The sequence below is a fragment of the Streptomyces sp. NPDC043853 genome (genome assembly GCF_056436025.1).
Genome location: NZ_JBWKDJ010000001.1, coordinates 171343 through 229013 on the forward strand (window position 1 = coordinate 171343; position 57671 = coordinate 229013).

At 73.7% G+C, this 57671-nt stretch carries 40 protein-coding genes and 2 pseudogenes (2 of these 42 only partly in view); 27 read left to right on the plus strand and 15 right to left on the minus strand.

The genetic code is table 11. The annotated features are described in order from the left end of the window. The 12 genes and pseudogenes from AC067U_RS00675 to AC067U_RS00730 all read left to right on the plus strand — a co-directional run. A pseudogene (locus tag AC067U_RS00675) lies at positions 1–2067 on the plus strand (type I polyketide synthase); its annotated part reaches 642 nt to the left of the window's first position; the annotation flags it as partial. A gap of 1341 nt (positions 2068–3408) precedes the next feature. Then, a pseudogene (locus AC067U_RS00680) lies at positions 3409–5331 on the plus strand (SDR family NAD(P)-dependent oxidoreductase); the annotation flags it as partial. 46 nt (positions 5332–5377) lie between these two features. Then, positions 5378–10912, plus strand: a complete 5535-nt coding sequence (locus AC067U_RS00685) for a type I polyketide synthase (RefSeq protein ID WP_478828247.1) — start codon at positions 5378–5380, stop codon at positions 10910–10912. Between the two features lie 48 nt (positions 10913–10960). Continuing rightward, positions 10961–11320 (plus strand): phosphopantetheine-binding protein, encoded by a 360-nt coding sequence (locus AC067U_RS00690; RefSeq protein WP_478827423.1) that lies wholly within the window; start codon positions 10961–10963, stop codon positions 11318–11320. Between the two features lie 7 nt (positions 11321–11327). Then, entirely contained in the window at positions 11328–12143 is an 816-nt protein-coding gene (locus tag AC067U_RS00695) for an alpha/beta fold hydrolase (protein ID WP_478827424.1), read from the plus strand. Beyond that, entirely contained in the window at positions 12140–13393 is a 1254-nt protein-coding gene (locus AC067U_RS00700; protein WP_478827425.1) for a glycosyltransferase, read from the plus strand. Before AC067U_RS00695 ends, AC067U_RS00700 begins: the two co-directional genes overlap by 4 nt. Next, entirely contained in the window at positions 13390–15471 is a 2082-nt protein-coding gene (locus AC067U_RS00705) for a methyltransferase domain-containing protein (protein WP_478827426.1), read from the plus strand. Before AC067U_RS00700 ends, AC067U_RS00705 begins: the two co-directional genes overlap by 4 nt. 5 nt (positions 15472–15476) lie before the next feature. Continuing rightward, positions 15477–16433 (plus strand): galactokinase, encoded by a 957-nt coding sequence (locus AC067U_RS00710; RefSeq protein ID WP_478827427.1) that lies wholly within the window; start codon positions 15477–15479, stop codon positions 16431–16433. A 181-nt stretch (positions 16434–16614) separates the two neighbouring features. Further along, complete coding sequence (locus AC067U_RS00715) at positions 16615–17907, plus strand: alkaline phosphatase family protein (RefSeq protein WP_478827428.1); 1293 nt, start codon at positions 16615–16617, stop codon at positions 17905–17907. A gap of 27 nt (positions 17908–17934) precedes the next feature. Next, positions 17935–19215, plus strand: a complete 1281-nt coding sequence (locus tag AC067U_RS00720; RefSeq protein WP_478827429.1) for an MFS transporter — start codon at positions 17935–17937, stop codon at positions 19213–19215. Between the two features lie 10 nt (positions 19216–19225). Next, positions 19226–19558: a MazG-like family protein gene (locus tag AC067U_RS00725; RefSeq protein ID WP_478827430.1), complete on the plus strand. Its 333-nt coding sequence runs from the start codon at positions 19226–19228 to the stop codon at positions 19556–19558. Positions 19559–19580: 22 nt separating this feature from the next. After that, the gene (locus AC067U_RS00730; protein ID WP_478827431.1) at positions 19581–20504 is read left to right on the plus strand and encodes an SDR family oxidoreductase; all 924 of its coding nucleotides are present in this window, start codon (positions 19581–19583) and stop codon (positions 20502–20504) included. A gap of 55 nt (positions 20505–20559) precedes the next feature. On the opposite strand, the gene AC067U_RS00735 is transcribed toward AC067U_RS00730, so the two are convergent. Both AC067U_RS00735 and AC067U_RS00740 read right to left on the minus strand, forming a co-directional pair. Further along, complete coding sequence (locus AC067U_RS00735) at positions 20560–21417, minus strand: iron-sulfur protein (protein ID WP_478827432.1); 858 nt, start codon at positions 21415–21417, stop codon at positions 20560–20562. Positions 21418–21592: 175 nt separating this feature from the next. Further along, positions 21593–22687 carry an enoyl-CoA hydratase/isomerase family protein gene (locus tag AC067U_RS00740; protein WP_478827433.1) on the minus strand — a complete coding sequence of 365 codons (1095 nt, stop codon included), beginning with the start codon at positions 22685–22687 and terminating at the stop codon, positions 21593–21595. 80 nt (positions 22688–22767) lie between these two features. Between AC067U_RS00740 and AC067U_RS00745 the strand changes: the two genes are divergently transcribed. The 3 genes from AC067U_RS00745 to AC067U_RS00755 all read left to right on the plus strand — a co-directional run bounded on the left by AC067U_RS00745 (position 22768) and on the right by AC067U_RS00755 (position 26884). Next, positions 22768–23355 (plus strand): dihydrofolate reductase family protein, encoded by a 588-nt coding sequence (locus AC067U_RS00745; protein WP_478827434.1) that lies wholly within the window; start codon positions 22768–22770, stop codon positions 23353–23355. A gap of 171 nt (positions 23356–23526) precedes the next feature. Next, the gene (locus AC067U_RS00750; RefSeq protein ID WP_478827435.1) at positions 23527–24921 is read left to right on the plus strand and encodes a cytochrome P450 family protein; all 1395 of its coding nucleotides are present in this window, start codon (positions 23527–23529) and stop codon (positions 24919–24921) included. A 604-nt stretch (positions 24922–25525) separates the two neighbouring features. Continuing rightward, positions 25526–26884 (plus strand): cytochrome P450, encoded by a 1359-nt coding sequence (locus AC067U_RS00755; protein ID WP_478827436.1) that lies wholly within the window; start codon positions 25526–25528, stop codon positions 26882–26884. A 27-nt stretch (positions 26885–26911) separates the two neighbouring features. Here AC067U_RS00755 and AC067U_RS00760 read toward each other — a convergent pair whose 3' ends face one another. The 6 genes from AC067U_RS00760 to AC067U_RS00785 form a co-directional block, all read right to left on the minus strand. After that, positions 26912–28006 carry a selina-4(15),7(11)-diene synthase gene (locus AC067U_RS00760; protein ID WP_478827437.1) on the minus strand — a complete coding sequence of 365 codons (1095 nt, stop codon included), beginning with the start codon at positions 28004–28006 and terminating at the stop codon, positions 26912–26914. A gap of 269 nt (positions 28007–28275) precedes the next feature. Continuing rightward, positions 28276–28896: a GTP-binding protein gene (locus AC067U_RS00765; protein WP_478827438.1), complete on the minus strand. Its 621-nt coding sequence runs from the start codon at positions 28894–28896 to the stop codon at positions 28276–28278. Further along, on the minus strand, positions 28877–29239 hold the full coding sequence (locus AC067U_RS00770; RefSeq protein WP_478827439.1) for a DUF742 domain-containing protein: 363 nt from the start codon (positions 29237–29239) through the stop codon (positions 28877–28879). The genes AC067U_RS00765 and AC067U_RS00770 overlap by 20 nt, the downstream gene beginning before the upstream one ends. Beyond that, positions 29236–29622 (minus strand): roadblock/LC7 domain-containing protein, encoded by a 387-nt coding sequence (locus tag AC067U_RS00775; RefSeq protein ID WP_478828248.1) that lies wholly within the window; start codon positions 29620–29622, stop codon positions 29236–29238. Before AC067U_RS00775 ends, AC067U_RS00770 begins: the two co-directional genes overlap by 4 nt. A 35-nt stretch (positions 29623–29657) precedes the next feature. Continuing rightward, complete coding sequence (locus AC067U_RS00780; RefSeq protein WP_478827440.1) at positions 29658–31217, minus strand: sensor histidine kinase; 1560 nt, start codon at positions 31215–31217, stop codon at positions 29658–29660. 180 nt (positions 31218–31397) lie between these two features. Further along, positions 31398–31880, minus strand: coding sequence for an Lrp/AsnC family transcriptional regulator (locus AC067U_RS00785; protein ID WP_478827441.1), 483 nt, complete (start codon positions 31878–31880; stop codon positions 31398–31400). Positions 31881–32078: 198 nt separating this feature from the next. Between AC067U_RS00785 and AC067U_RS00790 the strand changes: the two genes are divergently transcribed. Together AC067U_RS00790 and AC067U_RS00795 are read left to right on the plus strand one after the other, a co-directional pair. Then, complete coding sequence (locus tag AC067U_RS00790) at positions 32079–33152, plus strand: EamA family transporter (RefSeq protein WP_478827442.1); 1074 nt, start codon at positions 32079–32081, stop codon at positions 33150–33152. Further along, entirely contained in the window at positions 33145–34332 is a 1188-nt protein-coding gene (locus AC067U_RS00795) for an aromatic amino acid transaminase (protein WP_478827443.1), read from the plus strand. Before AC067U_RS00790 ends, AC067U_RS00795 begins: the two co-directional genes overlap by 8 nt. 112 nt (positions 34333–34444) lie before the next feature. Here AC067U_RS00795 and AC067U_RS00800 read toward each other — a convergent pair whose 3' ends face one another. From AC067U_RS00800 to AC067U_RS00810, 3 genes are all read right to left on the minus strand, one after another. Then, entirely contained in the window at positions 34445–36361 is a 1917-nt protein-coding gene (locus AC067U_RS00800; protein ID WP_478827444.1) for a serine/threonine-protein kinase, read from the minus strand. An 88-nt stretch (positions 36362–36449) separates the two neighbouring features. After that, positions 36450–36707, minus strand: a complete 258-nt coding sequence (locus tag AC067U_RS00805; RefSeq protein WP_478827445.1) for an agmatine deiminase family protein — start codon at positions 36705–36707, stop codon at positions 36450–36452. A 95-nt stretch (positions 36708–36802) separates the two neighbouring features. Beyond that, positions 36803–38407, minus strand: coding sequence for an APC family permease (locus AC067U_RS00810; RefSeq protein WP_478827446.1), 1605 nt, complete (start codon positions 38405–38407; stop codon positions 36803–36805). A gap of 186 nt (positions 38408–38593) precedes the next feature. Between AC067U_RS00810 and AC067U_RS00815 the strand changes: the two genes are divergently transcribed. From AC067U_RS00815 to AC067U_RS00830, 4 genes are all read left to right on the plus strand, one after another. Continuing rightward, entirely contained in the window at positions 38594–39217 is a 624-nt protein-coding gene (locus tag AC067U_RS00815; RefSeq protein ID WP_478827447.1) for a TetR/AcrR family transcriptional regulator, read from the plus strand. Positions 39218–39366: 149 nt separating this feature from the next. Beyond that, positions 39367–44175 (plus strand): hypothetical protein, encoded by a 4809-nt coding sequence (locus AC067U_RS00820; RefSeq protein ID WP_478827448.1) that lies wholly within the window; start codon positions 39367–39369, stop codon positions 44173–44175. Positions 44176–44520: 345 nt separating this feature from the next. Next, positions 44521–45888 carry a hemolysin family protein gene (locus AC067U_RS00825; RefSeq protein WP_478827449.1) on the plus strand — a complete coding sequence of 456 codons (1368 nt, stop codon included), beginning with the start codon at positions 44521–44523 and terminating at the stop codon, positions 45886–45888. Beyond that, the gene (locus AC067U_RS00830) at positions 45885–46913 is read left to right on the plus strand and encodes a hemolysin family protein (protein WP_478827450.1); all 1029 of its coding nucleotides are present in this window, start codon (positions 45885–45887) and stop codon (positions 46911–46913) included. The genes AC067U_RS00825 and AC067U_RS00830 overlap by 4 nt, the downstream gene beginning before the upstream one ends. 124 nt (positions 46914–47037) lie before the next feature. Here the strand turns inward: AC067U_RS00830 and AC067U_RS00835 are convergent, their stop codons facing one another. The 4 genes from AC067U_RS00835 to AC067U_RS00850 all read right to left on the minus strand — a co-directional run bounded on the left by AC067U_RS00835 (position 47038) and on the right by AC067U_RS00850 (position 52255). Then, positions 47038–48852, minus strand: coding sequence for an ABC transporter ATP-binding protein (locus AC067U_RS00835; protein ID WP_478827451.1), 1815 nt, complete (start codon positions 48850–48852; stop codon positions 47038–47040). Between the two features lie 121 nt (positions 48853–48973). Then, positions 48974–50332, minus strand: coding sequence for a cytochrome P450 (locus AC067U_RS00840; RefSeq protein WP_478827452.1), 1359 nt, complete (start codon positions 50330–50332; stop codon positions 48974–48976). A gap of 80 nt (positions 50333–50412) precedes the next feature. Further along, positions 50413–51006 (minus strand): pyridoxamine 5'-phosphate oxidase family protein, encoded by a 594-nt coding sequence (locus AC067U_RS00845; protein ID WP_478827453.1) that lies wholly within the window; start codon positions 51004–51006, stop codon positions 50413–50415. Positions 51007–51088: 82 nt separating this feature from the next. Next, positions 51089–52255: a globin domain-containing protein gene (locus tag AC067U_RS00850; protein WP_478827454.1), complete on the minus strand. Its 1167-nt coding sequence runs from the start codon at positions 52253–52255 to the stop codon at positions 51089–51091. A 558-nt stretch (positions 52256–52813) separates the two neighbouring features. Here AC067U_RS00850 and AC067U_RS00855 point away from each other — a divergent pair. The 6 genes from AC067U_RS00855 to AC067U_RS00880 form a co-directional block, all read left to right on the plus strand. Next, positions 52814–53677 carry a CAP domain-containing protein gene (locus tag AC067U_RS00855; RefSeq protein WP_478827455.1) on the plus strand — a complete coding sequence of 288 codons (864 nt, stop codon included), beginning with the start codon at positions 52814–52816 and terminating at the stop codon, positions 53675–53677. 325 nt (positions 53678–54002) lie between these two features. After that, positions 54003–54569, plus strand: a complete 567-nt coding sequence (locus tag AC067U_RS00860) for a hypothetical protein (RefSeq protein WP_478827456.1) — start codon at positions 54003–54005, stop codon at positions 54567–54569. Positions 54570–54889: 320 nt separating this feature from the next. Next, positions 54890–55696, plus strand: coding sequence for a thioredoxin family protein (locus AC067U_RS00865; protein WP_478827457.1), 807 nt, complete (start codon positions 54890–54892; stop codon positions 55694–55696). Beyond that, on the plus strand, positions 55693–56328 hold the full coding sequence (locus AC067U_RS00870) for a TlpA family protein disulfide reductase (protein WP_478827458.1): 636 nt from the start codon (positions 55693–55695) through the stop codon (positions 56326–56328). Before AC067U_RS00865 ends, AC067U_RS00870 begins: the two co-directional genes overlap by 4 nt. Then, on the plus strand, positions 56325–57119 hold the full coding sequence (locus AC067U_RS00875) for a cytochrome c biogenesis CcdA family protein (protein WP_478827459.1): 795 nt from the start codon (positions 56325–56327) through the stop codon (positions 57117–57119). The genes AC067U_RS00870 and AC067U_RS00875 overlap by 4 nt, the downstream gene beginning before the upstream one ends. Before the next feature lie 135 nt (positions 57120–57254). Next, a protein-coding gene (locus AC067U_RS00880) for a hypothetical protein (RefSeq protein WP_478827460.1) crosses the window boundary here: on the plus strand, positions 57255–57671 show its 5' portion. 213 nt of this gene lie beyond the right edge of the window; the window shows 417 of its 630 coding nt (coding positions 1–417); the start codon lies at positions 57255–57257; its stop codon lies off the right edge, out of view.

A 57671-nucleotide genomic window follows, 5' to 3' on the forward strand; every position in this document is an offset into this window, starting at 1 on the left:
CGGGTCGCCAACCGGCTGGACCTGGGCGGCGCGAACTGCACCGTGGACGCCGCCTGCGCCTCCTCGCTGGCCGCCCTCGACCTGGCGTGCCGCCAGCTGCGCGACGGGGACAGCGACATGGTGCTGTGCGGCGGCGCGGACGTGCACAACGGGATCAACGACTATCTGATGTTCGCCTCGGTGCGGGCCCTGTCGCCGACGGGCCGGTGCCGTCCCTTCGATGCGGACGCGGACGGGATCGCGCTCGGCGAGGGCGTCGGCGTACTGGTCCTGAAGCGGCTGGCGGACGCGGAGCGGGACGGCGACCGGGTGTACGCGGTGATCAAGTCGGTGGGCGCGTCCAGCGACGGGCGGTCGCTCGGCCTGACCGCGCCCCGCCCGGAGGGACAGCGCCGGGCACTGGAGCGGGCGTACCGGCGGGCCGGGGTCGCACCCCGCGAGGTGGGTCTGGTCGAGGCGCACGGCACCGGAACGGTGGTCGGGGACAGCACCGAACTGAGCGTGCTGACCGAGCTGTTCGAGGAGTCCGGCGCAGCGGCGGCGGCCTGCACGCTGGGTTCAATGAAGTCCCAGTTCGGGCACACCAAGTGCGCGGCGGGGCTGGCCGGGCTGATCAAGGCGGCGCGGGCGCTGCACGCCGGGGTGCGGCCGCCGACGCTCCACCTGGACCGCCCGAACAGGGCCTGGGACCGGGCGACGAGCCCGTTCTGCTTCGACACGGCGGCCCGGCCGTGGGCGGCGCCGGCGGGGCGGCGCTACGCCGGGGTCAGCGCCTTCGGCTTCGGCGGCACCAACTACCACGCCGTGCTGGCCGGGTACGAGGGCAGCGGGCCGCTCCGGCACGGGCTGGAGGCATGGCCGGCGGAGGTGTTCTGCTTCCGTGGCGGGGACCGGCGCGCGGCCGGGCGGGCGATGGCCCGGCTGGCGGCCCGGCTGGAGGAGAACGACGCGGCGGGCCGGCCGTGGGCGCTGCGCGACCTGGCGGCCGAAGCCGTGGCCGCGGGGGGCGGGGTGGCACCGGTCCGGGTCGCGGTGGTGGCGGGCGGCCTGGACGAGCTGGCCGCCCGGCTGGAACGGGCCCGCGCCTTCGCGTCCGGCGACGGGGTGTACGTGGCCCCGGAGGGGGCCACGGCGGAAGGCTCGGCGGAGGGCTCGGCGCCGGAGCCCGGCCGGGTGGCGTTCCTCTTCCCCGGGCAGGGCAGCCAACGCCCGGGAATGCTCCGCGAACTGTTGGTGGCCTTCCCCTGGCTGCGGGAGGAGCTGCTGGACCCGGCGCCGGAGGCGGTGGCCGCGGTGGCGGCGGCGATGTACCCGCCGACCGCGTTCGAGCCGCAGGAGCGGGCGGCGCAGCGGGCGGCCGTGACCGATACCCGGGTGGCACAGCCCGCCCTGGGGCTGGCCGGCGCGGCCGCGCACCTGCTGCTGGGCGCACTGGGCGTACGGCCGGACTGCCTGGCCGGGCATTCGTACGGCGAGCTGACCGCGCTGTGGGCCGCCGGGGCGTACGACACGGACAGCCTGCTGCGGCTGAGCGCGCGGCGGGCGGAGGCGATCCTCGCGGCCGCCGGGGCCGACCCGGGGGCGATGGCGGCGGTGGCGGGGACCCCGGAGGAGGCGGGGCCGGTCGCCGAGCGGCACGGGTGTGTGGTGGCGAACCACAACGCGCCGCGGCAGTCCGTGATCTCGGGCCCGACGGAGGCGGTCGCGGCGGCGGTGTCCGAGCTGCGGGCGGCGGGCCTGTCCGCGGAGCCCCTGCCCGTCGCCTGCGCCTTCCACAGCGACGTGGTGGCGGATGCGAGCGCGGCGCTCGCGAAGGAGCTGGCCGGGACGGCTGTTGCGGACCCCGACGTCCCGGTCTGGTCGAACAGCACGGCCCGTCCGTACCCCGAAGGAGCGGGATCGGTACGGGATCTGCTGGCCCGTCAGGTGGCCGATCCGGTGCGCTTCGTGGCGCAGATCGAGGGGATGTACGCGGCCGGGGTGCGGACCTTCGTGGAGGCGGGCCCGGGTCGGGTGCTGAGCGGGCTGGTCCGGAAGATCCTCGGTGACCGGCCGCACACGGTGGTCCCGCTGGACGTGCCGGGCGAGCACGGTCTGGTCAGGCTGGTGACGGCCGTCGCGGAGCTCGTGGCCGCGGGCGTCCCGGTGGACCCGGAGCCGCTGTTCCGGGGGCGGGCCGTCCCCCTGCCGGAGCGCGCGCCGCGCCGTCCGGGCTGGCTGGTCGACGGCCACCTGGTCCGCACCGCCGACGGTGTCCCCGTCGCGGGCGGCCTCCGCCCGGCCCTGCGGGTGGCGCCGGTACCGGCGGCGGGGTCGGTGCCGGTTCCGGTGGCGGAAGTGACACCGGTGCCGACGCCGGCCGCGGAACTCACCTTCCTGGAGTCTCCGGCGGCTCGGGCGGCCTCACCGGTGGAACGGATGCCCGCCGCGCCGGCGGCAGCCCGTGCTGCCGCCGGCACCCGGCCGGGCCGGGCCTTCGCGCGGGTCGCACCGGACGCCGTACGAACGCTGCCCGAGGCCCCGACAGGCACCGGGCCGAACCCGGCTGCGGGCCTGGGGAGCGGCGGGGCACCGCCGGACCCGGACCGCTCCCCCGTCGGAAACGGCAGGGCCGGGGGACGCGGGGCCGTGCGGCCGGTCGTGCCGCGGGCGGCCCCCGGCACGAGGACATGGCACGGGACGAACGCTGACGGACACGGACTGGCAGGAGGACCGGTGTATCCAGACCCGCGGGACGAGGTCGTGCAGGAGTACCTGCTCGGCATGAGGGAACTGGTGGCCGCACAGCGGGACGTGCTGCTGGGCTATCTGGGCGCCGCCCCCGGACCGGCGGGCCCCGACGGAACACCGGGGGCCGCAGCGGTCAACGGGTACGCCGCCCTGGCCGGCGATGAGCCGCGGCCCGCCCTGAACGGGCACGTCCCGCAAGGGCCCGCCCCGCAAGGGCCCGCCCCGCAAGGGCCCGCCCCGCAAGGGCCCGCCCCGCAAGGGCCCGCCCCGCAAGGGCCCGCACTGAACGGCCGGGCGCTCATGGGCCCCGGCACCGCCGAGGATCCGGCCGCGGCTCCGACGGCCGTCGCGGGCGAGCACGGACCGCAGGCTCCGTACGCCCTGGCGGACGGTACGGCCAGGGTGCCGGCAGGGTGGTCCGGAGTCGACCTCGCGTCGGTCAACGGATCGGTCGCGCCCGGAGACCCGGGCCGGGCCGGGGTGGCGGGCCCGCCCCTTCCCGAGCCGGAGCCGTGGCCCGGCGAGCCGTGGCCCGCCGGGGCCGCCGGCGACGGCGGGGCGGCAGGGGCGCGGGCGCAGACCGGGGCGGACGTCGGGGCCGGGGCCGACTTCGGTGCGATGGCAGCGAGCTCGGGCGTGCGCATGGGCCCCGATGAGGTCATGGACGTCGTCCTGGACATCGTCCACACCCGCACCGGCTACCCGGTCGACATGCTGGAGCCCGAACTCGACCTGGAGGCCGACCTCTCCATCGACTCCATCAAGCGCGTCGAGATCATCGGCGCCCTCGCCGACCGGATCGGGCTGCCCCGGGGCGAGGACTCCTCCGGCGAGACCGCCGTCGAGGAACTGGCCCGGATCAAGACCCTGCGCGGCATCGTGGACTGGATCACCAGCCGCGCTCCCGGAGCCGGTGGCGGTACGGCTCAGGAGCTGACCCGGCTGCGCGTCGAGCCGGTGGAACTCGCCGGACCCGGCGGCGGGACGGACGGGGGCCGGGCAGACGGGGCCGGAGCCGAGCTCCGGGGAAAAGTGATCGCCGTCCGTGGTGACGGCCATGGCGTGGCCGCCGCGCTCACCGCCTCACTGCGGGCGCACGGCGCCGACGTACGGGCCCTGCCGGAGGAGGCCGAGCACCCCGAGGAGCCCGGGCAGCCGGCGGACGGTGAGCGCCCGGGGCCGTACGCGTCCACCGGCGTCGCCGGAACCACCGGCGTCGGCGGATCCGAGGGGGCCGACGTGCTGATCGAGCTGTCCGGTCTGCGGGCGGGCTCCGAGCCCGTGCTGCCCGGCCTGTTCCCCCTCCTCAAGCGGGCCCTCACCGCGGGCGTCGGCCGGCTGCTGCTCGTCACCGGGTCCGGGGGCGGCTTCGGGCATGGCACGGGCGCCGACCCGCTGCCCGGAGCCGGGCTCCACGGGTTCGCCCGCAGCGCCGCCCTCGAATGCCCCGGGACGGTCGTCCGGGCGGTCGACGTCGACCCCAAGGACCAGCCCGAGCGGATCGCCGCGCACCTGATCGCCGAACTCCGCTCGCACGGGGGCGAGGACGGGGCGGACGGACCGGTGTCCGTCGGGTACCCGGCCGACGGGCGCCGGCTGGCACTGCGCGCGATGGCGGCGCCGGCGACCCGCCCGGACCTCGCCGGGCTGCCGCTGGACGCCGGCTCCGTGGTCCTGCTGACCGGTGGCGCCCGCGGCATCACCGCCCGGACCGCCCTCGCCCTCGCCCGGGCCACCGGCTGCCACATCGAGCTGGTCGGCCGTACGCCACTGGCCGGCGCAGGGCCGGACGCAGGGCCGGACGCGGGACCGGACGCGGCCGCCGGCACGGATCCGTACCCGCACGCCACCGACCGCGTCGCGCTGCGCGCCGCGCTCATCGCCGACGGGCTGCGCGCGCCCGCCGAGATCGAGGCGGCCGCCTCACGGATCCTGGCCGAACGGGAGGTACGGGCCACCCTGGCCGCGCTCGCCGGCACCGCCGCGTCCGTGGCCTACCACTGCGCGGACGTCACCGACGGGGCGGCCGTACGGGCCGTGGTGGCCGACGTACGCGCACGGCACGGGCGGCTCGACGGCATCGTGCACGGGGCCGGGGTGCTGCGCGACGGGCTGCTCCGCGACAAGGAACCGGCCGCGTTCGCCGAGGTGTTCACCACCAAGGTGGCGGGCGCCCGCCACCTCGCGGCCGCGGCCGCCGAGCACGGTGCCGGCCCGGCCCCCGCCTTCCTGGCCCTGTTCGGCAGTGTCGCCGGGGTGTACGGCAACCGCGGCCAGACCGACTACGCCGCCGCCAACGACGCGCTCGACACCCTGGCCCGCTCCTGGGCCGGGTCCTTCCCGGGCCGCGTGCTGGCCGTCGACTGGGGGCCGTGGTCGGCCGAGGCGGGCGGCATGGTCACGCCCGAGCTGGAACGGGCGTACGCCCGCCGCGGGATACCGCTGATCGACCCGGAGGAGGGCGTGGCCGCCTTCCTCGGCGAACTCGCCCGGCCGGCCGGGGAAGCGGAGGTCCAGGTGGTGCTGATGGCCCCGGCCGAGGGCGGGGCCGCCGAGCACGGGGCTGCCGCGCACGGGGGCGGGGGCGACGGCCGTGGCTGAGCCCTCGCGGCGCGGTCCGCGACCCACGGACGCCGCCATCGTCGGCATGGGCGCGGTCTTCCCTGGCGCCGCCGACCTGGCCGCGTACCGCCGGAACCTGTTCGCGGGGACGGACGTGATCGGCGAGGTGCCGCCGGAGCGCTGGGATCCCGCCGTGTACTACCGCCCCGAGGGGGCGGGCCCCGGCCCGGACCCGGCCGGCCCGGGGAACGGGGAGGCGCGCAGCGACCGCTTCTACTGCCGGCGCGGCGGCTTCGTGGACGGGCTGGCCGTGTTCGAGCCGACCCGGTTCGGGATCATGCCGGCCGCCGTCGACGGCGCCGAACCCGACCAGCTGCTCGCGCTGCACGCGACCGCCGAGGCCGTGGCCGACGCGGGCGGTGAGGACCGGCTGCCGGCCGACCGCTCCCGGATCGGAGTGGTTCTCGGACGCGGTGGGTTCATGGGGACGGCCACCGCCCGGCTGGACCAACGGGTGCGTACGGCACACCAGTTGGCGCAGACACTGCGGGAGGTCGTGCCGGAGCTGGGCGAGCGGCGGATCACGGAGGTGCGGGCGGCCTTCCAGCGGGCGCTGGGCCCGGAGCGGCCGGACGCCTCGATCGGCCTGGTGCCGAGCTTCACGGCCGCGCGGACGGCCAACCGGCTGGACTTCCGGGGCCCCGCCTACACCCTGGACGCGGCGTGCGCGTCCTCGCTGCTCGCCGTGGACCAGGCGGTGGGGCTGCTGGCCGCCGGCCGGTGCGACGCGGTGGTGGCGGGCGCGGTGCACCACTGCCACATCGCCACGCTGTGGAGCGTGTTCACCCAGCTGCGGGCGCTGAGCCCGAGCGAGCGGATCCGCCCGTTCGACCGGCGGGCGGACGGCACGCTGCTGTCCGAGGGCACCGGGGTGGTGCTGCTGAAGCGGCTGGCGGACGCGGAACGGGACGGCGACCGGATCTACGCCGTGATCCGCGGCACCGGGGTGTCCGGTGACGGGCGGGCCGCGAGTCTGATGAGCCCGCTCGTGGAGGGCCAGGTGCGGGCGCTGGAGCGGGCCTGGCGGGAGGCCGGACTGGACCCGAGGGCCGCGGACGCGCTGGGTCTGCTGGAGGCGCACGGGACCGGGACACCGGTCGGAGACGCGGCCGAACTGGAAACCCTGGCAAGGGTGTTCGGCGGACCGTCGACCCCGGCACCGGCGCCGGCGCACGGGTCGGACGGCGGGGCCGGCATCGGACTGGGCTCGGTGAAGTCCATGCTGGGGCACGCCATGCAGGCGTCCGGAATGGCCGGGCTGATCAAGGCGGCACTGGCGGTGCACGAGCGGGTGCTGCCGCCCACCCTGCACGTGGACGAGCCGCACGAGGACCTGGCCCGGACCCGGATGCGGCTGCTGCGGGAGTCCGAACCGTGGGAGCGGGGCCGGGCGCCCAGACGGGCCGGGGTGAACGCGTTCGGGTTCGGCGGGATCAACGCCCACGCCGTGCTGGAGGAGGCACCGGGGGCGGGGGCGGTCGCCGCTCCCCCGCCGGTACGGCGGTTCCTGCCGCCGGTCGGCGCGGCGGGCACGGGCACAGGTACGGGCACGGGCACGGGCACGGGCGGGATGGGGGCGGGAAAGGAGCCGGAGGCGGCGCCGGTGCTGGGACCGGGCGCACAGGACGACGTACTGCTGCTGGCGGCGGACACGGTGGAGGAACTGGCGGCCGTGCTCGCGGCGGCCGGATCCGCACGTCGGCCGCCGGGACGGGGTGACCGGCGGGGTGCCGGGCGGGGGGCTGGTCCGGGGGATGGCCCGGGGAACGTTCCGGTGGACGCTCCGGGGGACGGGCCGTGCCGGCTGGCGATCGTCGGGCCGACCCCGCAGCGGCTGGAACTGGCCGCGAAGGTGGTCGCGCGGGGCCGTCCGTGGCGCGGTCGAGGCGACGTCTGGTTCACGGCGGACCCGCTGCTGGGGCCGGGGCGGGGTGGGGGTCCCGCCGGCGGAGCGAGGGGGAGGGTCGCACTCCTCTTCCCCGGCCTGGAACCGGAGTTCGCTCCGGTGGTCGAGGACGTGGCCGAACGGTTCGGGCTGCCCCGGCCGCCGCTCACGGGCGGCGGCGCACTGATGGAACGGGCGCTGGACGCGATCGCGGTGGGCCGCTTCTCGGCCGCCGCCCTCGACGGGCTCGGCGTGCGTCCGGACGTCCTGGCGGGACACAGCCTGGGCGAGTGGGCGGCGATGGTGGTCGCCGGCATGTACCCGCGGGAGGCCGTCGACACCTTCCTCGGCTCGCTGCGGCCGGACTCGCTGGAGGTCCCCGACCTGGTGTACGCGGCCCTGGGGTGCGGGGCGAAACAGGCGGAGGCGGCGATGCACGGGCTGGGCGACGGGGTGGTGCTCAGCCATGACAACTGCCCGCACCAGTCGGTGGTGTGCGGTGAGCCGGAGCCGGTGGCGGAAGTGCTGCGGCGGCTCCGGGCGGAGGGGGTGCTGGGGCAGGAACTGCCCTTCCGGTCGGGCTTCCACACGCCCATGTGGGAGCCGTACCTGGGACAGGTCCGGCGGGCCTTCGAACGGTTGCCGCTGCGGCTGCCGCCGTCGGTGCCGGTGTGGTCGGCGACCACGTGCGCGCCGTACCCGTCCTCGGCGGCCGGCGTACGGGAGCTGGTGATCCGTCACCTGCTGGAACCGGTGGACTTCCGGGGGCTGACACTACGGCTGTACGAGGAGGCGGGCGTGCGGGGCTTCGTGGTGGCGGGGCCGGGGGGACTGCCGGGCTTCGTGGAGGACACCTTGCGCGGTCGCGGGCACGTGACGGTGGGGATGGGGGCCGGCCTCCCCGGCCTCCGCCGGGCCGCGGCGGCGCTCTGGACCGAGGGCCTGGCCCCGTCGTGGGACCGGCTGGGCCCCGCGGAGCGGCCCGCTGCCGCGGGCCCGGTCCGTTCCGGCCGCCCGGGCACCCCCACCGGCCCCCGCCGCGCCGCAACCGTCACAGTCGACCCGGCACCGGCCGACCCGCCCGGAGCGACACCCACCGGCCCATCCGGGCCGACACCCGCCGGCTCCGCCCCGGCGGTCTCGGCCACCCGGGCCGGCAGGGCGGGCCCACCACCCCTCCGGGTCGTGCTGGACCTGGGGTCGCCGCTGGTCCGGCTGGGTGCGGCCCCGGACGTCCCCGGTCCCGCCCTCCCCCCGGCTTCGCCGGAGGGACCCGCACCCCGAAACCCGGCGGGCTCCGCCCCCGGGACCCCCGCCGCCCGGCGGGCGGAACGCGATTCCCGGGGCGCTGCCCCACCACACCCCGCACCCCCGGTTGCCGTGGCGGGCACCGCCGCCCGCAACCCGGTCCCCCGGCCGTCCGCCGGGACCGGCGGGCAGGACGGCGGACGGCCGGGCCGAGCAGGGCCGGCGGGCTCCGGCCCGGGGACCCCGGGCGCCGCGCACGCGGCACGGCACGCTCCGCGTGGCGCAGCACCTCGACACCCCGTTGCCGGGCCTCCGGCGGAAGGTGGCGGGCCGGCTGCCGCGCAGGCGGGACCGCACGGCCCGAGGGCCGCTGCTCCGCGACGCCTGGACCCCGGACTGCCCGCCGGGGCCGGCGGGCAGGCCGGGCCGCGGCCCGGGGCCGGGCAGGCCGTTCCGGCACCCGCCATGCTGTCCGGCCTGGACCTCGTACCCGGCCGGGGCGGCCCGGTGGGGCCGGGCGACGCGCCGCACCCGGCAACCCACGGGGCGGCGGAACGGCTCGGGGCGCCAGGCCTTGCCCCACAGCACCCCGCGACCCGGCTGCCGACCGGCCCCGCAGGGGCCGGGGCGACGGCCGGGGTCGAAGCGGGGGCTGGGGCCGGGGTCGAAGCCGGGGCCGGGGTCGAAGCCGGGGTCGGCCCGGGGGGTGCCGCACCGCAGCAGCACCCCCTGCCCCCGTCCGGCGGGATCGGGGCGCGGGTGCACGGCGGCGTCGCACGGCACCCGGTGGATCCGCGCCCGGCCGGCCCGGGCGCGGAACGCGGGGTCCGGTCGCGGCTGCGGTTGTCCCTGCGGGAGTTGCCCTATGTGCGCGACCACTGCGTGTACGCGCAGCCGGACGGGTGGGCGGAGGACTCGGACCGGTTTCCGGTGGTGCCCATGACCACCATGCTGGAGCTGGCCGCCGACGCGGCCCGGCGGGCCTGCCCGGGCGGCACGGTCGTCGGGTACGAGGACGTACGGGCGCTGCGCTGGCTGGCCGTGGAGCCTGCCGCCGAGGTCGACGTGCTGGTGCGGCACGAGCAGCCCGTCGGCGGGAACCGGCGCGTGCGCGTGGAGTTCGGCGGGTTCGCGCAGGTGGTCGTGGTGCTGACCGGTGACGGTGGCGCCGCCCGGCCGCCCGTCGCTCCGGACCGGACTCCGCTGCGGGAGGAGCGGCCCGCGCCCGTCAGTGCGCAGGCGCTGTACCGGGACCGGTGGATGTTCCACGGTCCGGGCTTCGCCGGTGTGCACCGAGTGGACGCGGTCGCCGCCGACGGTATCCGCGGAGTGCTCCGGGCCCTCCCCGCACCCGGCGCACTGCTCGATGCCGCAGGGCAGTTGTTCGGCCACTGGATGCAGCTGCGGCTGCCCGTGGACCGGCTGGTGTTCCCGGCCACCGTGGCAGGGATCCGGCTGTACGGTCCGCCGCCGGCCCCCGGCCGGCTGGTCCGGGCCGTCGCCCGGGTCCGCGAGGTCCGCGATCTCACCGTGCGCGGCGACGTGGAGTTGACCGGGATCGGCGAGGGCGGCGGGCCCGGTCCGGTGCTCGCGCGGATCGAGGGGTGGACGTACCGCCGGTTCGCCGCCGACGAGCGGGTCTGGCCGATGAAGTTCACCCCGGAGATCTGCGGGATCGGCGAGCTCCGGCCCGGCGGCTGGTGTGCGGCCCGCCGCCGGTGGACCGACCCCGCCTCGCAGGAGCTGGTGATGCGCCGCTACCTGGGCGCCGCCGAACGCGCCGCCTACGAGCGGCTGTCGCCGAGGGGCAGGCCCGCCTGGCTGCTGGGCCGGATCGCGGCGAAGGACGCGCTGCGGCACCTGCTGTGGGACGGGGGCGCCGGGCCGGTGTTCCCGGCCGAGGTGCCCGTCGGGAACGCTCCGGACGGCCGGCCCGTCCCGCAGGGGCCCCTGGCCGACGGGATCCGGCTGTCCCTCGCGCACAAGGACCGGGTGGCCGTGGCCCTCGCGCACCGCGACCGTCCCGTCGGGATCGACGTCGAGACCCCCGCCGCGGATCCGGCCGCCCTGGTGCGGGTCGCTCTCGGCCCGGGCGAAGAACGGCTGGCCGAGGAACTCGCCGCCCGGGCCGGTCTCGGTCCGGCAGCCGCGCTGACGGCGCTGTGGTGCGCCAAGGAGGCCGCGGCGAAGGCGGAGGGGACGGGGATCGGCGGCCGGCCGCGGGAGTGGGCCGTCGTCGCCGGCCCGGACCCGGACACGCTGCTGGTGCGCTCCCCCGACGGCGTCCGGCACCTCGTACGGACGGCGGTCCTGCACGCGCTCCACGGGTCCCCCGCCGAGCACGTGGTCGCCTGGACGGCGGTCCCGGCACCCGCGTCGGCCCCCGTACCACCCTCCACCGACTTCTTCCCCATGACAGCGCACTGATCGTGACCGAGACCGAGACCGTGATCGTGACCGTGACGGAGACCAGCCATGGCAACTGACCCGCACACCACCACCCCCGACGCCGACACCGACACCGACACCGACACCGACACCGACACCCGCATCCTCGCCGAGATCACCGGCATGCTCGTGGAGATCGTCGGCGACGAGTTCCTTCTGGCCGAGGAGATCGGCATGGACACCACCTTCAACGACGATCTGGCACTGGAGAGCATCGAGTTCGTCGCCCTGGCGGAGCAGCTGCACCGCCGCTACGGCTCGGACGTCGACCTGATGGGCTTCCTCGCCGAGAAGGACATGGAGGCCATCCTGGCCATGTCGGTCGGCGAACTCGTCGCCCACATCGGCCGGGTGACGCGTGCGGCCCTGACCCGCACGGCCGGCTGAGCCCGCCATGGCCGAGACCGCCGCCAACTCCCTCCGCTTCCACGTCCAGCGGCTGCCCGCACCGCCCGATGCCGACCCCACCCGGCCCCTCGTGGTGTTCCTGCACGGGCTGGTCGTGGACAACCTGTCCTCCTTCTACTGCCCGCTCGCCGTGCCGGTGGCCCGCTCCGGGCACGAGGTGCTCCTCTACGACCTCCGCGGCCACGGCCGCACCGAGCGCCCGGCCACCGGCTACGACGCCGACACCGCCGTACGGGACCTGCTGGCCCTCCTGCGCACCCTGCCCCGGCCCCGGCCGGTACACCTGGTCGGCAACAGCTACGGCAGCACCCTCGCCGTGCACACCGCCCTGGCCCGGCCCGACCTGGTCGCCGGGCTGACCCTGCTGGAACCGCCGCTGAGCGGGCCCTGGGTGGAGAACATGGTCGACACCCTGTCGGCCGCCGCGCTCGGCCTGGAGGACAGCACCGTCCCGGCGGAGCTCCGCTCGCTGCGGCTGCGCAAGGCCGCCAACCTGACCGCCATCGCCGACGAACTGCTCAACCGGACCACGCTCATCGACGACATCGCCGCCGGCCGCACCTTCACCCCGGCCGACTACGCCCGGCTGCGCTGCCCGGTGCTCATCGTGTGCGGCGAGTACTCCGAACTCGTCCCGGGAGCCGAGGAGATGGCCCGGTGCGCGCCCCGGTGCACGGTCGAGATCCTGCCCGGCCTGGGGCACGACGTCCTGAAGGAGACCAGCGGCGCGCTGCGCAAGGCCGTCCTCGCCCACCTCGATGCCGTGGCCGAGCCGCGTCGGATGGAGGTGACGGTGCCGTGAAGGTGCTCTTCGTCGTCCCGCCGCTGGCCGGACACGTGAATCCGACGGTCGCCGTGGGCTGCGAACTCGCCTCCCGCGGGCACGAGGTGGCCTGGGCCGGCCCGTACGGGGTGCTGGCCGGACTGCTGCCGGGCCACGCCCGGGTGCTGCCCGCCGGCGACCCGACCGGCGGCGGCTACGCGGCCCTGCACGAGCGGTGGCGCGACCTGCGCGGGGTGGCGGCGCTGCGGTTCCTGTGGGAGGAGGCGCTCGTGCCGTTGGCCCGGGCCATGGTTCCGGGAGTGACGACGGCGGTCCGGACGTTCCGCCCGGACGTGGTGGTCGCCGACCAGCAGGCGCTCGCCGGACCGGTGGTGGCGCGCCGGCTGGGCGTGCCCTGGGCGACCTCGGCGAGCACCTCGGCCGAGCTGACCGGTCCGTTCGAGGGCTTTCCCAAGGTCGGCGAGTGGGTGTCGGAGCAGATCGCCTCCCTGCTGGCCGAGTTCGGCGCCGACGACGGCCGTACCCGCCGCCTCGCGGACAGCGGTACGGGCAGCCGTACGGACAGCCCTGCCGACAGCGGCGGGGCGGGCCGGCCGGGTCCCGGCTGGGACCCGCGGTTCTCCGACCGGCTGGTCCTCGTGTTCTCCACTCCCGAACTGGTCGAACCGGCAAGGGAGTTCCCCGGCCATTACGCCTTCGTCGGCCCGGCCTTCGGCTCCCGCCCGCCCGCTCCCGGTTTCCCGTGGCAGCTCCTGGACCCCGCCCGCCGCCGGGTGCTGGTGTCGCTGGGCACCCTCAACCGCGAGGCGGGCGGCCGGTTCTACGCAGCGGTGGCCGGCGCCGCCGGGCGGCTGGCGGCGGACGGGGTACAGCTGGTCCTGGCCGCGCCGGCCGGGCTGGTGCCCGGACCGCTGCCGGAGGGCACGCTGCTCCAGGACACCGTGCCGCAGCTCGACCTGCTGCCGCACCTCGACGCGGTCGTCACCCACGGCGGCCACAACACGGTCTGCGAAGCGCTCGCGCACGGGCTGCCGCTGGTGGTCGCGCCGATCCGGGACGACCAGCCGATCGTGGCCCAGCAGGTCGTCGCCGCCGGTGCGGGACTGCGGATCCGGTTCGGCCGGACCAGGGCCGAGGAACTCCGCGACGCGATCACGGCCGTCCTGGACGACCCCGCCCATCGGCGGGGCGCCCGGCGCATCCAGGCGTCCTTCGCCGCCGCGGGCGGTGCCGCCGCCGCGGCCGACCGGTTGGAGAAGCTGGCATGACCCCGTCGTTCCCCTCCCACTCCCCCGCGCGCTCCCACGGCCGCTCCCCCGGCAGGGCCGGCCGGGGCCGCCTCCTGCTCCGCCCGCCCGGCCCGGCCCGCCTTCCGTTCCCGCGGGTCCCCTGGCTGCCACTCGCGGTGATCGCCGCCCTCGCCGCAGGTACCGTGCGGTCCCGGCGGCGGCTCCGCGCCCTCCCGGTGCTGACCGGCAGCGGACCGGCGGGCCCTGCCGCGGCTCCCGCAGGGGCCGCGCAGGCGGCCCCCCGGCCCGCCGGCTGGCGGCTGATCACCGCGGCCGGGGTGGAGCCCGACGCGGAGACCTTCCTGGCCGCCTGCGCCCACGCCGAACGCGAAGGGCTGCGGGTCCTGGACCTCCTCCCGGGGGATCTGGACGCCGAAGGCGCGCTGGGCCTGCTCCGGCTGGTGGATCCGGTGGCCTACCGCCGGGACCGGCTGGCGGAGGGGCGCAGTGCGGGGTACGCCGTCCTGGTCGACGAGGACCTGTTGCTGCGCGCCCGGTCCGGGAGCGCGGCACCCTCCGACGGCGGGCCCTCCGACGGCGGGCCCTCAGACGCCGGACCGGCCGGCGGCGGACCGTCCGATGGCGGGCCGTCCGGCCGCCCGGACCGCGCCGGACTGCACGCGCTGGTCCGCCGTCTGAAGGAGTTCGCGCCGGACGCGACCGGCCTGGCCGTCGCCCCCGGACTCGGCCGGGGCGCGCCACAACCCGCCGACCAGGCGGACGTGCTGCGCGCCCAACGGCTCCCCGCCGGGCAGCTCGCCACCGCCCGGCTGGCCGGCCTGGCGCTGCTCGCCGTGCTCTGCGTACGGCGGCGGCACCGCCGCTGGGGTGCGGCCGCGGCCGCGCTGTACTGGCTCCAGCCGTACGCCGTACTGGGCGGGCCCGGCGCGCCCCTGCGGCCCGCCGACCTGCTCGGCGCCACCGCCGCCCGGCCGCTGCTGTCCCTGCGCGGGGCGCTCCGTACGGCGTACGGAGCGGCCGGCACCGCCGACCCCCACCGGCCCGTCGCGAGTCCGGCCGAGGAGGCCGCCTACCGGGCCGGGATCGCGGCCGGCACCGACCGGTTCCTCGAATCCCGCCGTTGTGACTGCCCCTGGTGCGGCTCCGGTCAGCTCACCGTCCGCGTCCGCGAGGTTCCCGACCAACTCCAGGGGAAGCCGGGCCGGTTCACCCTGGACCGGTGCGCGGACTGCGGCCACGTGTTCCAGAACCCCCGGCTGACCCCGGAGGGGCTGGAGTTCTACTACCGGGACTTCTACGCGGGTCAGGGCGGGGCGAGCGCCGACTCGGTGTTCGGCGGGATGGGCGAGACCTACCGCGGGCGCGCCGAGATGATCCGCCCGTACCTGCCGGCCGGGGGGCCCGCGAGCTGGCTGGACGTCGGCACCGGTCACGGGCACTTCTGCAACGCCGCGCGCGCGGTGTGGCCGGACACCCGGTTCGACGGGCTGGACATGGGCGACGGAGTGCGCGGGGCGGAGCTGCGCGGCTGGGCCGGGACCGGATTCCAGGGCCAGTTCCCGGAGTTCGCGGTGAAGCTGGCCGGCCAGTACGAGGTCGTGAGCATGTACCACTACCTGGAGCACACCCGCGATCCGCTGACCGAGCTGGACACGGCGGCGGCCGTGCTCGTGCCCGGCGGCCATCTGATGATCGAGGTACCCGATCCCGAGTCCCGGATGGCGGACCTGCTGCGGCAGGTGTGGCTGCCCTGGTTCCAGCCGCAGCACCAGCACCTCGTGCCGGCCGCCAACCTGCGCGAGGCACTCGCCGACCGCGGGTTCACGGTGCTCGCGGAGGAGCACGGCCCGGCCCACCAGGCCAACGAGTTCGTCGGCGCGGTGGCGCTGACCGTGACCCGGCTGGCACCCGACCCCGGCACCCCCTGGGCGGGCCCGGTGACCCTGCGCCGACGCGCCCTCGGCCGTCTGGTGCGGGTGGCCGCCGCTCCCTGCTTCGTCGTCGCCGCCGTCCTCGACCGGCTGCGCGGGGCGGCCGCGAGACGGGCCGACGGCGGGAACGCGTACCGGGTGCTGGCCCGCAAGGACGAGGAGTGACGCCCGTGTTCACCGCAGCCGCGCACACCACGGGAAACGCAGGGCCCGCGGCCGGCCCCGGCCTCGCCCGCCGGGCGGGCGCCGACCCGCTGTTCCGGCTGGCCGCGTATGCGCTGGAGGCCGTGCACGACCGCCGGCCCACCGCCGTGTGGAGCGCCCCGCACGCCTTCCGGCTCGGTCCTGCCCCGGGGCCGGCACGGGTGGCGGCGGCCGGGTGGCCGGTGGCCGCGGCGGCCGCCCCGCGCGAGGACGGCCTGGTCCGGCTGAGCTCGCTCAGCCATCCCGCGCACAGCTGCGACCTGCCGCTGGCCCTGGACGGCCCGCCGCCCGACGGGGTGCCGGACTGGGCGGCCCGGACGTACGGCCTGCTGCGGGCGCTGGCCCGGGCCGGACACGGGCGCGGCGGTACGGACCTGCACGTGCAGAGCGCGCTCACCCCCGCCGCCGGCCTGGCCACGGCCGAGCCGGCCGACTGCGCGGTGGCGCTCGCGGTGGCCGACGTACACGGGCCGCCCGGTGGCGAACCGGACCGGGCGGAGCTGGCCGGGCTGCTCGCGGAGGCGCTGCCCGCGGGCCCATCCGGGGGCGATGACGGGCTGCGCCGCGCGGTGCTGTTCGCCCGGCCCGGTCAGGCCCTGCTGGCGGCGCCCGGCGGGCCCCCGCGGTACGTGCCCTTCGACCCGCCGGGGTCCGGGGCCCGGCTGGTGCTGATGGCCGTACGCGGTGCTCCGGCGGACCGGGCGGCGGACCTCGGGCGGGCGGTGGAACACCTCCTGCGGGCCGGGGCGTCGGCGGTGTGGGCTCCCGGGAGGCGGCCGGGCCGGAGCGTCCTGGTGCTGCTGCCGGAGGAACGGGTGACGGCGGTACGGGCCGGTGTCGCGGCGGAGTTCCGCGGCCGGGGCCGGCCGGTGCCGCGATTCCTGAACGTGCCCGTGGCCGGAGCGGCCCGACGGGAGGAGTGAGCCACGGGAAGCGCACCGGGAGACCGGCCGGGAACGGCCGTCACGAAGCCGCGCGAAAGCCGGACACAAGCCGCACGAAAGCTGCTCGACAGCTGCTCGACAGCCGCACGAAGGCCGCACGAAGGCCGCACCGAATCCGAAGGAAACGGAAGCGAACCGAAGGAACCAGGAGGAATCCCTCATGCCTGACGTACCTGCACATCCCGCACCGCACGAGCCGCCACCGGCGAGACGGCGCGGCCGCGCGCGCTGGCGGACGGCGGCCGTCGCCGCGCTCGGCGCCTTCGGCCTGCTCGGCGCCTTCACCGTCGCCAACTCCCAGGCGGCCGACACCGGTTCGGGCGCACGTACGACCGCGGGGGCCTCGACTGCCGCCGCACTGCCCTCGTACGACCACGTGGTGGTCGTCGTCTACGAGAACAAGCAGTACGGCGAGATCATCGGCAGCGGCAACGCGCCCTACATCAACCAGCTCGCGGGCGGCGGCGCCAGCCTGACCAACATGAAGGCGCTCACCCACCCCAGCCAGCCGAACTACTTCAACCTGTTCTCGGGGTCCACCCAGGGCATCACGGGCGACGGCTGCTACACCCCGCAGTCGATGACCGCGGCCAACCTCGGCCAGGAACTGATCGCGGCGGGCAAGACCTTCGCCACATACAACGAGGACCTGCCGAGCGAGGGTTCGACGGCGTGCACCAACGGCCAGTACGCGCAGAAGCACAACCCGTGGTTCGCGTTCAAGAACGTGCCGCTGAACACCGGCAAGACCTGGACCCAGTTCCCCCAGGGGAACTTCGCGGCGCTGCCGCACCTGTCGTTCATCGTGCCCAACCAGTGCAACGACATGCACTCGTGCTCGGTGTCGACCGGTGATACCTGGACGAAGAACAACATCGACGCGTACGCGCAGTGGGCGAAGAACAACAACAGCCTGCTGGTGCTGACCTGGGACGAGGACAACTTCCTCGGCTCCAACCAGATCGCCACCGTGTTCTACGGCGCGCACGTCAAGACCGGCACGTACGGCACCGCGTTCAACCACCACAACCTGCTGCGCACCTTCGAGGACCTGTTCGGCACGACGCACGCGGGCAACGCGGCGAACGTCCAGCCGATCTCCGAGGTGTTCACCGCGGGCACCGAACCCACCCCCACTCCCACGCCGACACCCACCCCCACTCCGACTCCGACTCCGACGCCCACTCCCGGTGACCTGAAGCTCGCCAACCCCGGCCCGCAGACCTGCAAGTTCAACCAGTCCTGCACCGTCCAGATCACCGCCACCGGCGGCAAGGCACCCCTGAAGTACGGCGCCACCGGCCTCCCCTGGGGCCTGTCCATCGACACCGGCACCGGCCGCATCAGCGGCAAGCCCTGGGCGAGCGGCACGATCCAGATCACCGCCACCGCCACCGACAGCACCGGCACCACCGCCTCCACCACCTTCCCGCTCACCGTCAACTGGTTCTAGCCGTACATTCGTTCGAGGGAGATCTCCGTGTACCTGTCCGCAGGCCGGGCGGCGGATTCCGCCCGGGGCATCCCCGTACGGACCGCCCGCCGCGGGACGGTGCCCGGCACCGTGCTCGCGCTCGGCCTGGTCAGCCTGGTCACGGACATCTCCGCGGAGATGGTCACCGCCGTCCTGCCGCTGTACCTGATGGCCGGACTCGGCATGTCTCCGCTCGCGTTCGGCGCCCTGGACGGACTGCACCAGGGCGCCACCGCGCTGTTCCGGCTGGCCGGCGGGCGGATCGCGGACCGTACCCGGCGGCGCAAGCTGGTCGCCGGGACCGGATACGCCCTGTCGGCCGTCTGCAAGGCGGGCCTGCTCGCCGTCACCACCCCCTGGGCGGTGGCGGCGGTGCTGGGCGCCGACCGCACCGGCAAGGGCCTGCGCACCGCTCCGCGCGACGCGCTGATCTCGCTGTCCGCGCCGCCCGGGGAACAGGGCCGGGCCTTCGGCGTGCACCGGGCGATGGACACGGCGGGCGCCCTGCTGGGCCCGCTGGCCGCGTTCGGCGTGCTGTGGGTGGCGGTGGACGGCTACGACGCGGTGTTCACGCTCAGCTTCTGCTTCGCGGTGCTCGGTGTGGTGGTGCTGGCCCTGTTCGTACGGGAGGCGCCGGCGCCGGCCGCCGGCCGCGCCCCGCTCCCCGCCCTGCGGACCCTGGCCGGGATCCCGGGCCTGTGGCGGCTCTGCCTGACGGCCGTGCTGCTCGGGCTGGTCACGGTCAGCGACTCCTTCCTCTACCTGCTGCTGCAGCGCCGGCTGGACCTGCCGGCCGCCTGGTTCCCGCTGCTCCCCGTGGGCACGGCGGCCGGGTTCCTGCTGTGCGCGCTGCCCGCCGGGCGGCTCGCGGACCGGATCGGGCGGCACCGGGTGTTCCTCGGCGGCCACGCGCTGCTGCTCGGCGCCTGCCTGCTGGTCCTGGCACCCCTGCCTGCCGGACCGGCGCCGGCGATCGGCGTGCCGCTGCTGCTCGGCATGTTCTACGCCGCCACCGACGGCGTGCTGATGGCCGCGGCCGGGCCGCTGCTGCCCGAGGAACTGCGGAGCACCGGCCTCGCCGTGCTGCAGACCGGCCAGGCGCTGGCCCGGTTCGGCGGTTCCCTGCTGTTCGGGGCCGCGTGGACGCTGTGGGGGCCGTACGCGGCCCTGTCCGCGGCCGCCGCGGGACTGGCGGCCATCCTGCTGGGGCTCTGTGTCCTGGCGCCCGTACGGGAGTTCACTCGGGGAGCCGTACGGGGGACCCCACGGGGGGCCGGCCGGGAGTAGGCTCGCCGCCATGCACGAAGTCTGGAAGACGATCTCCGCCATGGCAGACGCCTTCGAGGCGCGGGACACCGGCCGCGGGGTGTCCCCCGAGGAGCGGTGGACGCTCCAGGTCCTGAAGATCGGCGAGGAGTTCGGCGAGGCGGCCCAGGCCGTCCTCGGCGCGCGCGGCATCAACCCGCGCAAGGGCGTCTCGCACAGCTGGGAGGACGTCCACGCCGAGGTCGCGGACACGGTGATCACCGCCATGGTGGCGCTGACCCGGATGCGGCCGGACGACGCCCCGGCCTACCTCGCCCGCCAACTCGCGCTCAAGTCGGAGTGGTTCCTTCCGCCCGACCGCTGACGCCCGGTCGTAGGCTCGTGACATGTCGACTGGAAGTCTGAAGGGCAGGGTCGCGCTCGTCGCGGGCGGGACCCGGGGCGCGGGCCGGGGCATCGCCGTACAGCTGGGCGCCGCCGGGGCGACGGTGTACGTGACGGGGCGCAGTACCCGCGGCCACCGGTCGGAGTACGACCGCCCGGAGACGGTGGAGGAGACTGCCGAGCTGGTCACGGCAGCGGGCGGGACGGGCGTCCCGGTGGTGTGCGACCACCTGGAGGCCGGTCAGGTCGAGGCGCTGGTGGCGCGGATCGACGCCGAGCAGGGCCGGCTGGACGTGCTGGTGAACGACATCTGGGGCGGCGAGCGGATGTTCGAGTGGGACAGCCCGGTCTGGGAGCACGATCTGGCGAACGGGCTGCGACTGCTCCGGCTCGCGGTGGAGACGCACGCCGTCACGAGCCATTTCGCGCTGCCCCTGCTGCTGCGCACACCGGGCGGCGGCGGTCTGGTGGTGGAGGTGACGGACGGGACGGCGGAGTACAACCGGTCCAACTACCGGGTGTCGTTCTTCTACGACCTCGCCAAGTCCTCGGTGCTGCGGATGGGCTTCTCCCTCGGGCACGAGCTGGGACCGCGCGGTGCGACGGCGGTGGCGCTCACCCCGGGCTGGCTGCGCTCGGAAATGATGCTGGAGGCCTACGGGGTGACGGAGGAGAACTGGCGGGACGCCTGTGAGCGGTCCCCGCACTTCGCGATCTCGGAGACCCCGGCGTACGTCGGCCGGGCGGTGGCGGCGCTGGCCGCGGACCCCGGGGTCGCCCGCTGGAACGGCCGGTCGCTGTCGAGCGGCCAACTGGCCCGGGAGTACGGTTTCACCGACCTCGACGGCAGCCGCCCGGACGCCTGGCGGTACCTGGTGGAGGTCCAGGACCGGGGCCTTCCGGCCGACACCACCGGCTACCGCTAGGGCCCGCCCGGCGGATCGGTCCGGATCGGTCCGGAACGGTCCGGACCAGTCCGGCTCAGCCTTCCTCCTCCAGCCGGCGCAGCCGCTCCGTGTCGCAGGTGCGGGGGCAGGCCTGGCAGGCGCGGGCTTCGGGCAGCGTGTAGTACATGCAGCAGCCGAGCCGGGTGCGGGTCCGGTACTGCTTGCCCTCACGGCCCGTCAGGAGGCGGAAGCCGGCGCCGCCGGGGAACGGCGGGATCGCCTCCGGGAGGAGTTCGGTGGCCGCCCGTACGGCCCGTTCCTCCTGGCCCAGGGTCCGGCCCAGGTACCAGATGCCGGAGATCAGGCAGTCGGCCGCCATCCCCCACGAGGCCCGCGGGCCGCGCCGGGTGCGGGGGCCGAGGGCCGTCAGCAGGGGGCGCACGTGGTCGGCGACGGCGGCCCGGAGCTCGGCGCGCAGGGCCTCCTCGTCGGCGACCACCCGGGCACCGCGCAGGCCGGCTGCGGGGTCGTCCGGCAGGCAGGCGAAGACCTGTCCGGGCAGCACCTGGAGGCTGTTCGTCGCCTCGTCGCAGCGGATCTCGCGGGGTTTGACGCGCGGGACGCGCCGCTCCAGGTACCAGGTGCCGCTCATCAGCAGGCTGACGGCCCAGAGGTGCCGGTTCAGCGCCCGCGAGGCTGCGGCGTCGCCGCGCGGCTCGTGGCCGGTGGTCTCGCGGATGCGGGCCGCCTCGGCCTCGACGAACGCGTCCAGCGCCGCGTCGCCGCCGCCCGCGAGGTCCACTCCGGCCGCCCATGCGGGCGAATCCGGGTGCGCGATCCGCGCGTTGAGGTCCTCACAGACGGCGATGAGCCGCAGGTATCCGCGGGCGAGGAGGTCCGACGCGGCCGGTTCGGCGACTGCCGCCACGGCCCCGGTGGTGGCCGTGGTCATCGGCTCTCCTCGTGCTGCGCCACAACGACTCCCGTCCCGCGCCCGGTTCCGGACACGTCAACCCGTTAAAGGTAAGCCTTACCTTACTGGTTGTGGATCGAGGAGTCGATACGAGATCACCCGGACGGGTCAACGGGCGCCCCGGGCGTTCCCGAGACCCGGGCGCGGCACGGCCTCACGGCCGCGGGAACACGCCCTCCCGGCCGGGTCCGGCGTCCTCGGGGCGGGGGCCGAAGAACGCCGCGACCGCGGCCTCGTCGACCTCCTGGAGGGTGGCCGGGGACCAGTGCGGGTCGCGGTCCTTGTCGACCACCTGGGCGCGGATGCCCTCGACCATGTCGGGCAGGCCCCGCAGGGCCGTACAGGACACCGTGAACTCCTGCTCCAGGGCCTCCTCCAGGGTGCCGAGCGTCCGGGCGCGGCGCAGTGCCGCAAGCGTGATCTTCAGGGCGGTGGGCGACTTCGCCAGGATCGCCTCGGCCGCCTCCTTCGCGGCGGGGTCACCGTGCGCGAGCAGCCGCTCCACGATCTCCTCGACGGTGTCGGCGGCGTAGCAGGGGTCGATCCAGGCGCGGGCGGCGGCGAGCTCCCCGGCCGGGGCGGGCTCGGCGTACCCGGGCAGCACGTCGGCGGCCGCCCCACGGCTCAGCGCGGAGACCAGCTCCGGCAGCCGCGCCGCCGGTACGAAGTGGTCGGCGAGCCCGCACAGCTGCGCGTCGGCGGCACCCACCGCGGTCCCGGTGAGGGCCAGGTGGGTGCCGAGCCCGCCCGGGGCCCGGCCGAGCAGCCAGGTGCCGCCGACGTCCGGGACGAAGCCGATGCCGGTCTCGGGCATGGCCACGCGGGAGCGCTCGGTGACGATCCGGACGTCCCCGTGGGCGGACACCCCCACGCCACCGCCCATCACGATGCCGTCCATCAGGACGACGTACGGCTTCGGGTAGTGCGCGATCCGGGCGTTGAGCCGGTATTCGTCCCGCCAGAAGTCCACCGACCCGGTACCGCCGGTGAGGGCGTCCCGGTGGAACAGCCGGACGTCGCCGCCCGCGCACAGCCCCCGCTCGCCCGCCCCGGTGACGAGCACCTGGGTGACGTCCGGGTCGTGCTCCCAGGCGTCCAGCGCCTCCGTCATCCGGAGCACCATGGCGTGGGTGAGGGCGTTGAGCGCGGCGGGCCGGTCGAGGACGATCCGCCCGGTCCGGCCCTCCCGCCCGACCCGCACTCCGCCGTCCCCGGCCGGTGCTCTTCCGCCGTTCCCGGTCACGGTCATCTCGCGCGCTCCTGTCGTTTCCCGTCGTTCACCGCCCGCCTCCCGCACGGAGGCACGGCCCGGTCCTATCCTCATCCTCCATGGGACGGATCATCCTGCCGGTGTCGGTCTCCCTCGACGGGTACTTCGAAGGGCCCGCACGCGAGCTCGACTGGCACCTGGTCGACGAAGAGCTGCACACCCACTTCAACGAGCTGTGCTCCCGGATGGCCGCCTTCCTCCACGGCCGGGTCACCCACGAGCTGATGGAGGCGTACTGGCCGACGGCGGACCGGGATCCGGACGTGAGCGCGCCGGAGGCGGAGTTCGCGGAGATCTGGCGGTCCATGCCGAAGTACGTGTTCTCCCGGACCTGGGACCCGGGAGAGCACCGGGAGTGGAACACCACGGTGGTCCGGCACGTGGACCCGGCGGAGATCGAGGCCCTCAAGGCGGCACCCGGCGGGGACCTCGCCCTGGGCGGCGCGGACCTGGCGGCCACCTTCATGCGGTACGGGCTGATCGACGAGTACCGGCTGTACGTCCACCCGGTGGTGCTGGGCGACGGCCGGCCGTTCTTCCCGCGGACGGGCACCAGCACCGTCCTCAGCCTGGCTGACACCCACGCCTTCGGCAACGGCGTGGTCCTGCTCCGCTATCTCACCCGGCGGGACGAGGCAGTTTCCTGAGGGGGCCACCGGTACCACGGTGCATGGGAGTTGACCGGGCGCCAGTTCGCGAGACACCGCTCTACGGGTCTCGGGGCCACGGATATGCTGCGTCAGCTGTTACCCGTATGCGTCGGCCTGATCACTCGTTGGTACCTCACCCGGTCAGCCGACACCGCCCCGGAGGCCTTGTTGAGCACCTCACCGTATGACATAGCCCGCACTGCTGCCGTGCCGCCGCCGGCGTGTCCCGCTCACGCCGCCGGCGCCGGACGCACTCGGCTGCTGGAGTCCGACGTCCCGCCGCAGGACCTGTACGAGCAACTGCGGGGGCAGCACGGTTCCGTCGTCCCGGTGCTGCTGCCCGGGGACCTGGAGGCATGGCTGGTCGTCGGTTACCAGGAGATCCTGCACGTACTGCGCAACCCGTCGCAGTTCTCGTGCGACTCCCGCAACTGGAGCGCGGTCAGGGAGGGGCGGATCGCTGCGGACAATCCGCTGCGCCCGGTCACCGAGTACCAGCCGCTGATCGCCTTCACCGACGGCGTGGAACACTCCCGGCTCCGCAGTGCGGTCACCGACAGCCTGGAGCAGTTCAACCGGCAGGGCATCCGCCGGTACGTGACCCGGTACACCACGCAGCTGGTCGAGGGGTTCGCCGCGAGGGGGCGGGCCGACCTCGTGGCCGACTTCGCGGAGCCCCTTCCGGCGCTGGTCCAGGCCAAGCAGTTCGGCATCCCCGCCGAGCAGGCCATCCCCCTCGGGCGGGCCGTACGGGACATGGTGCGGGGCACCGAAACGGCCCTGGAGAGCAACGCGTTCGTCGTCAAGGTCATGCGCGACCTCGTGAGCGAGAAGCGGTCGAACCCGGGCCACGACTTCGCCAGCTGGCTCCTGGCCCACGAATCCGCGTTGAGCGACGTGGAGGCCGAGGAACACCTGCGCCACGCCATGGTGGCCGCCGTGGAGAAGACGGTGAACCTGACGGCCAACGCCCTGCAGGTCGTGCTCACCGACCGGCGCTTCCGCGGCAGCCTCGCAGGCGGGAGCATGACGCTGACCGACGCTCTCGACCACGTCATGTGGGAAACGCCCCCGCTGACGCTGCTCCCGAACCGCTGGGCCACCGGTCATGTGCTCCTGGGCGACCAGGACATCCGGCCGGGCGACATGGTCCTGCTCTCCCTGTCCGCGGGCAACCGGGACCCGAAGGTCCGGCCCGACCTGTCCGTCCCGATGCACGGGAACCGTGCGCACCTCGCCTTCGGCGGCGGTCCGCACCAGTGTCCCGGCCAGGACATCGGGCGCACCGTCGCCGACACCGGGATCGAGACCCTGCTGGGCGCTCTGCCCGACATCGAACTCGCCGTACCGGCGAAGGACCTGCCCATCGAGACGTCCTTCATCTCCAGCCCCCTCGGGTCGCTCCCCGTGCTGTTCAGGCCCCGTCACGGGACACAACCCGGGATGCCCCACCCGGGTGCGTCCGCGGCTCCCGGGATGCCGGCCGCGCCGGCCGCCCCGCCCGTGGCGCCCCCCGCTCCGGCGCAGCAGCGCCGCTCCTGGTGGGCCAGGCTCTGGGGCTGACCCGATGGGGCCCTGCCGCAGGCGGTGGGGCCCTGCCGGTCCGGGCCCGGACCACTGCCGGTCCGGGCCCGGTTGCGGCACCGGGCCGGGACAGCGGGCACCGGATGCGCGCGTACGGCGACGAGCGCAGGGACACCGCATGCGCCGTCGCGTGGTCGACCGCGGCCCAGGCAGCCACCGCGGGCTCGCCGGGAAGCCGCGCCGGCACCATCGGGCAGCCGTGGGAACGCATTTCCCGCGCCTCTTCGACGGGATCCGCGTGCGGGTCCAGACGCAGAACGGGATGAGACAGGTCCAAGGGGAACGCTGCAACTCGTAGGCATGCTCGCACGCGCAGACCGCTCCCTATCGAGCGGCGGCAACAGTGAGCCACCGGTTGTTGACTGACTGCCCGTCATTTCATCGCCGGAGAGCAGGTCGTCACCTGCGGGAAGACGCGCGCGGGGCCAGGGGAGGCGCGTCCGGGCCGCGCCCGCCGACGGCACTTGGCCGGGAACGATCTTGACGTTCGCCCGGCGGTCACTTTCTCTGGGGGCGACGGTTCCGGTTGCCGCCGAACAGGAGATCCTTTCTCGTACACTCCCCCCAGAGAGGACCCTCGACCATGTCGACAGTCACCGAGCCGCGCCCCCTCACCTCCGTTCCGCCGGCCCCCGGAGCCGTCCCGCTCCTCGGACACACCCTCGCCCTCTGGCGCAACCCCTTTGCGTTCATGACCTCGTTGCGGCAGCACGGCGACCTGGTGCGCGTGAACCTCGGCACGATGCCGATGTACGTGGTGACCACGCCGGAACTCGTCCACGAAGTGACCGTCCGCCAGGCGGGCTCCTTCGTGAAGGGCCGGTACTTCGAACGGCTGAAGCCGCTCGCCGGCAATGGACTGGCCAACTCGGACGGCGAGTTGCACCGGCGGCACCGCAGACTGATCCAGCCGATGTTCTCCCGTGAACGGATCGCGGGCTACTCCGAGATCATGAGCAGCAACGCCCGGGCCCTGGCGGACTCCTGGTCACCCGGCGACGTCATCGACCTGGAACCGGTGATGGCGGGGTACGCCGTGGAGACCCTGGCCCGCACCCTGTTCTCCACCGACATCGGCCGGCCCGCCGTCGACGCCGTACGGCAGCACCTGCCGGTCCTGCTCGCGAACCTGCTGGTGCGCGCGGCTTCACCCAAGTTCCTGGACCGGCTGCCGATCCGGGCCAACCGTGATTTCGACCGCGCGGCGGCCAGCCTTCGCGCGGTCATCGAAGAGGTGATCGCCACGTCCCGCTCGGCGGGCACCGGGGACCACGACGACCTGTTGTCCCTGCTGCTGGCCGCGCAGGACCCGGAGAGCGGCGCCGGGCTGTCGGACGAGTCGCTGCGCGACGAGCTGTCCACGCTGCTCTTCGCCGGGGCCGAGACCACTGCCGCCACCCTCGCCTGGACGTTCCACGAGCTGGCGGGCCGTCCCGAGGTGGAGGCGGCACTCCTCGCGGAGATCGCCGAGGTCGTGGGCGAAGACCCGGTGGCCGCCCACCACGTGCCGCGGCTGCAGGGCGTACGGCGGGTGATCGACGAGGTGATGCGGCTGCACGGCGTCACCCTGCTGATGCGCCGGACCACCGGGACCGTCGAGCTGGGCGGGGTGACCATGCCCCCCGGCACGGAGGTCGCGTTCAGCCTGTACGCGATCCACCGCGACCCCGGCCTCTACGAGGACGCCGACCGGTTCGACCCCGACCGGTGGCTGCCCGAGCGGCAGGCATCCGGGCCGGGACGCCTCGCCTACATCCCCTTCGGGGCCGGCAACCGGAAGTGCATCGGTGACCAGTTCGTGTGGATGGAGGCCACCATCGCCATCGCCACGATCCTCAGGAAGTGGCAGCTGGTCCCGGTCGCCGGACACACCCCCCGGGAGGTCGCGTCGGCCGTCGCGCACGCCGACTCCATACCGATGACGGTGACCGCCCGGCAGTGACCCGCCGGGCGGGTGCCGCTCCGTGGCTCAGCGGGCGCCGATCAGCCCGCCGAGCCGCCGGCCGGCGCCCGCCGGGGACGGCCCGTCCGGCACCAGGTCCCACCACCAGGCGACCGCGTCGATGTCCAGGACCTCCAGGCGGTCGCCGGTGGCGGTCTCCGAGAAGGAGGTCGGCAGTCCCGCCGGGTCGTCGGGGGTGGTGTACCGGACGGAGCTGATGCCCCAGTCCTGATAGCCGCGGATGAAGCTGCGCAGGCCGGCCACGTACTGCCGGATCCTCGAGCTGCCCTCCTCGGCGAGCCGGTCGGTCAGGCGGACGAAGGCGTCCAGCACCAGGTCTCGCTGGGCGACGGCCCGGACCATCGCCTCCTCGGGGGTGAACCCCTCGGTCTCCAGCACGCGCAGCACGTTGAGGTAATAGCCCCCCGCCGAACGCTCCTTGTGGTCGGAGAGGATGTCGTTGTCCCAGGTGATCACGAACGACGCCATCTCCTCAGCCGCCCGTACGGCGGGGTGGTCCCGTTCGTGGGGTTCGAGCTCGTAGCCGTGGGCCATCTCCAGCATCGGGAAGACGACCGTGGTCGCCCCGTCGTACAGCCGCATGAGCGTGTAGTCGGTCAGGCCGGGCACGGTGCCGGCCCGCCGGTGGGATGCCTCCCAGACCACGGAGAAGGCGTACTCGCGCAGGCAGGCGACCCAGCGGACGGCCTGGCTGTCCGTCCCGTACGCGTCGACGCGGAACCGGAGGTCGCGCAGACCGCTCGCCAGCGGATCCCCGTCCAGCATGGGCAGTTCGGGGTTCTGGGCGACGCGCAGCAGCCGGTGCAACGTTCCCGCAAGATCGCCCGGGCGCTGCCCGAGGTTCCCCTCCTCGCAGTACCCGTCATCGACCCCGAACAGCCACAGCACGAAGTCCGCGAGCATCCGCACGACTTCCTCACGGCCGTCGGGCAGGATCCGTGCCGCGAAGACCCCGATCTCGTGCCGGACGAGCCGACGGCGCAGCTCGGCGGATCCGATCTCGTGCGTCTCGGCCCAGGCCGCGGTCTGGACGTCGATGTCGGCGTGGCTCGGATGGATCGCTGCCGGTATGGGGGTAAACAGTGGGGGGATGACTGTCACGAGCCGGGTCTCCTCTGTCGTGGGCGGCCAGATCCGCGCTCCGTCGCGCGACCGTGCGCGCCCGTACGTACACTTCGAGTCGTGATCATGCGGTATCGAAGTGCCTCCGGCCAGTGGGGCAATCTGACCAGATCCGCACAGCCACCTCATACGTACTGACAACTTCCTCTGAATTTAAGGGAGTTGATACGCAGACGCCTGCCCGTCCACCCCGTCCCGCCGTGCGCCGCACCAAGGCGCGGGGCAGGGCGGGACGGGCGGTCCGGAGCTCAGGAGACCTGCGGGGTGACCGCGAGGGAGTGCAGATAGCGCATCAGCGTCAGCAGGACGTCGCGGCTGGAATCCCGGTGCCGGGCGTCGCAGAGCACCAGCGGCACCGACGCGGGCAGGTCGAGGGCGCTGCGCAGCTCCTCCACCGGGTACTGCGGCGCGTCCGGGAAGGAGTTGACCGCGACGACGAAGGGCACGCCGCGTTCCTCCAGGCGGCCGATCACGTCGAAACTGACCTCCAGCCGTCGGGTGTCCACGAGCACCACGGCCCCCAGGGCGCCCTCGAACAGGCCGCGCCAGAGGAACCAGAAGCGCTGCTGGCCGGGGGTGCCGAAGAGGTAGAGCACCAGCTCTTCGTTGATGCTGATGCGGCCGAAGTCCATGGCCACGGTGGTGGAGGTCTTGCGCTCCACCCCGGCGGTGTCGTCGACGCCGACCCCCGCCTGGGTCATCGTCTCCTCGGTGGTGAGCGGACGGATCTCGCTCACCGAACCGACCAGGGTGGTCTTGCCGACCCCGAAACCACCGACGATGACCACCTTGACCGCGGCGGCGGCGGTGGCCGGCAGTTCGTCCTCGCGGCGCGGTCCCGCGGGCAGCTCAGAGTTTACGAAGTCCATCGATCACTGCCTCAATCAGTGCCAGGTCGGGAAGTTGTGCCCGGGTCACGGGCGCGCGGGAGATCACGTGCTGCGCGGTGAGCAGGTCATCGAGCAGCACGGTGGTCGCGCTCACGGGCAGGCCGAGGTAGGCGGACACCTCGGCCACCGAGAGCGGCGACTGGCACAGCCGCATGATCGCCGCGTGTTCCGGCTGCATGCCCGGCTTGGGCCCCGTCCTGGCCACGATCAGGGTGACCAGGTCGAGGGTGGTGGTGGGTTCTAAGGGCTCACTGCGGCCGCCGGTGATGACGTAGAGCCGCTCGGGGCCGCTCTCGTCCCAGGTCCGGCCCGCGTCGCTCACGCGGGCTGCCTGTCGTCGCGCGGCGGGCTGCTCAGGTGTGATCCGATGCGGGCCACCAGGTCGCGCATCCGCTGGCCCATCAGCCCGGCGTCGACGCCCTCGTCGGCGAGGACGGCGAGGTAGGCCCCGGCGCCGGCCGCCATCAGGTAGAAGAAGCCGCCGTCCATCTCGATCACCACCAGCCGCATCCGTCCGCTGCTGTGCGGGAGTTCGGAGGCCACCGCACCGGCCAGGCTCTGCAATCCGGCGCAAGCGGCGGCGAGCCGGTCGGCGGTGTCGGTCTCGGCTCCGTACTGGGCCATGCGCAGGCCGTCGGCGGAGAGCACGATCACGTGGCGGGTCTGCGGAACGCTTTCGGCCAGGTCCTTGAGCATCCAGTCCATGTTGGTCGGGCTGGTCTGGTGCTTCTGCTGCTGACTCACGGCTGTTCTCCCTTGCTCGCCGAGGCCGGCGAGGTTTCGGTGTGGTGGCTTGCACCCGCCTGGCTGTCCCCTGACAGGCCGCTCTGGAAGGCGGCCAGCCACATGCCTGGCTGGACCTGGGGTGCGGGTTCGGCTGCTGCCTGGCCCGGCAGGGCGGCAGCGGCCTGGTCCGGGAGGGCTACGGCCTGGTCGGGCTCGGCCGGCAGGGCCACACGGTTCTTGCGGCGGCGCTGCGGAAGCCCGTTGGGGGTCCGTTCGGTCACGATCGGGGCCTCGTCGTCCTGCTCCGCCGGGGCGGCGCTCCGGGTGGGTCCGGTGACGGCCCGGGGAGCCTCGCCGGCCGCGGCCGGCGGCGCGATGGCCGCGCGGGGGCCGGAGGCGGTGCCGATGCCGTGGGCGACACCGGTGGCGGATTCGGCGGTGGTGATGAGCCCCTGCGGGATGACGAGGACGGCGCGGACACCGCCGTAGGCCGAGGAGCGCAGGGACACCTTGAAGTCGTACGCCTGGGCGAGCCGGCCGACGACCGCGAGGCCGAGGCGCGGGGTCTCGCCGAGGTCGTTGAGGTCGATGCCCTGCTGCGCCTCGCGGAGCATGCGCTCGGCGCGGGCCCGGGCCTCCTCGCTCATGCTCAGGCCGCCGTCCTCGATCTCGACGGCGATGCCCGAGTTCACCTCCACCGCGGTCACGTGGACCTTGGTCTGCGGCGGGGAGTAGCGGGTGGCATTGTCGAGCAGCTCGGCGAGCGCGTGGATGAGCGGCTCGACGGCGGGTCCGACCACGGCGACCTGGGAGACCGAGTGGAGCTCGACGCGCTGGTAGTCGATGATCCGCGACATGGCACCGCGCAGCACGCTGTACAGCGGGACGGCGCGGTTCCACTGGCGGCCGGGGCGGGCGCCGCCGAGCACGGCGATGGAGTCGGCGAGCCGGCCGATCAGCGCGGTCCCGTGGTCGAGCCGCAGCAGGTCACCGAAGACGCTCGGGGACCGGCCGTGCCGGTCCTCCATCTCCCGGAGTTCCTGTGCCTGTTGGTGAACAATGGCCTGAACACGTCGGGCGATGTTGACGAAGGCGCGCTGCGCCGAGTCGCGCAGGTCCTCCTCGGCGACGACGGCGTCGAGAACGGAGCGCAGCACCGCGAGGTGCGCCGCCCTGAACTCCGGGGTCAGGCCCGGCCCGTAAGCGTCCGGAGCCACCAGGGAGGCCAGCACGTCCTCGGGGAACTCTCCCTTGCGCAGACGTGCCACGACGTCGGGCAGCAGCACCTGGGCGAGCCGTGCGGTCTCCGCCTCCTGCCGGGCGAGCGCCTCGGCCTGGCCGGCCGCCCTGGCCCGCAACTCCGCGATGAGCCGGTCACCCCGTGCCGCGGCGGCACAGATCAGCGCCACGGAGACGCAGGCCGCGGCGCCGACCCAGGCGACCGGGGTACGGGCGGGGGCGGACACCGACATCGCGGTGACCGCGGCCGCCACGGCGGTCACCACGGCGGGCAGCGCCCACAGGGCGGTCGACGCGGACCCAGGGCTTCCGGGCGACGATCCCACTCGAACCATCAGAACCCTCAAACGATCGAAAGCGAATGATCATTGGACAACGGCCCGGAAGCTTAGCGGCTCTGTGCACGGCACTTGACAACCGGTCATGAATTCGAGACGGCTACGGGCGTCCCGCTCCCGCCAGTTGGCTGGATCTGATCGGTCGACCGATCGGCGGACACCGGGACGGACCGGACCTCAGCGGGCGCGGGAGCGGGCCGGGGAGGCCGGGGCGGGATAGGTGCGGGACTGCTTCACACTGCCGAAGGCGAAGCTGGACTCGATCGACGAGATGCCCGGAATGGCATGGATACGGGTCCGCACCAGGGCCTCGTAGGCCTCCAGGCTCTCGATCACCACGCGCAGCAGGTAGTCACTGCTCCCCGCCATCAGGTAGCAGTCCTGGATGTGCTCGATCAGGGCCACGTGCCCCTCGAAGGCGGCGACGGCCTCGGCCGTGTGCCGCTCCAGCCGGATCCGTACGAACACGGTGATCGGCAGCCCGTAGGCGACCTGGTCGATCATCGCGGTGTAGCCGCGGATCAGACCGGACTCCTCCAGCCGGCGGACCCGGCGCAGGCAGGGCGACGGGGAGAGGCGGACGCGGTCGGCGAGGTCCTGGTTGGAGAGCCGGCCGTCGGTCTGCAGCTCGCGGATGATCTGGAGGTCTACGGCGTCCATGGGGCACTCCCGGTCCGGCCGGGCCGTTTCCCGGCCACTCTTTGGCAGATCCTGCCCCAAACGTATGTTCCAGCGACAGAACTGGCAATCGGCTGCCCCGGCCGAAGCCCTAGCGTTGCGGCCGGGCGCGAAACCCGCGCCCGTACGGCTTCCGGCGGTGTCCGGAAACGGTGTCCGGAGAGAGCGGGGAGGGGCGCGGTGCCCGCGACCACGAGCAGGCGGAGCAGTGCCGCCGAGGCAGCGGCCACGGCCGCAGAGGCCGCAGCGGCCGGGGCGGCGGCGACGCCCGGGGCGGACGAAGGCGCTCCTGCGGCCGCGGCCGCAGGACGGCCGGCGGCCCGCCGCGGGCCGTCCCCGCAGACGGCCGGCCTGGTGGCCCTGTTCCTCACCGTGACGATCTGGGCCGCGTTCGCGCTCAGCGCCCGGGCGCTGTCCTCGTCCACCCTCCAGCCCGCCGACGCCGCCCTGATCCGTTTCGGCCTGCCCCCGCTGCTGCTCGCGCCGGCCCTCTGGCGGCGGCGCCGGCAGATCGCCGCGGTCCGGCCCGGCCCGGCACTGAAGATCGCCTGCGGCGCCGGCGTGCCCTTCTTCCTGGCGGCCATGTACGGCGGGTCCCTGACCTCCGCGGCCTTCGTCGGCTCGATCGTGCCCGGTGTGGTCCCGCTGTTCGTCTCCGCCCTGATGGCCGCCCGCGGGCACGGACTGCCCCGCGGCACCCGGGCCGCCGGCCTGGCGCTGATCGCCGCCGGCGTGCTCGCCCTGGTCTGGCGCTACGTCGTCCCCGTCGACAGCGACGTCCTGGCCGGCTCCGGGATGCTGCTGCTGGCCGGCGGCCTGTGGGCGCTGTACACGGTCGGCCTCCAGGAGGTGGACCTCGACCCGGTCGGGTCGATCGGGCTGCTGTGCGTCCCCTCCTTCCTGCTGATCGCGCTGCTGGTGGCCACCGGGGCGCTCCCCACCTCGCTCGGCCACGCGACGGCCTCCGACATCCTCCTCTTCACCGTGGTCCAGGGCCTGGGCGTGGGCCTGTGCGCCGGACTGCTGTACGCCTACGCCATCCGCCGGCTCGGGGCCCAGCGCAGCGCCGTGATCGGCACCCTCAGCCCGGTGCTCGTCGTCCTGCTGGCCGTTCCGCTGCTGGACGAGTCCCCCACCCTCGCCGTGGCCCTCGGCGTCCCCGTCATCACCGCGGGCGTCCTGCTCGCCAACCGTCCCGCCTCCCGTCCCGCCGACCGCCCCTCCACCCGATCCGAGGTCACCACCGATGCTTGAGCTGCTGCCCGCCCCGCCCGTGGACCCGCTGTGGGAGCTGACCGCGGCCTACGGCGCCGACGACCGCCCCGAGCGGCTGAACCTGGTCCTCGGGGTCTACCGCGACGAGGCGGGCACCACGCCCGTGATGCGCGCGGTCCGCGAGGCCGAGATCGTGCTGGCCGACCGGTCCGCCTCCAAGGAGTACCGGGGCCTGTCCGGCAACACCGCCTTCAACCGCGCCATGCTGCGGACCGTGCTCGGCGCCGGCGGCGGCCCGGCCGACCGGGCGACGGCGATCCAGACGGTGGCCGGCACCGGAGCCCTGCGACTGCTCGCCGACCTGGTGCGGCACACCCGTCCCGGCACCACCGTGTGGATCAGCGACCCCGCCTACGTCAACCACCGTCCGATCATGGAGGCGGCCGGCCTGCGGGTGCGCACGTACCGCTGGGTGGGTGCCGACGGGCACCACGACGCGGCGGGCATGCTGGAGGACCTCCGGCGGGCGGGCCGCGACGAGGTCGTACTGCTCCAGGGCTGCTGCCACAACCCGACCGGCGTGGACCCGTCGGCGCGGACCTGGACGGAGATCGCGGACCTGGCCGCCCGGAACGGCTGGGTCCCCCTGGTCGACCTGGCGTACCACGGGCTGGGCGACGGCCTGGAGGCCGACCTCGCGCCCACCCGGATGCTGGCCGAGCGGCTCCCCGAGCTCCTGATCGCCGTCAGCTGCTCCAAGAACTTCGGCCTCTACGCCGACCGCACCGGCTGCGCCATCGTGCTCAGCCCGTCCGCGCGGGCGCTCCGCCACGTGGACACGGCCCTGCAGAACGCCGCCCGCACCCTGTACTCGATGCCGCCGGAGCACGGCGCGGCCATCGTCGCGACCGTCCTGGGGGACGCGGCCCTGCGCGCCTCCTGGCAGGCGGAGCTGGACACCATGCGGGACCGGATCCGCGCCAACCGGGCGGATCTGACCACCCGGCTGACCGACCTGGGCAGGCCGGCCCTGGCGGCGGTCCTCGCGGGCCAGAAGGGCATGTTCTCCACCCTGCCGCTGGGCGAGGAGCAGATGCTGCGGCTGCGCGGGGAGTTCGCCATCTACGGCACCACCACCGGCCGCATCAACATCGCCGGGATCCAGGCGGAGCGGATCCCCTGCCTGGCCCGGGGCATCGCGGCGGTCACCGCTTCCTGAGCCTGCCGCGTGGGTCCCGGGGAGGGACCCACGCGGCCGCACCGGCCGTCCGGCCCGCCCGCACCCCGGGGCGGGCCGGACGGCCGGACTGCTCGTTACCCGGTCGGCCGGGCTACTTGTTGCGCTTCCAGAGGGTGACCTCGGTCCGGTAGGTCGGGATGTTGTAGAGCTGGTTGGTCGACTCCTCGATGGCGACGATCTTCACCAAGGCCAGGTTGCCCGCCGAGGTCACCGTGCACAGCAGATCGCCCTTGACGATCTGGGCGGTCGCCCCGTTGACGTCGGACCTGCCGAGCTTGCTCGGGATCGGGTTGGTGGCCGCGCCCGTCTCGCACTCCTCGGGGGTCTCGGCCTTGCTCTTGCCGAAGGAGGAGCTGGTCTCGATGTCCTCGAAGCCCATCTGCATGTCCCGGTCGCCGCTGCTGATGCCGTCCATGAAGGGCGCCACCTTCGGGAAATCGAGGTCGACGTCGTAGGTCTCGCCGAACTTGCGGCCGGCGAGCAGCTTCAGCGGCTTGTCCTTGAAGACCACCGTGTAGGGGGGAGCGGCCGGGGAGGCGGGCGGCGACGAGGCGGGCGGAGTCGCACCGCCCTTCGCCGCCGCGGCCCCGGACGGAGAGCTCTTGGCCCCGTCCGCGACCTTGCCGTCGTTGCCGGTGGCCTGGGTGCCCTTGCCGCCCTCGTCCTCGCCGCGGGTGACGAACCAGATCCCGCCCGCGGCCAGGGCGAGCACCAGGACGCCCGCCCCCGCGATCAGCGGCACCCGGCTGCGGCCGCCGCCGGGGGACGCGGGAGCCGGGGCGGCGTACGCGGCCCCGGACGCCGTGGGCGCCCCGTAGGGAGCGGCACCGGGGTACGGGCCGCTGCCCGGCCCCTGCATGGGCGCGTACGCCGGGTGCACCGTACCGGACGGGGCCTGGGTGGGGGCGTACGCCTGCGGGGCCGCGGGAGCGGCGGCCGCCTGGGTGGGCGCGTACCCGGGCGCGGGCTGCGCCTGCGGGGCCTGGGTGGGCACGTAAGCGGGCGGGGCCGGGGCCGCGGGCGCCTGCGTGGGCGCGTACGCCGGCGGTGCCGGGGCGGCGGGGGCCGGGGGTTGTGCGGGCGCGGGCGGGTTCTGGGCGAGGTGCTCGCGCCGGGCGATGGCTTCGGCGACCGGCGCGGGCAACCAATGGCTGAAGTCGCGCAGTTGGCGGCCGGCGGCCCGCTCGCACCACTCGGCCAGCTCGGCCGGTCCGGGGCGCGCGGCGGGATCGGCCGCCAGGCAGCGCTCCAGCAGCGGCCGGATCTCGTCCGGGTAGCCGCTCAGGTCCGGGGCCCGCTGCGGGGTGTTGGCTATGGAGGCGGCGATCGAGATACCGGCGCCGTCGCCGTACGGGTGGCGGCCGGTGGCCGTGACGGCGGCGATCAGGCCGAGGGCGAAGATGTCCGTGGCCGGGGTGACCTGCCGGCCGAGGGCGTGCTCGGGCGACATGTACTGCGGGGTGCCGATGAACCCGCCGCTGCGCGTCAGTTGGGTGGTGTCAGTGGCCCGCGCGATACCGAAGTCGATCACCCACGGGCCCTGCCCGCCGAGCAGGATGTTGCTGGGTTTGAGATCCCGGTGGATCACCCCGGCCGCGTGCACGGACTGCAGCGCCTGCGCCGTGCAGCCGATCAGCTGGAACACGGCGGGCAGCGGCAGCGGCCCGTGCTGGGCGAGGGCGTCGTCGAGCGCCAGGCTCGGCACGAACGCGGTGGCGAGCCAGGGCTGTTCGCCGCTGGTGTCGTGGTCGAGGACCGGCACGATGTGGTAGCCCTGGACCTGGCGGGCCGCCTGCACCTCGTGCTCGAAGCGGGTGCGGAAGTCCGCTTCCTGCGCGAACTCCCGCCGGATGACCTTCAGCGCGACCGGCTGGTTGCCCCGGGTCCGGGAGAGGTAGACGGACCCCATGCCGCCCTCGCCGATCCGGGCGAGCAGCCGGTACCCGGCTATCTCCTGCGGATCGTTCGGCCCGAGTGGGCTCAGTACGGCGTCTTCGACGTTGGGCATCCGTTCCCCCTTGGTGATCTCGGAGTTGAGATCGTATAGGCCGTTCCGGACTGCCCCGGAACGGCCCCGTCACCCCCTCGGGCCGAGTTCAGGAGGCGTCGGGCACGTGCTGCGTGACGCAGTGGATGCCGCCTCCGCCCCAGGGCAGGACCCTGGTCGGGATGCCGACGACCTCACGCCCCGGAAACCGCCCGGCGAAGCGGGACAGCACCGCGGCTTCCGTCGGCTCCCCCGCGGTCGGGACGACCACGCTGCCGCTCGTCAGGTAGTGGTCGGCGTGGCTGAAGGTCTCCACCAGGGCGCCGTTCACCCGGAACCGGGGCTGCTCGTGCAGCCTCCGGGTCACGTAACGCTTCTTCTGCGGGGGCCGTCCGACGGTGACGGGCTCGGGGCGGGGCGGGGCGGGGCCGGCACCGCGGGCCGTGCGGTGCCGGCGCCGCCTCAGGAGTGCTCGGGTGCCGGAACCGCGGCGGCCTCCGGAGTCCCGGGGGCTCCGGTGCCGGCGCCCGTGGCGGCAGGGGTGCCGACGGCGGCGGGCCGGTCGGCCTCGCGGAGCTTCTCGTGGGGGCGCTTGGCGGCCAGGTGGAGCAGGCCGGTGCCCAGCACCACGGCGGTGCCCAGCAGGGCGGCCCACACCTGGTACCAGGGGGCGTCCGGCGGCGCGAGGATCGCGCGCGGCCAGCAGACGTTGACCACCTCGAAGGCCGTCCAGGCCACGGCGAGGGCGTTGAGGACGGTGCCCTTGCGGCCCTGCCGGATGTGCCCGGAGGGCACCCAGGTCCCGCGCAGCCGGGCGACGAGCGCGGCGAGGGAGACGAGGAAGAAGGGGAGGTAGGTGGCCGCGGTGCCGAAGGCGATCAGGCTGCCGATGGCGGTGGCGTTGAGCCCGAGGGCGAACGCGCTGCCGCTGATGAGGGTGGAGGCGACCAGCCCGCCGATGGGGGCCTGACGCCGGTTGACCTTGCGGACCTGCCCGGAGAAGGGGAAGACCCCGTCGCGGGCCAGTGAGAACAGGCCGCGGGCGGCGCCGCCCTGGGAGGCCATCGCACAGGCCAGGAAGCCGACGAGCACGACGACCACGAACGGCTTGTCCGACCAGCCTCCGAAGGCGTGGACGACCGCGGTGGTCACCGGGTCGAGGTCCTGGCCGGCCACCACGTCCGCGGGCTTCGGGTGGGCTAGGGCGACCGCCATCGCGTTGAGGATGACGACCAGTCCGACGCTGAGCAGCGCCCACCACATGGCGCGGGGCACCTGGCGGCCGGCGTCCTTGGTCTCCTCGGCGGTGGAGACGCAGGCGTCGAAGCCGATGAAGGCCCAGCCGGCGACGGCGACCGCGGCGAGGAAGCCGAGAACGGTGGAACCGCCGGACAGGGCCTCGGCGCCGAGCGTCTCGGTGAACAGCGGGAAGCCGTGCTCACGGAAGAACAGCAGCAGGACCAGGCCCACCAGCACGGACGCGACGGCCTCCGCCGCGATCCCGAGGGAGACGAACCACCGCAGGATGGTGATCCCGTACGCGTTCACCAGCATGCAGGCGAGCAGGATGCCGACGGCCACCGCGACCAGTCCGCCGGGCGTGGGGGTGGCGCCCACCAGGGCGTACACCCACGGTGCGGCGAGGTAGGCGACCGTGGTGTTGCCGAACATGACCGCGAACTGCCACACCCAGCCGCTCAGCCAGCCGAACGCCGGGCCCAGCAGCCGCCTGCCCCACTGGTACGGCCCGCCGGCCAGCGGCCACTGCGAGGTCAGCTCGGCGTAGACGTTGACCACCAGGCACTGTCCGGCGAGCACCAGGGGCAGGGCCCACACCCAGAGCGGGCCCGCGACCGTGGTTCCCACCATGGACACGGCGTAGAGGGCGACGACCGGTGAGACCACCGCGAAGCCCATCGAGATGTTGCCGAGGATGCCCAGGCTGCGGCGCAGCTCCTGGCGGTAGCCGAGGTCGCGGAGCCGGGCGGCGTCCGTGTTGGCCGGGGCCTGCGGCGCCGCCGGATCGGGCGGAGTGGCCGGGATCCGGCCGTTCGGCGTGTTGTTCATGATCACCTCACCGGGCGCCCCGGGCCGTCACCGGTCCCGCGAGCGCTAAATCTAACCGCGTTAGGTAAACGAGGTGGCTGGAATGTAGCGGTGGACCCACGGGCTTGTGAAGCGTTTCCGGCAGGTAACCTGCAGCTCCGGCGCACACGGCGGCGCGGACCACGGGGAGTCACGGAGGAGTCACGGATGGCACGGCCGAGCCAGACCCTGCTCAGCCGCGCGATCATCGCCCGCGCGGCCCTGGAACTGCTGGGCGAGCAGGGCCTCGAAGCCCTGAAGATGCGGACGATCGCCGACCGGCTCGGCGTGCGCGGAGCCTCCCTGTACCACCACGTCGCATCCAAGGAGGACCTGCTCGACGCGGTCGCGGAGCTGATCAACGACGAGATCGACCTGGGTCCGCTGGCGGACCCGGGCGGTCCGGAGGGCATCGCCGCGTACGCCCACGGCTACCGCCGCGTCTACCTCCGGTACCCGCACATGATCCCGCTGGTCGCCCGCCACCGGGTCTCCTCCGACAAGGCGCTCCGCGGCTACGACGCCCTGCTCGGAGCACTGGTCCGGGCCGGGTGCACCCCGGCGGGCGCCGCCGAGGCCGCCGCCGCCCTGGACAACCTCGTCCTGGGCTCGGCCCTGGAGACCTTCACCGCGGGCTTCACCCGCACCCCCGCCGACTACCTCCCCCGCTACCCGGACCTGGCCGCGTCATTGGACGCGGCGGGCGCCCGGCCCGGCGGCCTAGCGGAGTTGGACGCGAGGGGCTTCGACCTCGGCCTCCGCCTCCTGCTGCGCGGCCTGCCGGCCACCTGACTGGCCGACCGGGCAGCACCCGGCCCGAGGCCCGGCGAGCAGCAGTCGGCTTCCCTGCCTGGCGAATCCGACGAGGTTGATCCGCCGGTCAGGTCCACTGCTGTCATTCGGGCCCACGGCCCCGCTCTCCAGACCTACGATCAGTGGGCATGAGCAACGCCTCCGATCACGACGATGCCGCTTCTCAGGAGCTGCAGTCGTCCCTGCGCACGAGCGCGGACGGCATCATTCAGAACGAACTGGGCACGGGCGTGTCCATCAGGTACCTGCAGGAGCTCAACGACGGCTACACCGACGCCTTGGTCGCCCGGTGTGACTTCATGGGTGAGAACCGGGCCGGGCTCGACGGACAGTTCATCGTCAAGGTGTCCGCATGCGTCAGGAACCGCCAGCACGAAGCTCACGACAACTTCACCACGGCACTGGGTGGGTTCGCAGAGGCGCACGTACCGAAGCTGCGATTCTCCGCCCACGGTGATGGCCTCCGTGTCGACGTGTACGAGATCGCCGGCGGGAGCCTGCGCAGCGTGAAGGCCGCAGAGGTGGCCCACAGTCATAGGCTCCTCGCGGCGTGCCGAACGGTGAGCGCGGAGCTGCTGGAGGCCCAGCTGACGGGCTACACAGGCGAATCGATGTCCGCGGGACAGACCCTGGCCGCATGGCTCGGTGAGAACTTCCTGCGATCCCGGCGCGGAGATGCCCTCCGCGAGGCTCGGGATCTAGCGGAGATCACCGGCAGCACGTTCGTCTTCCAGGGCGAGGTGTTACCCGACCCCGTCTCCCTGCTCGAGCTGGACTCTGAACTCACCCGGCGGGCCGACGTGGTCCTGCTGGGGCCCAGCCACGGCGATCTCCATCTGCGCAACATCCTTTTGGACGCCACCCGGGGCTTCCACGACGCCTACTGGCTGATCGACGTCAATTGGGAAAGCAAGACACCCCTGCTCTACGACCAGGCGTACCTCGAAACGGCTGCACTGATCAGCATGCAGTCCCGGCTCCGCCGTGAAATGCCCCTGGTGGTGCTGCAGGAGTGCGACGGCAGCAATGGTGCGGCCAGTCTGGAGTGGCAAGGGCTCGTGAGCGCGGTCCGCGCCGTGCGCGACGGTACGCACGCGACGATCAGCCGGCTTCAGTCCGGACGCGTGGACTCATTGGCCCACCAGTACATGCTGGCCCGTCTCGCTGCGGCCTTGAACTACTCCGCCAAGAGCATGCCGGATCGGGATCGGGTGACCGCGTACAAGCTCGCCGCCTGGGTCACCCACAATCTACTCAAGGACTACCACCCGGAGCTGCGGCATCAGGTGCTGGAGCAGGCCCAGTCCCCACGCGCTGTGTCGGAGGTGATCGCACCCCGGGTCTCGCCCGAGGACGTCGCGGATCTGGAGGAGCGGCTCGCCCCGTTCCTGGCCGAGGCGCACAGCGGATTCGACCGCATCCTCATCGTCGAGGCGGCCGTGGGCCATCCGGGACTCGCTCATGTGCTCGCCTCGCGGTGGACCATGATCGTCGATTTCGACCCGGACAGCGAACAGGGCGGCCTCGCGAGCCACTTCAACCCCCACGCAGCCGAACGACAAACGGTGGTGTTCGGCCTGCACGAACCCCCCTCCTCAGGGCGCAACACCACTTCGTGGATCATGGCGGGCGGCTGGGAGAGCCGTGGCGAGACCGCCCCCACCACGTTCGTGGACTGGCGCCGGTCCCATCTGCCCATCGTGCGGCGCGTCCTCGAACGGTACAGCGGGTCCAGTGTGAACCGGGCGGCGGCTGTGCTCTGCATCTCCGCCGGAAGCAAGGAGGACGAGCACTCCAAGCGGATCGTGGAGGAGGTGGAGGTCTCCTACGACGAGACGCAGGTGGTTCGCGTCCCGTACACCAGCGGCCAGTTCAAGGCTCTTGTCGACGCCTTCGGGGCATCACGGGCAATGCCGCGGACCGGCCTGGCCGCCACCCTCCCCGGCAAGGACGGTCCCGTGTCGTTCGAGCAGGACCAGCTCGTCCGCCTCTCGGCGGATCTGGTCGTGCTGCATTCCCAGGTCCTGATCGACCAGCTTCGCGAGGAGCCGGTCGACGAGTTCTGGCGCGGCCGCCCCGCGAGCTGGGTAGACCTCGACGCCGGTCTGGACGTGGGCCGGGACACGCAACCGATGGTCCAGGGAGCGGTCGACCGCGTGCTGAAGAAGCACAGCTCGGCCACGTTCGAGATCTTCCACAGCCCGGGCGCCGGCGGCACGACACTGGCTCGGCGCATCGCCTGGGACCTACACCGCGATCACCCCGTGGTACTCGTCGACCACTACGGCCAGCAGACCGTCGAACGCATCGACGACATCTACCGGGCCACCAAGAAGTCGGTCCTCGTGGTGGTGGAGAGCGCCGACCTCGGGCAGAGCGAGCGTGAGGACCTCTACTACAAGCTGAACGACCGCAACACCCCCGCCGTCCTCATGTGGGTGACACGGGGCGGCGGCCCGACGACAAGCCCCGATGAAGCGGCCGACAGTGACGCCCGTAACGAGAGGAAGTTCTACCTCAAGGAGCCCCTGTCGGCCGGGGAGGCACGGGAGTTCCGTGCCACCTTCGGTGCCCGGGCCCGGTCCCCGCAGGCCCGGGCGGCCGTGGACCGGCTCGTCCCCGGTGCCGTTCCGGCGCAGCACTTGTCGCCGTTCTACTTCGGACTGTCGGCGTTCGAGGAGGACTTCGAGGGGACCCGTCGCTACGTGGACAGCCATGTCGTCCACTTCGACGACCTGCAGCGCCGGGTCGCCGGATACCTGTCGCTGGTGACGTGCTTCGCCCAGAACGGGCTCCCGTACTTCCTCATCCGACGGTGGCTGACGGGAGGGTGGGGGGGCCAGGCATCCTCTGCGGCGGCATACCAGAGGGACATGCAGTCGACGCTCGGAGCAGATCTCCGGCGCCTCGTCGTCGAGAACGACGAAGAGCTGCGGATCCTTCATCCCTCGGTGGCGCAGAAGGTGCTCGAAGCCGTCCTCGAATCGGCACAGGGCGATAAGGCATGGGAGTTCCTGCTCGCCAACACGGCCATGGAGTTCATCGCGCAGGTGTCGACCCACCTCGGTTCCGAGAACACCTGGACCAAGGAGATCCTGCAGGACCTCTTCATCCGCCGCGAGAAATGGACCGGCTCCACCCGGCAGACACAGCGGTTCGCCGACTTCATCCACGAGTTCAAGAACCAGGACCAGGCGTACCGGGTGCTCGAGGAACTCACCCGCCGCTGCCCCAGCGAACCCCACTTCTGGCTTCATCTCGGCCGCTTCCACGCCTACTCCAAGGGCGTTTCGGACGGAAAGGCGCAGCAGCTCATCACGAGGGCGATCGAACTGTCCGGCGAGGCCGACGCGGTTCCCATCCACTCTCTGGCCATGGTGCACCGGGAATGGGTTCACGAGGAACTGAGCCAGTTCGCCACCAATTCCAGCCGGGAGGAGGAGGCCATCGACCGGATCCGGGACCGGTTCGATGTGGCACTGCTGCTCTTCGGCCGGGCGCGTCAGATCAATGGGATCGACGAGCACAACTACGTCACCCCCGTTCAGATGATCGCTGGTGTCCTGACCCATCTCCGCCGCATCTCCCGCCATCGGAACCTGCTGGACCTCGTCCAGGCGGGAGGGCCCGCGGCCGACTGGGCGAGCGAGCAGCTCAGCATCGCCGAACTGCTCCTGGACGAATGCGAGCTGGCACGTCCCGACCACCAGGACAGCGAGTACCTGAGCTCATGTCGTACGCGCCTCGACTCCCTGCACGGAGGCGTGAAGAGCCTGGTCAAGGCATGGCGGGAACTGATCCTCCAGTCCCGGAGCCACTCACGTGTGGCTCTCGTCCTGGCCCGGGCCATGCTCCACGAGGAGGGCGACGACTGGGGAGACACGTCCGCGGAGGTGTTCCAGACTGCCGTCGACTTCTACGACGCCGCCTTCGCCGAGACGGCGGACCTCTCCGACCACGACGTGCAACTGTGGTTCCGCTGCTATCGAAAGCTCCCGCAGTACGACGAGCTCACAGCGCTCGAGCGGTTCTCCCACATCGCATCCTCTCGCCCCAGTCCGATCTGCCGCTACTACCTCTACGTGCTGCGCTTCATGCGCTGGCTGAATGGAGACGAGCTGAAGCAGGATGAGGTGGAGCGCCATCTGGCGGAGGCGAAACAGCTGATGCAGGGCCGCCGCAAGGGCTTCAGCTACGAGTGGGTCGCGAAGGACGAGTGCGAGGAAGAGGGCACGGATTCAGGGCCCGGACTCGCATACTTCCCCCACCTCGGAGAACGTCGGCCGGAGACCTACGACTGGGAGAACTCCGAAACCGTGTGCCGCCGGGTCCGTGGTGTGATCCGGAAGATCGAGGGTCCACAGGCGGGGTGGCTGGCCGTGGAGGACGGGGACATCGAGGCGTTCTTCGTGCCCCGGGAAGAGTTCTTCGGGTACCGGGACATCAACAAGGTGGTGGAGTTCGACCTCGGGTTCGCCCAGGACGGTCTCAGGGCCTGGCGGGTAGAGGTTGCCAAGGAGGCCCGACTGCTACGACGCCCGGATGCGGAAATTCGTGAGGTCGAGGTCGCCGCTGTTCCCTTGCCCTCCCAGGCTGTCTTCCGCAAGGCTGGTGGCGCCGCTCGGCCGATGGCTCACATCACCGTACCGCCCGAGATCCGCGATCGAGCCCTCGCAGTGGCGGTCACAGATGAGCGCGAGGCATATCGGCAGGTGATCGAGCATCTTGTCTCGTCCGCAGCCGGGATGCATGACATCACCTCCCTCAAGCTGGGTGATCTCCTCAAGAAAACTTTTGGGGAGGTGAGTTACAGCCGTGTGCTGTCGAGGACGAAGTTGCGCGCCTTCATCGAGGGCCTGGGCTTCACCGCGGTCCCGACGACGCACGGGCAGTTCGCAGTAACCCTCGGTGAGGTGGCAGCACCCCGAACACCGTAGGCCGCCACGAACCCAAGGGCCGGGGGCCCGTTCCGGATCCGCCCGGAAGCGGTCCCGTCGGCCCGCTACGAGCCCAACCGGGCAGCCGGCGGTCGGCACCACCGTGCCGGGGCAGCGGACGCGACCCCGGCACGGGATCTCGCCCCGACTGCTCCCCTGTGAATTTACTTGCCCTTTACCCTGGGCTTCGGATACTGTCCGTAACCGAATAGGCTTCCGGGCCCGCCCGGCCCCCGTGAAACGAATGGAGCAGCAGCCCGCAATGGGTGAACCTCCCAGTCCCTGCCGTGCCACGTCCCGCCCGCGGACCCCAGGGGTCCTCGATCCGGGAGCGGGGGTGGCACGGTGACCGAGATCCTGCTGCTCCTTCTCTCGCTGGCGCTGACGCTGGCGTGCGCGGTGTTCGTCGCCGCCGAGTTCTCCCTGACCACGGTCGAGCGCAGCGAGCTGGTACGGGCTGCCGCCGCCGGTGAGCGGGGTGCCGAGAGTGCCCTGAAGGCCGCGAAGAGGCTGACCTTCCAGCTGTCCGGCGCCCAGCTGGGCATCACCGTGACCTCGCTGGTCATCGGCATGCTTGCGGAGCCGGCCGTGTCGGCGCTGCTGCGCGGCCCGCTGACCGCGGCCGGGCTGCCCGAGGGGGCCGTCTCCACCACCGCGACCCTGCTGGGCGTGGCGCTCTCCACCGTCGTCCTGATGGTGGTGGGCGAGCTGGTGCCCAAGAACTGGGCGATCTCCCACCCGCTGGCCGTGGCCAAGGTCGTGGCCGGTCCGCAGCGTGCGTTCACCGCCGTGTTCGCGCCGCTGATCCGGCACCTGAACAACACCGCCAACCGCCTGGTGCGCCGGTTCGGGCTGGAGCCGGCCGAGGAGCTCGCCTCCGCCCGCACCCCGGAGGAGCTGGTCGCGCTCGCCCGGCACTCGGCCCGTGAGGGCGCGATGGCCGCCGACTCGGCCGAGCTGTTCGTGAAGACCCTGCAGTTGGGCGAGCTGACCGCCGAGAACGTGATGACGCCCCGGGTGGACGTGAAGGCCCTGGAGGCCCACGCCACCGCGCTGGACGCCGCGAACCTGGCCCTGGCCACCGGCATCTCCCGCTTCCCCGTCTACCGGCACAGCCTCGACGAGGTGATCGGCACCGTCCACATCCGTGACGTGCTGGCCCTGGAGGAGGAGACGCGGGTCCTGACCCCGGTCACCGGCCTGATGACGAAGCCGCTTCTGGTCCCGCACTCCCTCCCCGTGGACACCCTGCTCGGCCGCCTGCGCACGGCCCGCACCATGGCCGTGGTGATCGACGAGTACGGCGGCACCGCCGGTGTCGCCACGGTGGAGGACATCGTCGAGGAGGTCGTCGGCGAGGTCCGCGACGAGCACGACCCGATGGAGGTCCCCGACCTCCTGGAAGGCCCCGGGCGCGAGGGCCGCAGGGTCTGGGAGGCCGACGGCTCCGTCCGGGTGGACCAGCTCGCCGGGATCGGCCTGGACGCGCCGGAGGGCCCGTACGAGACACTGGCCGGCCTGATCGCGACCGAACTGGCGCGCATCCCCGTCGCGGGCGACACCGTCACGGTCGGCGGCTGGGAACTGACCGTGCTCGTCATAGACCACCACCGGGCCGACCGGGTGAGCGTCACCGCGCCCGCTCCGGCGGCCGACGGGGGCGACGGGGACGACGGGGGCGACGGGACCGCTTCCGGGGAGGAGGCCCGATGACCATCGTCCAGCTGCTGATCGGCGCACTGACCCTGGTCACCAACGCCTTCTTCGTCGGCGCCGAGTTCGCGCTGATCTCCGTACGCCGCAGCCAGATCGAACCGGACGCCGCCAAGGGCAACCGGCGGGCGAGGACCACCCTGTGGGGCCTGGAGCACCTCTCGGCGATGATGGCCACCGCCCAGCTCGGCATCACCGTCTCCTCGCTGGTGCTCGGCGCGGTCGCCGAACCCGCCATCGCGCACCTGCTGGAACCGCCGTTCGCCTCGATCGGCGTGCCGGAGGCGCTGATCCACCCGATCGCGTTCGTGATCGCGCTGACCCTGGCGACGTACCTGCACATGCTGATCGGCGAGATGGTCCCGAAGAACATCGCGCTCGCCGCCCCGGCGCCGACCGCGCTGCTGCTGGGCCCGCCGCTGGTCGCCCTCACCCGGGCCCTGCGCCCGCTGGTCTTCGGCATCAACGCCTTCGCCAACGCCCTGCTGCGGCTGCTGAAGGTGGAGCCGAAGGACGAGGTCGGCGCGGTCTTCACCGACGACGAGCTGGCCCGGCTGGTCAAGGACTCGCGCGACGCGGGCCTGATCGGCGCCGAGGGCAGCGAGCGGCTCCAGGACGCCCTGGAGCTGGGCACCCGCACCGTCGGCGAGATCATGATCCCGCGCGAGCGGTTCGTGACGGTCGACCGGGACGTGACCCCGCGCGGGCTGGAGCGGGTCGCCGCCGCACACGGCTTCTCCCGCCTGGTCGTCACCGGCCCCGGCGGCGCGATCCTGGGCTTCCTCCACATCAAGGACGCCCTCGGTGCGGCGGACCGCTCGGCGCCGTTCCCGCGGAGCGCCCTGCACACCGTCACCGAGGTGCCGGTGACCACCCCGCTGGACGACACCATGACCGCGATGCGCACCGCGGGCACGCACCTGGCCGCCGTGACGGACGGGCGGGGCGCGGTGATCGGCTTCGTCACCATGGAGGACGTCCTGGAGGAACTGGTCGGCGAGGCCGCCGCCCCCGGCAGCCGCTGACCCGCGGCCGCTGACCCGCGGCCGCCGGCCGGCTGCGGTGCCGGCGGCCCGGCGCACGGCCCACGGCCGGCAGCCGCCGGCCGTCGGCCCGGCCGGCCCGGAGGCCGGGTCGGCCGGGCCCGCTTCAGGTCAGCTCCACCGCTGCCGGGGTGTCGTCGAGGAAGCCGCCGGACTGGTGCTGCCAGAGCTTGGCGTACGCGCCCTCGCCGGCCAGCAGCTCCTGGTGCGTGCCCTGTTCGACGATCCGGCCCCGGTCGAGGACCACGAGCCGGTCCATGCCGGCGACCGTGCTCAGCCGGTGCGCGACCACCAGGGCCGTACGACCCTCCATGAGCCGCCACAGCGCTTCCTGGACGAGGACCTCGCTCTCCGAGTCCAGGGCGCTGGTCGCCTCGTCGAGCAGCAGGATCGGTGCGTCGCGCAGGATGGCGCGGGCCAGGGCCACCCGCTGCCGCTGACCGCCGGAGAGTTTCACCCCGCGCTCCCCCACCATGGTGTCGAAGCCGTCCGGCAGGGCGTCGGCGAGCTCCGTGACGTGCGCCGCCTCCGCCGCGCGGCGGATCTCGGCGTCGGTGGCGTCCGGCCGGGCGAAGGCGATGTTGTCCCGGAGCGTGCGGTGGAACATCGCTGGGTCCTGCGGCACGTAGGCGATCTGGCTGCGCAGGTCCGCCTGGGAGAGCCGGCTGATGTCCTGCCCGCCGATCAGGATGCGGCCCGCATCGACGTCGGTCATCCGCAGCAGGAGCCGGGTGAGCGTGGTCTTGCCCCCGCCGGAACGGCCGACGAGACCCAGCTTCGAGCCGCTGGGCACGTGCAGGTCGAGCCCGTCGAAGAGGGGTTTGGCGCCGCCGTGGGCGAAGTTCACCTGCTCGAAGCGCACGTCGGCGGCCCGCGGCCGCAGCGGTTCGGGGGACTTCGGGTCGAGCACCGTCGCCGGGGTCAGCAGCAGTTCGGTGAACTGGGCCGCCTCCGTCATCGAGCTCTCCAGACGGCGGTAGATCTGGTTGAACTCGAACATGATGCGGGTCGCGCTCGCGTAGTAGGTGAAGGCGACGATGACCGCCTCCACCCCGTGCTCCCCCGCCCCGAGGGAGAGCGCGACGACCAGCCCGAGCGCGTTGGTCAGCACGGACATCGGCGCGACCACCGTGTCGATCCGCAGGTTGCCGTAGTCCCACGACCGCAGTGTCAGCCGCCGCGATTCCGCGACCCGGGACCGGTGTTCGGCGGCCTCGCGCTCCTCCGCGGCGAACGCGCGGACGGTGTCCATGTTCATCAGGCTGTCGGCGACATGGCCGGAGACCCGGGCGATGGCCTCCTCGCGCCGGGCGACGAGCGCCTGCCGGCGCCGGATCAGCGGGACGACGCACAGCGCCGTCACGGCGATCATCACCAGCAGTCCGACCACGAGCATCGGCTCGTAACTCCAGAGCACCACCGACGCGAACAGCAGCGGTACGAAGCTGCCCATGACGGAGAAGGTGAGCGTGTCGACGAACTCCTCGAAACGGGAGGCGAAGCTCAGGACCCGCTTGGTGAGGGAGCCGGCGAAGTTGTCGTGGAAGAACGCGGCGTCCTTGGCGAACAGTTCGTCCATACCGATGACGTAGAGCTGCTCGATGCCCCGGGCGTCCAGACGGTTCAGACAGTGCAGTCCGATGCGCCACAGCGTCTCGCCGAGCAGCAGGACGCCCGCGAAGCCGAGGACGTAGGGGAACATCAGGTCGATGCCGGTGCCGGCGCCCCCCACGATGCGGCCGACGAGCTTGGCGACGACCAGCGGCGCGAGGTAGTTGATGCAGATGTTGCCCAGCGCCGGGAGCAGCATCGCGGGAACCGTCAGCCGGCGCAGCCTGGCCAGCTCCCGTCCGTAGTAGCGGAGTGCGAGGAGTACCGGACCCCGGCCCGGCGAACCTTTGCTCGAATCAGGCGAATCCATTTCAAACCTGCCTTGTCGGACCACTGAGGACAAGATGCGCAGTGTCCCGTGGCGGCCTCCGCGCCGTCCAAGGCTTTTTTCGCCGGACGGGGCGTTTTCGCCAGTGGTCCGCCGCGGCCGGTCAGGCGTGCCGCCCGCCTCGGACGTGCCGCCCGTCCAGCGTGGCCGGGGTCGGGCCGTCAGGGCGGACGGTGATGCCGTACGCCGCCCCGGCCGGGGTGGACAGGAACCGTGGACGGTGGGCGGGCAGCAGGTGTTCGAGCAGGGCGGTGGACTCCCGGAGGGCGAACTGCAGGCCCAGGCAGGCCCGGGGGCCGACGCCGAAGGGGAAATAGCTCCCGGGGCGGTCGGGGCGCCGGCCGGGGGTGGTGAAGCGGTCCGGATCGAACCGCTCGGGGTCCTCCCAGAGGCCGGGGTCCCGGTGGGTGAGGTAGGGGCAGACCAGGACGTCGGTGCCGGCCTCGATCCGGTATCCGGCGAGGACGTCGTCTTCCGCCGCGCAGCGCGGCAGGATCCAGGCGGACGGGTAGAAGCGCAGTGTTTCGTGGACGAGCGCCTGGAGGGCCCGGCGCCTTTCGGCGGATCCTTCGGGGCCGGCGGCCAGGGCCCGCTCCCGCTCCTCCGGGTGCCGGTCCAGCAGGAGGTGGAGCCAGGTCAGGGTGACGGCGGTGGTCTCGTGACCGGCGACCAGCAGGGTGACCAGCTCGTCGCGGATCAGCCGGTCCGTGTACTCGGGGCGGGTCCCGGCCGCGTCGAGCAGGACGTGCAGCAGGCCCGGACCGTCGGGACCGGCCTCGCCGTCACGGGCCGCGGCGATGACCCGGTGCGCGAAGGCGTCGATCCTGGCCAGGTCGGCGGCGACGGCCCCTTGGGCGGCGGTGGCGTCGGCGGGCAGGCTGGGCAGGGCGGCCACCACGGCGGGCACGGCGGCCAGTTCGCCTTCCGTGGCGGGGTCGAGGGGGTGCCCCGTCAGGGTCCGCCAGATGACGTCCAGGGCGAAGCGGCGCATCTCCTCGCCGAGGTCGAACTCCTCACCGGTGCGGGCGTACGCGGCCCAGCGGGCCGCGGCGGTCCGGGCGGCCGCGGTAATCCGCTGCTCGTAGCGGCGCATCCCCCGACCGGTGAACTGGGACTGCAACAGCCGCCGTTGGCTCTGCCACGCGTCGCCCGTCGCGGCCAGCACGCCGTCGCCGATCAGCAGCCGGGCGCGGTGCGAGCGCTTCACGTACCGGCCGGGTTGGCGGGCGAGGACGTGCTGCACGGCTTCGGGGGCGGTGACCAGGACGGTGGGCCCCGGCCCTCCGAGCCGGAGCGCGGCGATGCCGCCGAGCCGTTGCCGCGCCAGGGCGAAGAGGTCGACGAGTTCCCCTCCCCCGGCCTGCCACTGTCCGACGAGGGCGGGGTCCAGCTCGGGGAGTGGGCGGCCTGCCGTGGGCGGGCCCGTGAGGGAGCCGGGGGCGGGGTGGGCGTGGGTGTCCACGGGTCGGCTCCAGTTCGACTGAGGAGTGTCGTCGGCATCACGCACTGTAGGGGAGCGGGCGCGGCGGGCGACACCCCGCCTCACTCCTCCCGGGGCGCCGTGAAGTAATCCGCGTCCTTCGGGCGGGCCGCGCCTTGACCGGCGGGACGGGGGGCCGGAACCAGGTGCGGGATGTGCTTGGAGCAGTGGATGTAGGCCTCCTCGACGGTGAGGTGCACCCACATGTGGGGATGGCGTCCCGGCGGGAGGCCGGCGGGCAGCCCGGGGTGGAAGCGGCGCAGGTCCTCGTCGTGGTAGAGGCGGGCGGTACCGTTGACGTGGAGGCCCAGGTGATGGTGGGTGAAGTCCAGGAAGAGCATGCCGAGATGGGGGTTCTCCAGCATGTTTCCGGCGCTGGCGAGCACCCCGTTGCCGCCGAACTCGGGGTAGGCGAGGCTGTGCTCGTCGATGACCTGGACGAAACCCGGCGGGCCGGCCCGGAAGCTCGCGTCACACTCGCCGTGGGAGTCGGCGGTGGCGAGGAAGACCATGGTCTGACGGCCGATGAACTCCCGCATCGGCGGGGTGAGCCGGTCGCGCACCTGGCGGTCGTAGAAGCGGGCGGCCCGATCGGCGGTGCCCAGATGCCGCTGCAGGTGGTGCTCCCCGGCCGAACCGAACGACGGGCGTGGCACCGGCGAAGGAAGAGGCTGGGGAGGAGGAGTCGGGGGAGGGACGGTCACGGGCGACTTCTCCTGGCAGGTGGAGGGGAGGGGTTCAGCGGACGGAGAGAACGGGCTCGAACGGGTCGCAGTGGATGTGCTCGCGCAGGGTGCCGCTCCGGGTCAGCGCTTCCCGCGCCGAGACGACCATGCGGGCCGGGCCGCTGAGGAAGACGTCGTGCTGGTACCAGGGCCCGTATTCAGCCAGTATGTCCGGCAGTGACCCCCGGATTCCGGGGATGTACTCGTGCGAGACCGCACCTCTGATGGTCAGCCAGTGGTGGCGTTGCGACATCCGGAGCATGTCGTTCACACCGTAGAGCTCGGCTCCGGTGCGGGCACCGAGGAACAGGTCGACCTGATGGCGTTCCCCGCGCCGGGCGACCTCCTCGATCAGCGCGCGGATCGGGGCGAGCCCCGTGCCGCCGGCAACGCAGAGCAGCTCCCGGTGCTCGGCGGCTTCCAGCACCATGTCGCCCATCGGGCTGCCCAGTTGCAGGACGTCACCCACCGCGGCCCGGTGCACCAGGGCCTCGCTGACCAGGCCGCCGGGGACCGCACGGACGTGGAAGGTGAGAGTGCCGTCCTCGCGGGGCGCGTTGGCTGGGGAGTAATAGCGCCACTGCTTTGGCCACCACGGGGTTTCGAGGCTCACGTACTGACCGGCGGAGTACTCGTACGGCAGGTGGGGCCGCACGGTGATCTCGGCGATGCCGTTTCCGCGCGGCATGTGGTGCACGATCGTGGCGGGCCAGACCGCGGGCCGGACCGCCGCGTCCTCCTCGGCGGCACTGATCATGACCTGGGCCACGACACCGTACGCCTTCGTCCAGGCGGCTGCGATCTCCTCGGTCCACGCGGGGCCCGCGTACCGGGCGAGGGAGGCGAGGAGGCACTCCCCCACGGCCGGGAAGTGCGCGGCGAGAGTGCCGAACTTGCGGTGGTCGCGGCCGAGGTGGCCGCAGAAGCGGACCAGCGCAGCGGGGTCGTCGACGAGGTCCACGATGCGCAGCAGCGCGCGCAGGAGTCGGCCGCGCTGGGTGTCCATGCCCGGCGGGAACATCGGGCGGACCGCGGGGTAGCGGGCGAAGAGGATCGCGTAGAAGTACACCGTCATGTCGGCGGCGAGAGGTTCGACCACCGAGACCGACGCCCTGATGAGCTGTACCTCGTGGTCGGAAAGGGGTGCTTCGGCGGCCGCCGCGGGCTCGGCGGCCGACACGGACGGCCTGGGCGGCCGGACCTCTTCGGAGGGGCGCGGGGGCCGCGGGCCTTGCCCTGGGGGCGGAGGCCAGGGTGGCAGCGCGTTGCCCGGGCGGGCGTTCCGGAACCTCAATTGACCAGCGCCCCTCGACCGGGAACAGGATCTTCACTGGATTTCCACCCGATATGACCGACTCGGGAGGGGAGCTGGGCGAGCATGAGTCCTCGTTTGGCTCGTCGGGACGAAGAAGCGGACTAAATACTTCCGGTTACCGGAAGATCATGGATGGGGCCGCCCGGGCGGGGAATGGGCGTTTCCACCGGAATCCCCTCCCTGATCTCGTCAGATCGCCCGAGCCGCCGGCCACCCCGGTCCGAACCGGACCGGACCGACGGCCGCCCCGCACTCGAACCGGACGCCGAGTCGGGGGATTTGCCCGACTCGTTCCTGTGTCATCCCTGCGGGCTTCCTTAAGGGACCTTGAAGAACGCCCTCTTGGGGCTTTTTTCGCTGGTCACCGCCCTAGGCTCGGCAGTGCAATCCGCTCCTCCCCCGCCCTTGTGAGGTGTTACCGGCATGAGCCGCGCCCGTACTCCCGAAACGCCGTCCCGCACCGAGGTCCGCCGGAAGAAGGCGGTGCGCACGCGCATCGTGCTGTCCGTCACGGCGGCGGCCGCGGCAGTGGCGGTCGGGGTCGCGGTGGCCGACTCCGACGGCGACGGCGACGGCCACGACCGGCGCGCCGAAGCCTCGACCGGTTCGAAGTCCGCCGCCGCGGGCACCGGTGACACGACCGGGACCTCGACTCCCGCCCCGTCCGACCCGCTGCTCACCGCCGACGCCTCGGCCTCGGCGAGCGCGCTCCCGTCGGGCACGCCCGGCGCCGGGGACGCCGCCGCCGGCTCCGCCAGTCCCACGAAGCCGGCGGCGGCCAAGACCACCAGCGCCCCGGCCAAGCCGCCGGCCCCGACGAACAAGCCCACCCGCAAGGCCACCCCGACCAAGGGCAGCGGCTCCGGGGGGTCCGGCGGCGGCTCCGGCGGCGGCACGGTGAACACCGACGCCGAGTCCGCGGTCCTCGCCCTGGTCAACAAGGAACGGGCGAAGGCCGGGTGCGGTGCCCTGACCTCCAACGCCAAGCTGAGCAACGCCGCACGGGCCTACAGCGACACCATGGCCCGCGCCGGCGTCATGTCGCACACCGGTCCCGACGGGTCGACGATGACCAGCCGGGTGGAGGCCGCCGGCTACAAGTGGTCCACGCTGGGCGAGAACATAGCTCGTGGGCAGGCCGACGCCGCTGCGGTCATGAACGCGTGGATGAACAGCTCCGGCCACCGGGCCAACATCCTCAACTGCTCCTTCAAGGAGATCGGCATAGGCGTCCACAAGGGCGACGGCGGCCCGTGGTGGACGCAGGACTTCGGCGCCTCGCGGTAACGGGACCACAGGACCGCCGGGCCAGGAGACCACACCGGTAACACCCCCCACAGGAGACGTCCTCCGTACCCGCACGCGCGGGTACGGAGGACGTCGGCGTTTTTGTTCCCGGACCCTTCGGGGCTCTTGGGCTTCTCCGGCACTACGGGGCTTCTCCGGAGCTCCTGGGCTTCGTCGGAGTCTTCGGCGTTTTCAGCCCTTTCAGCTTTTTCGGAGTTTCCGGAGTTTTCGGAGTTTCCGGAGTTCTGCGGACCGTCCGGGCCGTCCCGGCCCTTGGGAGGGGAGGCGGTGACGGCCCCGTCGGCGCGTCGGCCACTATATGGCGGTGCCCCGACTTCCGCGTTACCTGTTCATATGGCTGTCGTGCACGGCCGCCAGCGTCACGGCCGTGCTCGCCACGGTCCAGTTCGTCGTCGGCACGACCCGGCACACGCCCCCGGTCGCCCGCTCCGCCCCGACGGTCATCGAGACACCGCCGGCCTGGCTGGCGGGCAGCCTGGCGCCGGGCTCCCCCTCCCCGAGCGCCTCCCCGTCCGCGAGCACCTCCCCCTCGGCGACGCAGCGGCCGTCGCCCTCGGCCACGGCCCCCAGCCCCTCCAAGACCCCGACCGGCACCCCGCGGAGCACACCGCCGAAGAGCACCGTCGACTGCAAGGAGGGCGGAGCGGGCCTGCACACCGTCCCCTCGCAGGGCGGCAAGGTCACGGTGCGCTACGGCAGCCGGGGCGTCTGCCTCATTTCCGCGATCCCCGGCCGCGGTTTCAAGACCACCACCTCGCAGACCTCGGACACCACCCTCACGGTCACGTTCAGCAGCCCCGACCACCGGTCGGTCATCACGGCGACGGTCGACTCGGGTGCGCGGGCCAGCGTCCGCGAGTCCTCCTTCTGACCCGGCCGTTCCCGGCGATCCGCCGCACTCGCCCCGCCTGGTCCGTTCTGCCGCGTTCACCTGCCCGTATGCGCTCATGGACGGAGTTCCGGCGAAGCGGAAGCTGAGCTCTTCCTTAGGGCATCCTCAAGATCGCGCCGAGACGGTTCCGGCGGCCCGGAGCGGTCCTATGCTCACGTCATCCGAAGCGGCCGCCGGCGCCGGGGCGTGACTCCCCGGCGAACCGTGGGCCGCCGGGTTCCACCGAGCGGGGGCGTTCCGCCGTCCCGCAGTCCCGCCGTCCCACCGTGCCTTGGGGTGTCTTCGCCATGAGTTCTCGCATGCTCCGACCCGTCCGCGCCGACCGCCGTACGACGCCGGCCCGCCCGGCCGCGCCCCTGGGGAAGCGGCTGCCGCTGGTCGCCGCCGCCGTGGTCGCCGCGGGGCTGACCGCCGCCTGCGGGCCGACCTCCTCGCAGTCCGCCGGGTCCGCGGCCGCCTCCGTGGCCGCACAGTCCCCGGACGCCCTCTCCTCCTCGACGGAGTCCACGGCCACGGAGTCCCCCGCGGGGGACCCGACCGCCTCCTCGGCCTCGCCGTCCGCGTCGGCCTCCGCGGCCGCCTCCGCTTCGGCGTCCGCCGGTTCCGCGCCGGGCTCCTCCGCGAGCCCCGTCCGCGGCAAGTCCGCTTCCGCCGCCCCCGCCCGTACGACCGCCAAGCCGGCCCGTACGTCCGCCGCGCCCAAGACCCCCGCCAAGGTCCCCGGCCCCGGCTACCCCACGGCCGACGCGGGGAAGGCCATCGACGCGGCGCTGCGCGCGGCCAAGGCCGACGGACGGATGGTCCTGCTCGACTTCGGCGCGAACTGGTGCGGCAACTGCAAGGCCGCGGACAAGGTGTTCGGCCAGGCGAAGACCTCGGAGATCCTCGGCTCCTCCTACCACCTCGTCAAGATCGACATCGGTGGCAACAGCTCCGCCAACTCCGCGCTGCTGCGCAAGTACAGCCCCTCGGGCGGCACCTACAAGATGCCCGTGCTGGTCGTCGTCTCCCCGAACGGCAGCGTGCGCACCGACACCCACGTCACCGGCAACCCGTCGCTGACCTCGGACGGCATCAACTCCTTCCTGCGCAAGTGGGCGTCGTGAGCAGACCGGTCACCGGGCGCCGGCCGTCCGTCCTCCTGGCCGGGGCCGGCCTGGTGGTGGCGGCGGCCGGCTGTGTCCTCGCCGCCGGCGGTACGGGGGCCGGCGGCAGTGGCACCGGCGGCGCCGGCCCGGCGGGCGGACGGCCCGGTGCCGTCACCGCCGCGGCCGGGGCGGCCGTCCTGGACCCCGGCGCCCGCCGGGAGGCACCCGCACTGGCCGGCGAGGACCTGGACGGCGAGCAGGTCACCCTGGCAGGGTTCCGCGGGAACGTGGTCGTCCTCAACGTCTGGGGCTCCTGGTGCGGCCCCTGCCGGGCGGAGGCCGACGACCTGGAGCGGCTGAGCCGGCAGTCCCGGGCCGAGGGGGTCCGGTTCCTGGGCATCAACACCCGGGACCGGGACCGCGCGGCCGCCCGGTCGTTCGTCCGCGCGCACGGCCTGGGCTTCCCCAGCCTGCACGACCCCGACGGCGAACTCCTGCTGCGCTTCCCGCCCGAACTGCTCAACCCGCAGACCATCCCCTCGACCCTGGTGATCGACCGCCGCGGACGCGTCGCCGTCGCCATCGGCGGCGCCGTCACCGACGAGCAACTGCGGCCCCTGCTCACACGCGTGGTGGAGGAGGGGTCATGACCCCGGTCACGGACGGCGCGGTCACCGCCTGGACGCTGGCCGCGGACACCTCCTCCCTCGTCACCGGAACGCTGGTGATCGCCGCCCCCGTGGCCTTCGCCGCGGGGCTGGTCTCCTTCCTCTCCCCCTGCGTCCTGCCGCTCGTACCGGGCTACCTCAGCTACGTGACCAGCCTGTCGGTCGCCGACCTGGCCGAGGCCGACGGCGGGCGCCGCGGCCGGATGGCCACCGGCGCGCTGCTGTTCGTGCTGGGCTTCACGGCGGTCCTCGTCTCCGGGGGCGCCCTCTTCGGCTACTTCGGCCGCACCCTCCTGTCGCACCAGGAGGCGGTCAACCAGGTGCTCGGGGCGTTCACCGCGCTCATGGGGCTGTCCTTCATGGGGTTCCTGCCGGGCTTCACCCAGCGGGAGTTCCGCAGCCACCGGCGCCCCGCGCTGGGTCTCGCCGGAGCGCCCCTGCTGGGCGCGGTGTTCGCGGTGGGCTGGACCCCGTGCATCGGACCGACGCTGGCCGCCGTGCAGGCACTCGCCTGGACCGAGGCGAGCGCGGGCCGCGGCGCACTGCTGATGGGCGCCTACTGCCTCGGGCTGGGCCTGCCGTTCGTCCTGGCCGCACTGGCCTTCCGCCGCGCCCTGGGCGCCTTCGGCCTGGTCAAGCGCCACTACCCGTGGGTGCTGCGGATCGGCGGGGGCCTGCTCGTCCTGGTCGGCGTCCTGCTGGCCACGGGCGTGTGGAACGACCTGGTGTACCGCATGCAGGTGTGGAGCGCGGACTTCAGTACGGCCCTGTAGCGCCGCCGTCCGCAGTCCCCGCCCCGTCGTCCCCGCACTCCTCCCGGTCCCCGCGATCCCCTGAGCCCCGCAATCCCCTCAGTCCCCGCAGTCCCCGCAGTCCCCGAATCCGATCCCTGCGCAACAGAGGCACACATGAACCCCTCCCGCTCCTTGCGGCACTCCCGGAAGGCGCGCGTCGCGGCCGCCCTCCTCTCCCTGGCCGCCCTCTCCGCGTGCGGCGAGCAGCCGGCCGAGGACACCGGCGCCTCCGCGTCCACGGCGTCCACGGCGTCCACGGCCCCCGAGGCGTCCGGAGCGCCCGCCGCTGCCGGGACGGCCACGACGCGGTTCACCGAGAACGGCGTCACCGTCACGCTGTCGGTGTCCGGTTGGAAGTCCTCGAAGGGCACCCTCACCACGGTGTTCAGCCCCGAGGAGAAGGGCTTCCACCTCTACAGCACCGACCTGCCGGCCACCGGCGTCGAGGGCGTGGGCCGGCCGACCGCGGTGGCCGTCACCGGGGCCCTCACGGCCGAGGGCCGGCTGAAGGCCTCCGCCCCGGTGCAGAAG

Excerpts from the sequence above, each read along its gene's own strand:
- AC067U_RS00755 (WP_478827436.1), top strand. The coding sequence starts at position 25,526 with ATGTCGACAGTCACCGAGCCGCGCCCCCTCACCTCCGTTCCGCCGGCC.
- AC067U_RS00690 (WP_478827423.1), top strand. The coding sequence starts at position 10,961 with ATGGCAACTGACCCGCACACCACCACCCCCGACGCCGACACCGACACC.
- AC067U_RS00775 (WP_478828248.1), bottom strand. The coding sequence starts at position 29,622 with ATGGACTGGATGCTCAAGGACCTGGCCGAAAGCGTTCCGCAGACCCGC.
- AC067U_RS00715 (WP_478827428.1), top strand. The coding sequence starts at position 16,615 with ATGCCTGACGTACCTGCACATCCCGCACCGCACGAGCCGCCACCGGCG.
- AC067U_RS00875 (WP_478827459.1), top strand. The coding sequence starts at position 56,325 with ATGACCCCGGTCACGGACGGCGCGGTCACCGCCTGGACGCTGGCCGCG.
- AC067U_RS00695 (WP_478827424.1), top strand. The coding sequence starts at position 11,328 with ATGGCCGAGACCGCCGCCAACTCCCTCCGCTTCCACGTCCAGCGGCTG.
- AC067U_RS00865 (WP_478827457.1), top strand. The coding sequence starts at position 54,890 with ATGCTCCGACCCGTCCGCGCCGACCGCCGTACGACGCCGGCCCGCCCG.
- AC067U_RS00705 (WP_478827426.1), top strand. The coding sequence starts at position 13,390 with ATGACCCCGTCGTTCCCCTCCCACTCCCCCGCGCGCTCCCACGGCCGC.
- AC067U_RS00725 (WP_478827430.1), top strand. The coding sequence starts at position 19,226 with ATGCACGAAGTCTGGAAGACGATCTCCGCCATGGCAGACGCCTTCGAG.
- AC067U_RS00730 (WP_478827431.1), top strand. The coding sequence starts at position 19,581 with ATGTCGACTGGAAGTCTGAAGGGCAGGGTCGCGCTCGTCGCGGGCGGG.
- AC067U_RS00810 (WP_478827446.1), bottom strand. The coding sequence starts at position 38,407 with ATGAACAACACGCCGAACGGCCGGATCCCGGCCACTCCGCCCGATCCG.
- AC067U_RS00785 (WP_478827441.1), bottom strand. The coding sequence starts at position 31,880 with ATGGACGCCGTAGACCTCCAGATCATCCGCGAGCTGCAGACCGACGGC.
- AC067U_RS00855 (WP_478827455.1), top strand. The coding sequence starts at position 52,814 with ATGAGCCGCGCCCGTACTCCCGAAACGCCGTCCCGCACCGAGGTCCGC.
- AC067U_RS00820 (WP_478827448.1), top strand. The coding sequence starts at position 39,367 with ATGAGCAACGCCTCCGATCACGACGATGCCGCTTCTCAGGAGCTGCAG.
- AC067U_RS00780 (WP_478827440.1), bottom strand. The coding sequence starts at position 31,217 with ATGGTTCGAGTGGGATCGTCGCCCGGAAGCCCTGGGTCCGCGTCGACC.
- AC067U_RS00745 (WP_478827434.1), top strand. The coding sequence starts at position 22,768 with ATGGGACGGATCATCCTGCCGGTGTCGGTCTCCCTCGACGGGTACTTC.
- AC067U_RS00765 (WP_478827438.1), bottom strand. The coding sequence starts at position 28,896 with ATGGACTTCGTAAACTCTGAGCTGCCCGCGGGACCGCGCCGCGAGGAC.
- AC067U_RS00735 (WP_478827432.1), bottom strand. The coding sequence starts at position 21,417 with ATGACCACGGCCACCACCGGGGCCGTGGCGGCAGTCGCCGAACCGGCC.
- AC067U_RS00800 (WP_478827444.1), bottom strand. The coding sequence starts at position 36,361 with ATGCCCAACGTCGAAGACGCCGTACTGAGCCCACTCGGGCCGAACGAT.
- AC067U_RS00830 (WP_478827450.1), top strand. The coding sequence starts at position 45,885 with ATGACCATCGTCCAGCTGCTGATCGGCGCACTGACCCTGGTCACCAAC.
- AC067U_RS00815 (WP_478827447.1), top strand. The coding sequence starts at position 38,594 with ATGGCACGGCCGAGCCAGACCCTGCTCAGCCGCGCGATCATCGCCCGC.
- AC067U_RS00795 (WP_478827443.1), top strand. The coding sequence starts at position 33,145 with ATGCTTGAGCTGCTGCCCGCCCCGCCCGTGGACCCGCTGTGGGAGCTG.
- AC067U_RS00835 (WP_478827451.1), bottom strand. The coding sequence starts at position 48,852 with ATGGATTCGCCTGATTCGAGCAAAGGTTCGCCGGGCCGGGGTCCGGTA.
- AC067U_RS00685 (WP_478828247.1), top strand. The coding sequence starts at position 5,378 with ATGGGCGCGGTCTTCCCTGGCGCCGCCGACCTGGCCGCGTACCGCCGG.
- AC067U_RS00740 (WP_478827433.1), bottom strand. The coding sequence starts at position 22,687 with ATGACCGTGACCGGGAACGGCGGAAGAGCACCGGCCGGGGACGGCGGA.